The 55,103-nt window shown below is 70.8% G+C and carries 53 protein-coding genes and 1 pseudogene; 27 read left to right on the top strand and 27 right to left on the bottom strand.

Annotated elements, in window-relative coordinates; genetic code table 11:
• Nucleotides 1-174: 174 nt before the first annotated feature.
• Nucleotides 175-852: a class F sortase gene (locus ACFPIH_RS38670; RefSeq protein WP_381182651.1), complete on the top strand. Its 678-nt coding sequence runs from the start codon at nucleotides 175-177 to the stop codon at nucleotides 850-852.
• A 33-nt stretch (nucleotides 853-885) separates the two neighbouring features.
• On the opposite strand, the gene ACFPIH_RS38665 is transcribed toward ACFPIH_RS38670, so the two are convergent.
• Nucleotides 886-1,722, bottom strand: coding sequence for a polysaccharide deacetylase family protein (locus ACFPIH_RS38665; protein WP_381182649.1), 837 nt, complete (start codon nucleotides 1,720-1,722; stop codon nucleotides 886-888).
• A gap of 167 nt (nucleotides 1,723-1,889) precedes the next feature.
• On the opposite strand from ACFPIH_RS38665, the gene ACFPIH_RS38660 reads away from it, so the two are divergent.
• Complete coding sequence (locus ACFPIH_RS38660; RefSeq protein WP_381182647.1) at nucleotides 1,890-2,375, top strand: universal stress protein; 486 nt, start codon at nucleotides 1,890-1,892, stop codon at nucleotides 2,373-2,375.
• A gap of 6 nt (nucleotides 2,376-2,381) precedes the next feature.
• Here ACFPIH_RS38660 and ACFPIH_RS38655 read toward each other — a convergent pair whose 3' ends face one another.
• On the bottom strand, nucleotides 2,382-3,215 hold the full coding sequence (locus ACFPIH_RS38655) for an alpha/beta fold hydrolase (RefSeq protein WP_381182645.1): 834 nt from the start codon (nucleotides 3,213-3,215) through the stop codon (nucleotides 2,382-2,384).
• Nucleotides 3,216-3,272: 57 nt separating this feature from the next.
• On the opposite strand from ACFPIH_RS38655, the gene ACFPIH_RS38650 reads away from it, so the two are divergent.
• The gene (locus ACFPIH_RS38650; RefSeq protein ID WP_381182643.1) at nucleotides 3,273-3,749 is read left to right on the top strand and encodes a MarR family winged helix-turn-helix transcriptional regulator; all 477 of its coding nucleotides are present in this window, start codon (nucleotides 3,273-3,275) and stop codon (nucleotides 3,747-3,749) included.
• 74 nt (nucleotides 3,750-3,823) lie between these two features.
• On the opposite strand, the gene ACFPIH_RS38645 is transcribed toward ACFPIH_RS38650, so the two are convergent.
• Nucleotides 3,824-5,047 (bottom strand): CapA family protein, encoded by a 1,224-nt coding sequence (locus ACFPIH_RS38645; RefSeq protein ID WP_381182642.1) that lies wholly within the window; start codon nucleotides 5,045-5,047, stop codon nucleotides 3,824-3,826.
• Between the two features lie 257 nt (nucleotides 5,048-5,304).
• Here ACFPIH_RS38645 and ACFPIH_RS38640 point away from each other — a divergent pair, with 257 nt between their 5' ends.
• The 5 genes from ACFPIH_RS38640 to ACFPIH_RS38620 all read left to right on the top strand — a co-directional run bounded on the left by ACFPIH_RS38640 (nucleotide 5,305) and on the right by ACFPIH_RS38620 (nucleotide 9,907).
• Entirely contained in the window at nucleotides 5,305-5,853 is a 549-nt protein-coding gene (locus ACFPIH_RS38640; protein WP_381182640.1) for a sigma-70 family RNA polymerase sigma factor, read from the top strand.
• 156 nt (nucleotides 5,854-6,009) lie between these two features.
• The gene (locus tag ACFPIH_RS38635; RefSeq protein WP_381182638.1) at nucleotides 6,010-6,522 is read left to right on the top strand and encodes a hypothetical protein; all 513 of its coding nucleotides are present in this window, start codon (nucleotides 6,010-6,012) and stop codon (nucleotides 6,520-6,522) included.
• Nucleotides 6,523-6,662: 140 nt separating this feature from the next.
• The gene (locus ACFPIH_RS38630) at nucleotides 6,663-7,316 is read left to right on the top strand and encodes a zf-HC2 domain-containing protein (RefSeq protein WP_381182636.1); all 654 of its coding nucleotides are present in this window, start codon (nucleotides 6,663-6,665) and stop codon (nucleotides 7,314-7,316) included.
• 131 nt (nucleotides 7,317-7,447) lie between these two features.
• Complete coding sequence (locus ACFPIH_RS38625) at nucleotides 7,448-7,837, top strand: hypothetical protein (RefSeq protein WP_381182634.1); 390 nt, start codon at nucleotides 7,448-7,450, stop codon at nucleotides 7,835-7,837.
• A gap of 3 nt (nucleotides 7,838-7,840) precedes the next feature.
• Nucleotides 7,841-9,907: a caspase family protein gene (locus tag ACFPIH_RS38620; RefSeq protein WP_381182632.1), complete on the top strand. Its 2,067-nt coding sequence runs from the start codon at nucleotides 7,841-7,843 to the stop codon at nucleotides 9,905-9,907.
• A gap of 20 nt (nucleotides 9,908-9,927) precedes the next feature.
• Here ACFPIH_RS38620 and ACFPIH_RS38615 read toward each other — a convergent pair whose 3' ends face one another.
• Nucleotides 9,928-10,791: an Fpg/Nei family DNA glycosylase gene (locus ACFPIH_RS38615; RefSeq protein ID WP_381182630.1), complete on the bottom strand. Its 864-nt coding sequence runs from the start codon at nucleotides 10,789-10,791 to the stop codon at nucleotides 9,928-9,930.
• 21 nt (nucleotides 10,792-10,812) lie between these two features.
• Nucleotides 10,813-12,918, bottom strand: coding sequence for a SpoIIE family protein phosphatase (locus ACFPIH_RS38610; protein ID WP_381182628.1), 2,106 nt, complete (start codon nucleotides 12,916-12,918; stop codon nucleotides 10,813-10,815).
• A gap of 73 nt (nucleotides 12,919-12,991) precedes the next feature.
• Here ACFPIH_RS38610 and ACFPIH_RS38605 point away from each other — a divergent pair, with 73 nt between their 5' ends.
• Entirely contained in the window at nucleotides 12,992-14,413 is a 1,422-nt protein-coding gene (locus ACFPIH_RS38605; protein WP_381182626.1) for a lipase maturation factor family protein, read from the top strand.
• Between the two features lie 92 nt (nucleotides 14,414-14,505).
• On the top strand, nucleotides 14,506-15,849 hold the full coding sequence (locus tag ACFPIH_RS38600; protein ID WP_381182624.1) for an amidase: 1,344 nt from the start codon (nucleotides 14,506-14,508) through the stop codon (nucleotides 15,847-15,849).
• Nucleotides 15,850-15,948: 99 nt separating this feature from the next.
• Here ACFPIH_RS38600 and ACFPIH_RS38595 read toward each other — a convergent pair whose 3' ends face one another.
• Nucleotides 15,949-16,122, bottom strand: coding sequence for a hypothetical protein (locus ACFPIH_RS38595; protein WP_381182622.1), 174 nt, complete (start codon nucleotides 16,120-16,122; stop codon nucleotides 15,949-15,951).
• 432 nt (nucleotides 16,123-16,554) lie between these two features.
• Between ACFPIH_RS38595 and ACFPIH_RS38590 the strand changes: the two genes are divergently transcribed.
• Together ACFPIH_RS38590 and ACFPIH_RS38585 are read left to right on the top strand one after the other, a co-directional pair.
• A complete protein-coding gene (locus ACFPIH_RS38590) occupies nucleotides 16,555-17,013 on the top strand; it encodes a hypothetical protein (RefSeq protein WP_381182620.1) in 459 nt (152 codons plus the stop codon).
• Nucleotides 17,014-17,038: 25 nt separating this feature from the next.
• Nucleotides 17,039-17,800, top strand: coding sequence for an SDR family oxidoreductase (locus ACFPIH_RS38585; protein ID WP_381182618.1), 762 nt, complete (start codon nucleotides 17,039-17,041; stop codon nucleotides 17,798-17,800).
• A 3-nt stretch (nucleotides 17,801-17,803) separates the two neighbouring features.
• On the opposite strand, the gene ACFPIH_RS38580 is transcribed toward ACFPIH_RS38585, so the two are convergent.
• The 5 genes from ACFPIH_RS38580 to ACFPIH_RS38560 form a co-directional block, all read right to left on the bottom strand.
• The gene (locus ACFPIH_RS38580; protein WP_381182616.1) at nucleotides 17,804-19,297 is read right to left on the bottom strand and encodes an SDR family NAD(P)-dependent oxidoreductase; all 1,494 of its coding nucleotides are present in this window, start codon (nucleotides 19,295-19,297) and stop codon (nucleotides 17,804-17,806) included.
• Nucleotides 19,298-19,398: 101 nt separating this feature from the next.
• The gene (locus ACFPIH_RS38575) at nucleotides 19,399-20,721 is read right to left on the bottom strand and encodes a wax ester/triacylglycerol synthase family O-acyltransferase (RefSeq protein ID WP_381182614.1); all 1,323 of its coding nucleotides are present in this window, start codon (nucleotides 20,719-20,721) and stop codon (nucleotides 19,399-19,401) included.
• A gap of 118 nt (nucleotides 20,722-20,839) precedes the next feature.
• Nucleotides 20,840-22,060, bottom strand: a complete 1,221-nt coding sequence (gene glgC / locus ACFPIH_RS38570; RefSeq protein ID WP_381182612.1) for a glucose-1-phosphate adenylyltransferase — start codon at nucleotides 22,058-22,060, stop codon at nucleotides 20,840-20,842.
• A 53-nt stretch (nucleotides 22,061-22,113) separates the two neighbouring features.
• The gene (gene glgA / locus ACFPIH_RS38565) at nucleotides 22,114-23,283 is read right to left on the bottom strand and encodes a glycogen synthase (RefSeq protein ID WP_381182610.1); all 1,170 of its coding nucleotides are present in this window, start codon (nucleotides 23,281-23,283) and stop codon (nucleotides 22,114-22,116) included.
• A 39-nt stretch (nucleotides 23,284-23,322) separates the two neighbouring features.
• Nucleotides 23,323-24,084: a (2Fe-2S)-binding protein gene (locus ACFPIH_RS38560; RefSeq protein WP_381182608.1), complete on the bottom strand. Its 762-nt coding sequence runs from the start codon at nucleotides 24,082-24,084 to the stop codon at nucleotides 23,323-23,325.
• A 227-nt stretch (nucleotides 24,085-24,311) separates the two neighbouring features.
• Here ACFPIH_RS38560 and ACFPIH_RS38555 point away from each other — a divergent pair, with 227 nt between their 5' ends.
• Entirely contained in the window at nucleotides 24,312-25,781 is a 1,470-nt protein-coding gene (locus ACFPIH_RS38555) for a DMT family transporter (protein ID WP_381182606.1), read from the top strand.
• On the opposite strand, the gene ACFPIH_RS38550 is transcribed toward ACFPIH_RS38555, so the two are convergent.
• Nucleotides 25,771-26,970, bottom strand: a complete 1,200-nt coding sequence (locus ACFPIH_RS38550; protein WP_381182604.1) for a transglycosylase family protein — start codon at nucleotides 26,968-26,970, stop codon at nucleotides 25,771-25,773. The two genes, ACFPIH_RS38555 and ACFPIH_RS38550, sit on opposite strands and share 11 nt — an antisense overlap.
• Nucleotides 26,971-27,134: 164 nt before the next feature.
• On the opposite strand from ACFPIH_RS38550, the gene gndA reads away from it, so the two are divergent.
• The gene (gene gndA, locus ACFPIH_RS38545) at nucleotides 27,135-28,574 is read left to right on the top strand and encodes an NADP-dependent phosphogluconate dehydrogenase (protein WP_381182603.1); all 1,440 of its coding nucleotides are present in this window, start codon (nucleotides 27,135-27,137) and stop codon (nucleotides 28,572-28,574) included.
• Between the two features lie 312 nt (nucleotides 28,575-28,886).
• Here the strand turns inward: gndA and ACFPIH_RS38540 are convergent, their stop codons facing one another.
• The 3 genes from ACFPIH_RS38540 to panD are packed head-to-tail and all read right to left on the bottom strand — an operon-like array spanning nucleotide 28,887 to nucleotide 30,351.
• A complete protein-coding gene (locus tag ACFPIH_RS38540) occupies nucleotides 28,887-29,549 on the bottom strand; it encodes an aspartate/glutamate racemase family protein (protein WP_381182601.1) in 663 nt (220 codons plus the stop codon).
• A 5-nt stretch (nucleotides 29,550-29,554) separates the two neighbouring features.
• Entirely contained in the window at nucleotides 29,555-29,902 is a 348-nt protein-coding gene (locus ACFPIH_RS38535) for a GNAT family N-acetyltransferase (RefSeq protein WP_381182599.1), read from the bottom strand.
• Between the two features lie 29 nt (nucleotides 29,903-29,931).
• Nucleotides 29,932-30,351, bottom strand: coding sequence for an aspartate 1-decarboxylase (gene panD, locus ACFPIH_RS38530; RefSeq protein WP_381182597.1), 420 nt, complete (start codon nucleotides 30,349-30,351; stop codon nucleotides 29,932-29,934).
• A gap of 1,499 nt (nucleotides 30,352-31,850) precedes the next feature.
• Here panD and ACFPIH_RS38525 point away from each other — a divergent pair.
• On the top strand, nucleotides 31,851-32,288 hold the full coding sequence (locus ACFPIH_RS38525; RefSeq protein WP_381182595.1) for an ATP-binding protein: 438 nt from the start codon (nucleotides 31,851-31,853) through the stop codon (nucleotides 32,286-32,288).
• Here the strand turns inward: ACFPIH_RS38525 and ACFPIH_RS38520 are convergent.
• Nucleotides 32,206-33,096, bottom strand: a complete 891-nt coding sequence (locus ACFPIH_RS38520) for a LysR family transcriptional regulator (protein WP_381182593.1) — start codon at nucleotides 33,094-33,096, stop codon at nucleotides 32,206-32,208. The genes ACFPIH_RS38525 and ACFPIH_RS38520 overlap by 83 nt on opposite strands.
• A gap of 135 nt (nucleotides 33,097-33,231) precedes the next feature.
• Here ACFPIH_RS38520 and ACFPIH_RS38515 point away from each other — a divergent pair, with 135 nt between their 5' ends.
• The 3 genes from ACFPIH_RS38515 to ACFPIH_RS38505 all read left to right on the top strand — a co-directional run bounded on the left by ACFPIH_RS38515 (nucleotide 33,232) and on the right by ACFPIH_RS38505 (nucleotide 35,186).
• Entirely contained in the window at nucleotides 33,232-33,690 is a 459-nt protein-coding gene (locus tag ACFPIH_RS38515) for a nuclear transport factor 2 family protein (protein WP_381182591.1), read from the top strand.
• A 212-nt stretch (nucleotides 33,691-33,902) separates the two neighbouring features.
• On the top strand, nucleotides 33,903-34,745 hold the full coding sequence (locus ACFPIH_RS38510; protein ID WP_381182589.1) for an NAD(P)H-binding protein: 843 nt from the start codon (nucleotides 33,903-33,905) through the stop codon (nucleotides 34,743-34,745).
• Nucleotides 34,746-34,802: 57 nt separating this feature from the next.
• Nucleotides 34,803-35,186 (top strand): DoxX family protein, encoded by a 384-nt coding sequence (locus ACFPIH_RS38505; RefSeq protein ID WP_381182587.1) that lies wholly within the window; start codon nucleotides 34,803-34,805, stop codon nucleotides 35,184-35,186.
• On the opposite strand, the gene ACFPIH_RS38500 is transcribed toward ACFPIH_RS38505, so the two are convergent.
• The 9 genes from ACFPIH_RS38500 to ACFPIH_RS38460 form a co-directional block, all read right to left on the bottom strand.
• On the bottom strand, nucleotides 35,123-35,650 hold the full coding sequence (locus ACFPIH_RS38500; protein ID WP_381182585.1) for a transposase: 528 nt from the start codon (nucleotides 35,648-35,650) through the stop codon (nucleotides 35,123-35,125). The two genes, ACFPIH_RS38505 and ACFPIH_RS38500, sit on opposite strands and share 64 nt — an antisense overlap.
• Nucleotides 35,651-36,090: 440 nt before the next feature.
• Complete coding sequence (locus ACFPIH_RS38495; protein WP_381182771.1) at nucleotides 36,091-36,387, bottom strand: YciI family protein; 297 nt, start codon at nucleotides 36,385-36,387, stop codon at nucleotides 36,091-36,093.
• A gap of 29 nt (nucleotides 36,388-36,416) precedes the next feature.
• The gene (locus tag ACFPIH_RS38490; protein ID WP_381182583.1) at nucleotides 36,417-37,796 is read right to left on the bottom strand and encodes a UDP-glucose dehydrogenase family protein; all 1,380 of its coding nucleotides are present in this window, start codon (nucleotides 37,794-37,796) and stop codon (nucleotides 36,417-36,419) included.
• 58 nt (nucleotides 37,797-37,854) lie between these two features.
• Entirely contained in the window at nucleotides 37,855-38,784 is a 930-nt protein-coding gene (rarD, locus tag ACFPIH_RS38485) for an EamA family transporter RarD (RefSeq protein WP_381182581.1), read from the bottom strand.
• Nucleotides 38,781-40,010 (bottom strand): pyridoxal phosphate-dependent aminotransferase, encoded by a 1,230-nt coding sequence (locus tag ACFPIH_RS38480; RefSeq protein WP_381182579.1) that lies wholly within the window; start codon nucleotides 40,008-40,010, stop codon nucleotides 38,781-38,783. Before ACFPIH_RS38480 ends, rarD begins: the two co-directional genes overlap by 4 nt.
• Nucleotides 40,010-40,984 (bottom strand): UDP-glucuronic acid decarboxylase family protein, encoded by a 975-nt coding sequence (locus tag ACFPIH_RS38475; RefSeq protein ID WP_381182577.1) that lies wholly within the window; start codon nucleotides 40,982-40,984, stop codon nucleotides 40,010-40,012. Before ACFPIH_RS38475 ends, ACFPIH_RS38480 begins: the two co-directional genes overlap by 1 nt.
• A 73-nt stretch (nucleotides 40,985-41,057) precedes the next feature.
• Entirely contained in the window at nucleotides 41,058-41,792 is a 735-nt protein-coding gene (locus tag ACFPIH_RS38470) for an SDR family NAD(P)-dependent oxidoreductase (RefSeq protein ID WP_381182575.1), read from the bottom strand.
• Between the two features lie 65 nt (nucleotides 41,793-41,857).
• The gene (locus tag ACFPIH_RS38465; protein ID WP_381182573.1) at nucleotides 41,858-43,297 is read right to left on the bottom strand and encodes an FAD-dependent oxidoreductase; all 1,440 of its coding nucleotides are present in this window, start codon (nucleotides 43,295-43,297) and stop codon (nucleotides 41,858-41,860) included.
• Entirely contained in the window at nucleotides 43,297-44,553 is a 1,257-nt protein-coding gene (locus ACFPIH_RS38460; RefSeq protein WP_381182571.1) for an aminotransferase class I/II-fold pyridoxal phosphate-dependent enzyme, read from the bottom strand. The genes ACFPIH_RS38465 and ACFPIH_RS38460 overlap by 1 nt, the downstream gene beginning before the upstream one ends.
• Before the next feature lie 750 nt (nucleotides 44,554-45,303).
• On the opposite strand from ACFPIH_RS38460, the gene ACFPIH_RS38455 reads away from it, so the two are divergent.
• The 9 genes and pseudogenes from ACFPIH_RS38455 (at nucleotide 45,304) to ACFPIH_RS38415 (ending at nucleotide 51,605) form a co-directional block, all read left to right on the top strand.
• On the top strand, nucleotides 45,304-46,233 hold the full coding sequence (locus tag ACFPIH_RS38455) for an ATP-binding protein (RefSeq protein WP_381182569.1): 930 nt from the start codon (nucleotides 45,304-45,306) through the stop codon (nucleotides 46,231-46,233).
• Between the two features lie 186 nt (nucleotides 46,234-46,419).
• On the top strand, nucleotides 46,420-46,860 hold the full coding sequence (locus tag ACFPIH_RS38450; RefSeq protein ID WP_381182567.1) for a helix-turn-helix domain-containing protein: 441 nt from the start codon (nucleotides 46,420-46,422) through the stop codon (nucleotides 46,858-46,860).
• 95 nt (nucleotides 46,861-46,955) lie between these two features.
• Nucleotides 46,956-47,780, top strand: coding sequence for an alpha/beta fold hydrolase (locus tag ACFPIH_RS38445; RefSeq protein WP_381182565.1), 825 nt, complete (start codon nucleotides 46,956-46,958; stop codon nucleotides 47,778-47,780).
• Nucleotides 47,781-48,031: 251 nt separating this feature from the next.
• Nucleotides 48,032-48,187 (top strand): annotated as a pseudogene (locus ACFPIH_RS38440) (alpha/beta fold hydrolase); the annotation flags it as partial.
• 6 nt (nucleotides 48,188-48,193) lie between these two features.
• Nucleotides 48,194-48,334, top strand: coding sequence for a hypothetical protein (locus tag ACFPIH_RS38435; RefSeq protein ID WP_381182563.1), 141 nt, complete (start codon nucleotides 48,194-48,196; stop codon nucleotides 48,332-48,334).
• Between the two features lie 22 nt (nucleotides 48,335-48,356).
• The gene (locus ACFPIH_RS38430; protein ID WP_381182561.1) at nucleotides 48,357-49,025 is read left to right on the top strand and encodes an alpha/beta fold hydrolase; all 669 of its coding nucleotides are present in this window, start codon (nucleotides 48,357-48,359) and stop codon (nucleotides 49,023-49,025) included.
• A gap of 61 nt (nucleotides 49,026-49,086) precedes the next feature.
• Nucleotides 49,087-49,878 carry an MBL fold metallo-hydrolase gene (locus ACFPIH_RS38425; RefSeq protein ID WP_381182559.1) on the top strand — a complete coding sequence of 264 codons (792 nt, stop codon included), beginning with the start codon at nucleotides 49,087-49,089 and terminating at the stop codon, nucleotides 49,876-49,878.
• 29 nt (nucleotides 49,879-49,907) lie between these two features.
• Nucleotides 49,908-50,090, top strand: coding sequence for a hypothetical protein (locus ACFPIH_RS38420; protein ID WP_381182557.1), 183 nt, complete (start codon nucleotides 49,908-49,910; stop codon nucleotides 50,088-50,090).
• Nucleotides 50,091-50,384: 294 nt separating this feature from the next.
• Nucleotides 50,385-51,605, top strand: coding sequence for a metallophosphoesterase (locus ACFPIH_RS38415; protein ID WP_381182555.1), 1,221 nt, complete (start codon nucleotides 50,385-50,387; stop codon nucleotides 51,603-51,605).
• A 143-nt stretch (nucleotides 51,606-51,748) separates the two neighbouring features.
• Here ACFPIH_RS38415 and ACFPIH_RS38410 read toward each other — a convergent pair whose 3' ends face one another.
• Together ACFPIH_RS38410 and ACFPIH_RS38405 are read right to left on the bottom strand one after the other, a co-directional pair.
• Nucleotides 51,749-51,961, bottom strand: a complete 213-nt coding sequence (locus ACFPIH_RS38410; protein ID WP_381182554.1) for an MbtH family protein — start codon at nucleotides 51,959-51,961, stop codon at nucleotides 51,749-51,751.
• A gap of 77 nt (nucleotides 51,962-52,038) precedes the next feature.
• Nucleotides 52,039-55,103: amino acid adenylation domain-containing protein (locus ACFPIH_RS38405; protein ID WP_381182552.1), on the bottom strand; the 3,065-nt coding region annotated here is incomplete at its 5' end.

The following is a 55,103-nucleotide window of genomic DNA, read 5'->3' as shown; positions in this document are numbered from 1 at the left end:
CGGACCGTCAGAAATTTCCTGCCGGTGGCAACTCGGATGGCGCACCGAAAAGGGCGGAACGGGTGGGGAGCCACCCGTTTCGCCGCCGCCCCGTCGCCGGTTCCCGTCGCGGGACTTAGCGTTCTGATATGCGCTGAGGGACGTGGCGACGGCCGCGTCGAAAGGGGATGGCGAATGTCTGCGTACGAGCTGTCCGAGATGCCGGACAGGGAGGAGCGGCCGAAGAAGCGCGCCCCCTGGGGGGTGATAGCGCTGGTGCTGCTCACCGGTCTCGCGCTCATCCGGAATGGTTCGGGGGAGTTCGACATCGGTCCGCCGCAGCCCGCGTCGGCGGCGGCCGCGGCCGCGGACAGCCGCAGCACCTCCGGGACCTTCGGACAGGAGCCGGGCGCGCTCGCGTACGCCGTGCCGGACCGGGTGCGGATCCCGGCGATCCAGGTGGACGCGCCGGTGATGGCGGTCGGCCTCGACGCGGACGGCTGGGTGGCGGCGCCGCCGCCGGAGGACCCGAATCTGGCCGGCTGGTTCACCGGCGGGGTCGCGCCCGGGGAAAAGGGAACCGCGGTGGTGGTCGGCCATGTCGACAACCAATTCGGCCCGGCCGTGTTCTACGCACTCGGCGCCCTGAAGAAAGGGAGTCTCGTCGAGGTGGCGCGGGGCGACGGAAAGACGGCGGTCTTCGAGATCTACGGAATCGAGGTCTTCGCGAAGAACAACTTCCCCGGCGACCGCGTCTACGCCTCCAAGGGCACTGCGGAACTGCGGGTGATCACCTGCGGCGGGGGTTTCTCCAAGGCGAACGGATACGACGGGAATGTCGTCGTCTTCGCCCGCCTGGTCGAGGTCCGCTGAGCGGGCCCGGCCGGGCGGGCGGGACGGAGCCGCTCAGGTGTACTGCCGCTGCGGGACGGTGATGTGGTAGCCGGAGTCCAGCAGGTGAGGCAGATAGCGGCGCAGGGCCTTGACGCTCTGGGAGCGGTCGCCGCCGGCGTCGTGCGAGAGGACCACGACGCCCGGGCCGGCCCCGCTCTCGACCGCGTCGACGATGCTGCGGGTGCCGGGGGCGGTCCAGTCGAGGGTGTCGACCGTCCAGGCGAGCGGTTCCATGCCCATCTCGGAGCCCAGCTGGAAGGCGGCGCGGTTCCAGGCGCCGTAGGGGGCCCGGAACCAGTGGGGGCGCTCCCCGTACCCCTCCTCGATGACCTCGCTGGTGCGGGACATCTCGCGGCGGATCTCCTTGCGGGTGAGGGTGGTGAGCAGGGGGTGGGACCAGGTGTGGTTGCCGACGACATGGCCCTCGTCGGCCATCCTGCCGAGCAGGTCCTGGTGGTAGACGGCCATCTCCCCGCAGACGAAGAACATCGCGCGGACGTCGTACTCGGCGAGGGTGTCGAGGATCTGGGGGGTGTAGCGGGGGTCGGGTCCGTCGTCGAAGGTCAGCACCATGGTCCGGCCGCGGCCGGAGATCTTCAGCAGCGGTTCGTGACGGACCGGGGTGCGGCCGGACACGGAGCGCGGGGGGCCGTAGCCGGTGAGTGGCTGGAGCCGGTAGGCGGACGGTTTCAGCGGCAGTCTCCGCGCGGGCGCCCCCGCGGCCGGCCCGGCGGCACGCTCCGCGCCCGGGCCCCACGTGAGCAGCCCGGCGGTCCCGGCCGCGCCCACGGCGGCGGTGGCGCCGGCGAGCAACACTCCGCGCCGTGTGAACAACTGATCCTTCTTCATGCAGTCATCAGTCGCCCGCCGGAGCCCCGGCGCACCACCAAGGCACCGCTCCGGCGGCACGATTCCACCCGCCCGGCGCACCCTGCCGTCGCAGCGGCGGCGCACCGGGTGTGGTCCGGTGTTTACCCGCACCGGGCGGACCTGTGGGGTCCGATAGCCTCTGGGCCGTGACGGAACAGCACTCGCAGCAGCCTTCGCAGGAGCCCTCACAGCGCTTCGAGCGGGGCACGGACGGGCCCAAGGTCATCGTGGTCGGCGTGGACGGCTCCGACCCCTCGCTGCGTGCCGCGGCCTACGCGGGTGGTCTGGCCCGCCGCCAGCACGCGCTGCTCGCCGTGGTGTACGTGCAGCCGGTGATGGCGGCGGGCGCGGCGCTCGGGGTGCCGGTCGCGGAGACGACCGACGCGATCGCCGAGGACCTGGTCGCGCAGATCCGGCACGCCACCGAGCAGACCCGCGGGATATTCGACGTGCGCTGGGAGTTCCACACGTTCCGCGGCGACCCCTACAGCGGTCTGGTGAAGGCCGCGGACCAGCTCAAGGCGGACGCGGTGGTGGTGGGCGCCTCCGAACAGGCCGGCCACCGGATCGTCGGCTCGGTCGCCGTACGCCTGGTGAAGGCGGGGCGGTGGCCGGTGACGGTCGTGCCGTAAGGCGGGTCAGAGGATGCGCAGGAAGTCCGTGACGGCCGCGGTGAACTCCTCGGGCTTCTCCATGTTCGGGTAGTGCCCGGTGCCTTCGATCAGTACGGAACGGCCGTGCCGGACGGTGTCGGCCAGGCGCTGCGCGGCGGCGAGGACATCGGCGGTGTCGAGGGCGCCGTTCACCGTGAGCACCGGGACCTCGACCTTCGGCAGCCGGGGCCAGGTGTCGGTGACGGGCACGTGCCAGTTCTTCTCACCGGGGGTGTGCTTGGCGACGGTGTGCAGCGCCATCTCGCTGAGCCGGCGCGGGATGTCCGGGTCGACGTCGTCGAGCGTGCGGTGCGGGCCGGGGACGTAGCGCAGGAACGCCTTCAGCCAGCCTTCGATGTCACCGGCGGCCAAGGCGCGGCCGGTCTCGGCCTGGATCTCCTTGTGCCAGGGGTCGGAGTCCTGGAACTCCCCGGTCGAGGCACCGGCCAGCACGGCCCCGCGCACGAGTTCCGGGTGTTCGAGCAGCATGTCGCTGACGACGAGTCCGCCCATCGACACGCCGACGAGCACCGCCGGGCCGGCATCGAGGTGGCGCAGCAGGCCCGCCAGGTCGTCGGCCCACCGGAAGGGCCTGCTCGCGTTGGCGGAGGCGCCGTGGCCGCGGATGTCCGCCGCGACCACCCGGTGGCCGGCGGCGGCGAGCGCCGGTATCTGGGCGTCGAAGACACGGTGGTCGACGTACCCCGAGTGGAGCAGGACGACCGGGTCCCCGGTGCCGGCCTCGCGGTAGGCGAGGTCGCCGTCGTCCGTCGGGCAGTACTTCATGGCCGGGTACTTCAGTTCCGAAGCAGCAGTCATGACAACCAAGGTGTCATCCCGGATCGGATTTGGCAACCAAGGTGTCATGATGGCGGGGTGAACGACACGAACCGGCCGCTCCCGCCCGACGAACTCGGCCACCGCCTCGTCGAGGTCTTCGACCTCGTCGGCCCGCTCTACCGGCGCGCCCTGCGCAAGGTGGAGCAGGGCGAGGCGGTCGAGGGGGCCTCGGTCGGCGTGCGGTCCGTGCTGGACCTGCTGCGCAGACAGGGGGACATGACGGTCCCGCAACTGAGCCGGATCCAGGCGCTGAGCCGGCAGTTCGTGCAGCGGATGGTCAACGACGCGGCGGCGCACGGGTGGGTGGAGAGCGTCCCCAACCCCGCGCACCAGCGCTCGTCGCTGATCCGGCTCACCGAGGAGGGCCGGGTGCTGATCACCGCCGTCCTCGACCGGGAGCACACCCTGAACCGTCAGGTCGGCGGGGAGCTGACCGACGCCGAGGTCCGGGCGTGCGTGCGGGTGCTGACCGAGATGCTCAGGACGTTCGACCACGTCGACGTCGAGGACTGACGCCCTCTCACGACGCCCCTCTCACGACGCCCCCCTCACGACACCCCCCTCGCGACACCCCCCTCGCGAGCCGCCTACTCCCCCATCACCAGCCCGTCCTTCACCGCGCCCCGGCTCAGCACGAGGTCCCGGATCCGGTCGCGCGGGCCCTGGACGCCGGCGCCGGCAGCGAGGGCCTTGTTCAGGTCGACCACCCGGCCCGCGTCCACGTCGAACATCTGCGGCAGGAACTCGGCCTTCCGCACCTCCCAGCGCCCTCCGGGCCGTACGGGCGGGGCGAAGGTGAGGCGGGCGACGGTGGACTGGTTGCCACGCGGGTCCTGGACGCCCTGGTAGCCGGTCGTCTCGCCGGCGATCTGGTCCCCCAGGCCGTAGACGACCCAGGTGCCGTTGACCTTCTCGTACGGCTGCGGGACATGGGCGCCGGCGCCGAGGATCAGATCGATGTCGGGGCGGCCGTCGCTGCGCGAGGCGGTGAGGGCGCGGGCGAGGGCGAGTTGGCGCTCGTCGGGGGTGTCCTGCCAGGCGGTGCCCCAGTGCAGGGAGACGACGACCACGTCGGCGCCCGCCTTCCTGGCGGCCCTGGCGTCGGCCAGGACGCGGCCGGCGTCGATGAAGCGGACGGCCCAGGGCTGCCCCACGGGAAGGAGCTGGCCGCCCGCGTCGGAGGTGTAGGCCAGCTGGGCCACCCGCGCGGGGCCCGCGCGCAGCAGGGCGACCGCGCCCGCCTCGGCCTCGGTGCGGGCGGTGCCGGCGTGCCGTACGCCCGCGCCGTCCAGGGCGTCCAGGGTGTGCTGCACTCCGGGGGCGCCGTCGTCGAGGCTGTGGGCGGAGGCGGTGGAGCAGCCGTCGTAGCCGGTGGCGGCGAGGGCCCGGGCGATCTCGGGCGGTGACTTGACGTCGGGCTGGGCGCCCGGCGCTCCGAAGACGGTGCCCAGGTGGCACAGGGCAAGATCCGCCGGGGAGACCACCGGCTTGACGCCCTCCAGCATGGGACGGAAGTCGTAGCCCACACCACCCGCGCCACCCAGGCCACCCACACCACCGGCAGCGGCACCGGCACCGGCTGCGCCACCAACGCCCGCCACGCCGCCCGTGCCCTCCGTGCCCTCCGCGCCGCCCGCGCCCCCGGCGTCGAAGGCGGCGCGGTCGATGACCGAGCTGTGCGGGAGGATGGCGCCGGTGGCCACGAGGGTGAAGCCCGCGGCCGCGGCGGGGGCCGGGCGGCCGGACCGCTCGGGTGACGGCTGCCGCTCGTCGGCCTGGCAGGCGGCGGCCACCGCGAGCAGGACGGTCATCGCCAGAGCCACCTGGTGTCTGCGCGCGACAAGCACCGGATCACCCCATCTCAGATGGATTGTCATATTTGCGCACGTATCACTCCTACTCCATGGGTCCGGACGGACGGCCGCGGCTCTCCCGGTGTACGGCGCGATGCGCGCGATCGGCGTAGTCATGACCGTTCGTCGAACCGTTCGTCGACGCGATCGACCGTCCGTCGCAGAGCCGTGTGCGTGCCCTGTCCCGAAACGGCCCCTTGCGGTGCCATACGCCCATGACAGCCGGAACCGCCCTCGCCGCCAGGACGACGACCGCCGAGCACGAACTCGCCGCACTGCAGCGCGAGCACGGCAGGCCGCTCTTCGCGCTGCTGCTGAGGCTGAGCGACGGCGACCGCCAGCGCGCCGAGGACCTGGTCCAGGAGACCCTGGTACGCGCCTGGCAGCACCCCGAGGCGCTGCGCGCCGACGCTTTCGACTCCGTACGGCCCTGGCTGCTCACCGTCGGCCGACGGCTCGCGATCGACGCGCGCCGGGCCCGGCAGGCGCGGCCGGCCGAGGTCGGGGACGCGGTCCTGGAGAACGCCCCGGTGTGCGCGGACCACGCCGAGCAGGCCGCCGCGGCGCTGGATGTGCGCGAGGCTGTGAAGACTCTCACTCCCGAGCACCGCGAAGTCCTGGTGCTCGTGTACTTCCAGGGGGCGAGTGTGGCGGAGGCCGCCGAGGCCCTGGGTATCCCGCCCGGTACCGTGAAGTCCCGCGCGTTCTACGCGCTGCGCGCCCTGCGCAGGGTGCTTCCCGGGTACGCGCCCGACCTGGGCTGAAACCCACAGTCGAGTCAAGCCTCCGTAAAGCGCCTTGCCGAGGACACCCGTTGAGTAATCGGGTGTCCTTATCCGTGTTCCGCTCGGGACCGGTAACCGGTCTCCAGGGGACCCGGCGACGGGCTACGCGCACGCACCGGAGGAAGGCAGGAAGGGATGCTGCACAGAGGTCATCAGAGCACGGAGGGCCCCGGCGGCGGTGAACTCGTCGTCCCCATGGCCTGGTTGTACGCCGAGTACATCGCCGACGAACTGCTGCGGACCGGCGATCTCATGCCGCCGACGTCCTTCGAGTTCCGCGCCGGGCGCGACGCCCTGGCGCTCACCATCTTCCTGTCCGACACCGACGGCGAGCTGCCCGGCATCCGGGTCGTCACTCAGCTCGAGACCTGGCTTTCGCTCACGGCGTACGACCAGCCGTGGCAGGACTGGGTCGCCGAACGTATGACCCAACTGAAGGCCGAGGCCGCCGATTCCGACGGCCCGGCGCCCGATCTGGAACTGGCCGCCGCCGCCTGGCGATGGCTGGAGGAGACCGAGCTGCTCGCCCCCGATCTCAACGCGGTTCCGGGCGGCGCGCCGGCCGGCGAGGACGAGGGACCCAAGGTCTGGACGCCCGCCTGGCAGCTCGGTCTGCCCCTCGGGCACCTGGCGATTCATCTTTTTTAGAATCCGACCAATCCGGGGGGCCGACGGCTCCGAACACTTGGGTCACGATTCGGTACGCGCCTGAGTGATTCCCGTGCCTGGTCCGTACCGGTGGGAGCAAGGAGTAGTCCCACTGGCACCCAAAGGCACGAGGTTTCGGCATGAGGTCCTTGGAGAGGCATCGCGACGTCGCCGCGTACGCGCTCGGCGTGCTGGACGAGGCGGAGGCCTTCCGGTTCGAGGACCATCTCATGGAATGTCCCAGCTGCGCGGCCCAGGTCACCGAGTTCGGCCCGACCGCACGGCAGATGATGCTCTACCGCCGGGCCACGCCGCGCACCGTGCACCCCTTCGCGGGGCCCGGACCGCAGCTGCTGGACAAGCTGCTCGGTGAGGTGGCGGTCCGGCACCGGGCCTCCCGCCGCAAGCTCCTGTTCGCGCTGGCCGCCTCCGTGGTGATCGCCCTGGCCGGTCCCGCGGTCGCGATGATGGCGACGGGCGGCGACGACGACGCCGTACAGGTCACCGCCACCGACGAGAAGTCGGGCGTGTGGGCGCAGGTGAAGATCGAGAACGAGGTGTGGGGCAGCGACATCGAGCTGACGGTGAAGGACGGGGCCGGGCCCCGCGACTGCCGGCTGGTCGCCGTCGGACACGACGGCTCGGAGCAGACCGTCACCAGCTGGAACGTTCCGACGCACGACGCACGCCCCAACACGATGCACGGCGGCGCCGCGATGCACCCCGACGAGATCATCCGCTACGAGCTGCGCACGGCCGACGGCGAACACCTGGTGACGCTGCCCACCGACTGACCTCGGCCCGGAGTGAGTTCAGGTCACTTCGACGCCGGTCACGGTCACTTCGGCACGGGCAAGTTGAAACCGCATCGTTTGCGGTGGCGCGCTCGGCGACGGAAAATGTTGCTGAGGACGTGGAGCCACCGATGGACAATACGCTTCGAATCCTCCTTACCGAGGAGGGCGCGGAGGCCGAGGACATCGCGGAACTCACCGGCTTTCTCCGCGCGGAACTGCTGCAACTCGACGTGGACGACGTCACGTCCGTGCCCGCCCGGGAAGAGCTCCCGCCCGGCGCCCGGGCCGTGGACGTCGCCTCGATCGGGGCCCTGCTGGTGAGCCTGAGCGGCTCGGCCACCGCACTGACCCAGGTCGTCAACGCGATCCGGGACTGGCGCGGCCGCTGCCGGGGCTCCCGGCCCACTCTGCGGCTGACGATCGACGACGACGTGCTGGAGATCTCCGAGGCGACGACGGAACAGGTCTCGGAGGCGTTCGACCTGTTCGTCAGCCGCCACTCCACCATCGGGGCGTGAGCCATGAACACCTCCCGGCACGCGCTGATCATCGCCAATGACCGGTACGACGACCAGGGTCTGAAGCAGTTGCGGTCACCGGCGCAGGACGCGGTCTCGCTCGCGCGGGTCCTGGGCGACCCGGAGATCGGCGACTTCGACGTGGAAGTGCTGAGAAACGAACGGGTGGACGCCATCAGACGCGGCATCGAGCGTTTCTTCTCCGAGAGCCGCCGGGACGACACGCTGATGGTGCACTTCTCCTGCCACGGCCTGAAGAGCGAGTCCGGGTCGCTGTACTTCGCCGCCCGCGACACCGAGCCCCGGCTCCTGGAGGCCACGGCCGTCTCGGCCGGGTTCGTCCGGCACTGCATGTTCCACACCCGGGCCCGGCGGACCGTGCTGTTCCTCGACTGCTGCTACGGCGGCGCGTTCTCCCGGGGTTCGTCCTCGGTGCGCGGCACCGGGGACGTCCATGTCCTGGAGTCCTTCGGCGGGGAACGGCTCGGCGGCGGCCGGGGGTGGGCGGTGATCACCGCCTCCAACTCCATGGAGTACGCCTTCGAGGGCACCGAACTCGCGCCCGGCACGGCTCCCCGGCCCTCCGTGTTCACCCATGCGGTGGTGGAGGGGCTGACCAGCGGTGAGGCCGACCTGGACGCGGACGGCGAGGTCTCCCTCGACGAGCTGTACGACTACGTCTTCGACCATGTGAAGCGGCAGAACCCCCATCAGACGCCGGGGCGCAGCGTCGAGATGCAGGGCGACATGTACCTCGCGCACAGCAGACGGCACCGCGTCGTGGGCCGGCCGGTGCCGCCCGCCCTGCGCCGGGCCGTGGAGCACTCCAACTTCTACACCCGGCTGGGTGCCGTGGCCGAGCTGCGGGGCTGGCTGGAGAGCGCGGACCTGCCGAAGGCGCTGGGCGCGCACGACGCCCTCCGGGAGATCGAGCGCGACGACATCAGGGTGGTCTCCGAGGAGGCGCGCAGGGCCCTGGCCGACGCGGACATCCGGCCCGACCCGGTCCTGCTGGACTTCGGGCAGGTGCCGCAGGACTCCGACGCGCCGCACCGGCCCGTCCATCTGCTCGGCCCGCCCCTGGCCCGCGCCTGCAGCCCGCGTCCCGAACCGTCCGCCGACGCATGGCTGCGGGCCGAGGAGTCGCCCGAGGGGCTGGACGTCGGCGTCGACACGTCACGGGCCGGACGGCTGCGCGGCGACCTGCTGTTGAAGGGGCCGACGGGCGAGGCGACGGTACACGTCGAGGCGGAGGTGGTCCCGGCCCCGGTCACCCCGCCGGAACCGGCGACTCCCCCACCACCGCCTCCCCCTCCGCCGCCGAGAACGTGGCCCCCCGAGGAACACGTGCCCGGCACCGGCCCTGAAGGGTCGACGCCGGACGCCGGCCCGGCCCGGGTCCCCGAGGTACCGCTCGGTGTCGGACCGGAACAGGCGCGTCGGCGCAGCGGCTCCGGCAGGGACCTCGGGTCGCCCACCGGGAAACGCCCCGCAGCCGACGGACCGGGTATGACCACCACCTCGGTCCGCCCGGGACCGGCGCCCCGCCCCGCGCCCTCGCCGCACCACGAAATATCGGTGCCCCCCGCGCCGCACGAAGCACCCCCGACCGTGGCCGTGCCGCGCCACACGCCCCCGACCGCCCCCACCGCTCCACGCCGGGAAACCCCGGCCGGCTCCTCCCCGGCCCGCTCGGCCCGGACGGCTCCCGTTCTGGGCGCCCTCGCGCTGGTGCTCGCCGTCGCCTCGGTCGGGACCGTCGTGCTGGCGTGCGTCCGGGGGACACGGGCCGCGCGGCTGCGGCAGTCCTCGACCGCCGATCTCGCGCAGCACGTCCAGGACCTCGGGGGGCTGACGCCGCTCGTCGTCTCCCTGGGCACGGCGGTCGCGGCGCTTGTGCTGTGCGCGCTCACCCGTCACCACCTGGGCACCCGCCTCGGGCAGTACACCCCGGCGGCGTCGGCCACGGCCAAGTCGCTGGCCTGGGCGGCGAACTTCCTGGCGATTCCGGCGCTGGCCCTCGGCGGACTCCTGCTCCTCGGATTCCTGGTCGCCGACAAGTTCGTGTGAGGCGGGCTTCCCCGGCAGGCCTACTTCAGCAGCCGGGACAGCCGCCGGTCGGCGAGCGGCTTGCCGCCCGTCTGGCAGGTGGGGCAGTACTGGAGCGAGGAGTCGCTGAAGGAGACCTCGCGGACGGTGTCGCCGCAGACCGGGCAGGGCTCGCCGGTCCGGCCGTGGACCCGCAGGCCGCTCTTCTTCTCGGCCTTGAGACGCCCGGCGGCGACGCCCCGTGAGCGGTCGACCGCCTCGGTGAGGGTGGTGCGCAGGGCGTCGTAGAGGGTGCGGGTCTCCTCCGGGGTGAGGGACGCGGCGAGTCTGAAGGGGGACATGCGGGCGGCGTGCAGGATCTCGTCGCTGTACGCGTTGCCGACGCCCGCGAGCAGGCTCTGGTCGCGCAGGGCGCCCTTGAGCTGACGGCGTTCGTCCGCGAGGAGGGCGGCGAAGCGCTGTTCGTCGAAGTCGGCGGCGAGCGGGTCGGGTCCGAGGCGGGCCACACCGGGGACCTCCTGGGGGTCGTGTACGACGTACACGGCGAGCCTCTTCTGGGTGCCGGCCTCGGTGAGGTCGAAGCCCTCGCCGGTCTCCAGGGCTACCCGCAGGGCGAGGGGGCCCTTGCCGGGGCGGGGCGGGCCGTCGGGCAGGCGGTCCTTCCAGTGCAGCCAGCCCGCGCGGGCGAGGTGGGTGACGAGGTGCGGGCCGTCCGCCGTCTCCAGGTCGAGGAACTTGCCGTACCGGTGTACCGCGGTGACCTCGTGGCCCTCGACGGCGGTGAGGGGAGGGTCGTACGTCTTCAGGACGCTGATGGCGACCGGCAGCACGCGCACGATCTCGTGGCCGACGAGGTGTTCGGCCAGGAAGTCCTTCAGCGCTTCGACCTCGGGGAGTTCCGGCATACGTCCAGAGTGCCAGAGGGGTCACCTGTGTTCGCGTCGGTTGTTCTCGTCGACGACGAACTCGCACCACACGCACTTGCCGCCGCCCCGCGCCTCCACTCCCCACACGTCGGCGAGCAGGTCCACCAGGAGCAGGCCCCGCCCGGAGACGCCCGACACTCCGGCCTCTCGGCGGCGCGGGAGGGCGCTGGAGGTGTCCTCGACCTCGACCCGCAGCCGCCGTTCGCCGCCTCCGACGAGGGCCCGCAGGGTGACGATCGAGGCGCCCTCGGTGTGCATGAGGGCGTTGGTCATCAGTTCGTCGGCGACCAGTTCGATCTCGTCGGCGCGGTCCCGGGCGCCCCAGGCCCGGACGGCGGAACCGATCATGTGCCGGGCGGCGGTGAGGGCCTCCGGGTCGCCCGGCGCGACGTGCTGCTGGAGCCGGCCGCCGGTCCGGGGGGTGTCCAGGCCGCGCCGGCGCAGCAGGAGCAGGGCCACGTCGTCGTCGCCTCCGCGCTCCTCGGCGACGTCGATCAGCAGGTCGGCGAGCTTACGCACGTCGTCGGGGCCGTCGGCGATCAGGGAGGCGAGGCCGCGCATGCCGTCGTCGAGGTCGACGCCGGGCTGTTCGACGAGGCCGTCGGTGCACAGCAGCAGGGTGTGGCCGGGATCCAGCTCGATGGTGCCGACCGGGTAGTCCAGGCTGCCGAACTCGGCGGACAGGCCGAGCGGCAGCCCGCCGGGGAAGGCGACGCGCCGGCAGGTGCCGTCGGGGTGGCGCAGCATCGGGTCGATGTGCCCGGCGCGGACCGCCTGGACGACCCCGGTGGACAGGTCGGCCTCCGCGTACAGACAGGTGGCGAAGCGGTCGGTGTCGAGTTCGTGGAGGAAGACGGAGGCGCGGGCCATCACGGTGGCCGGCGGGTGGCCCTCGGCGGCGTAGGCCCGCAGGACGATGCGCAGCTGGCCCATGACGGCCGCGGCGTGCGTGTCGTGGCCCTGGACGTCGCCGATGACGGCGCCGACCCGGCCGCCGGGCAGCGGGATCAGGTCGTACCAGTCGCCGCCGATGTCCCGGCCGAGGGAACCTCCTATGGTGGCGGCGCGGTAGCGGACGGCGACGTCGGCGCCGGGGACGCTGGGGATGGTGCGCGGCAGCATGGCCTGCTGGAGGCCCTGGGCGATGTCCTTCTCCTGCTCGTAGAACATGGCCCGTTGCAGGCTCTGCGCGATGCTGCTGCCGAGGGCGACGAGGATGTTGCGCTCGTCCTGGGTGAAGCCCTCGCGGTCGCTGTAGAGCAGGCCCATCGCGCCGATCGGGCGGGCCTGGACGATCAGCGGCAGATAGGCCGCCGAGGTGATCTTCAGATCGGTGATGTGCGGCCAGAGCACGGGGTAGCCGGCCGCGAACTCGTCCGGGGACTCGATGAAGCGGGGGGTGAGGGTGCGCACGACCTCGCTCATCGGGTACGGCTCGTCTATCCGTGTGACGAGTGTGCCGGGCACGAAACTGCCCTCGGGGCCCTCGGCGATCAGCCGGATCCGGCCGGCCTCGACCAGTCCCATGACGAGGCTGGTGGCGCCGAGGTGGGTGAGGCCGTGGGTGTCCTTGAGGACGTCGATGACGTCCTGCACGGTCCGGGCGTGCGCCAGGGCGGCGGTGGTGAGCTGCACGACGCTGGTCTGCTCGCGGCGCGCGTCGTCGAGGTCGGACGCGTCGGTGCGGTCGGCCAGGTCCTGGAGTTCGTCGGTGGCGTCGCGGATGATGCCGACGATCCGGCGCGGGCGGCCGGTGGCGTCGCGGTGGATGTAGCCCTGGGTGTGGGTCCAGCGCAGGGTGCCGTCACGCCGGCGCAGGCGGAAGTAGACGCCGTAGTTCTCGCTGCCGTCCTTGATGGCCTGGGCGACGAGTTCGTCCAGGCGGATGCCTTCGTTCGGCGGAACGCGGACGGCGAGCGAGGCGGGGTCGCCGTCGTACTCGTCGGGTCGGAGGTCGAAGACCTCGTACGCCCGGGCGTCCATGTGGAACAGCCCCGTGTCCAGGTCCCAGTCGAAGCTGCCCATGCGGTTGAGCGCCAGGATCGGATCCGGGTGGGCGGGCCAGTCGTCCGGGAGTGACAGGGCGCTCGCTCCCCGATCAACCATGCGCCCACCTTGCCAGCTTTTGTCCGATTCTTCGAGCCGAGTCGGGGCGAGGGACACGGGGAAGGCGTCAGACATGGACTGGTTCACCGCACCCGGGTACTGGCTGAGCCGGCTGGTCTTCCAGCGGGCCCTGGCCGGGGTCTACCTGGTCGCGTTCCTGACGGCGGCCCTGCAGTTCCGCGCGCTGCTGGGTGAGCGCGGCATGCTGCCGGTGCCCCGCTTCGTCGAGCGGGTGCCGTTCCGGGCCGCGCCGAGCCTGTTCCAGTGGCGCTACTCGGACCGGCTGTTCGCGGGCTGCGCCTGGACGGGGGCCGCGGTGTCGGCGGCGCTCCTCGCGGGGGTGGACGGTCTGCTGCCGCTGTGGGCGGCGATGCTGCTGTGGCTGGTGCCGTGGGCGCTGTACCTGTCGATGGTGAACGTGGGCCAGACCTGGTACTCGTTCGGCTGGGAGTCCCTGCTCCTGGAGACCGGGTTCCTCGCGGTGTTCCTCGGCAACGACGAGGTGGCCCCGCCCGTCGTGGTGCTCTTCCTCGCCCGCTGGATCCTGTTCCGGGTGGAGTTCGGGGCGGGCCTGATCAAGATGCGCGGCGACGAGTGCTGGCGAAAGCTCACCTGTCTCTACCACCACCACGAGACCCAGCCGATGCCCGGCCCGCTGAGCTGGTTCTTCCACCGGCTGCCGAAGACGCTGCACCGGGTGGAGGCGGCGGCCAACCACATCACCCAGCTGGTGGTGCCCTTCCTTCTGTTCACCCCGCAGCCGGTGGCGACGGCGGCGGCCTCGCTGATGATCCTGACCCAGCTGTGGCTGATCCTTTCCGGCAACTTCTCCTGGCTGAACTGGATCACGGTGGTGCTGGCCGTGTCCGCCCTGGAGATTCCCTCCGGCCACCGGTCCGGGCCCGCCGCGCCCGTCTGGTACGAGGTCGTGGTCCTGACGGCGGCGGCCCTGCTGGTCTTCCTCAGCCACCGCCCGGTGGTCAACATGCTCTCCCGCCGCCAGGTCATGAACCGCTCCTTCGACCCGCTGCACCTGGTCAACACCTACGGCGCGTTCGGCAGCGTGAGCCGGATCCGCTACGAGGTGGTGGTCGAGGGCACCTCGGACGACGTACCGCGCGAGGACTCCGAATGGCGGGAGTACGAGTTCCGGGGCAAGCCGGGCGACCCCCGGCGCTGGCCGCGCCAGTTCGCGCCCTACCATCTGCGTCTGGACTGGATGATGTGGTTCGCGGCGCTCTCCCCGGCGTACGCCGGCCCGTGGTTCGGGGCGCTGGTGGAGCGGCTGCTGGCGGACGACCGCGACACGCTGAGGCTGCTGCGCCGCTCCCCCTTCCCGCCGGGTGAGCCACCCCGCTACATCCGCGCCCGCCTCTTCCGCTACCGCTTCACCACCTGGCGGGAACTGCGCGAGACGGGGGCGTGCTGGGAGCGGACCTACGTAAGGGAGTATCTGCCGCCGACCCGGCTGGCGGGCGCGGTCCGCAGCCCGTAGCCGCCTCTCGACGCGAGGCGCCCGGCGGGGCACAGTTCTCCCTACGAAACGCACGTACTCGCCAGTAGCGCATGCACACAGAGGGAGCTGCCGTGACCGTCTGGACCGGCCGGACCGCCGTCGAGATCGCCGCCGCCGTGCGGGAGAAGCAGGTCACGCCGCGTGAGGTGGTGGCAGAGCATCTCGCGCGGATCGAACGCCTTGACGGACGGATCGGCGCGTTCCGGGCCGTACGGGCACGGGCGGCGCTCGCGGAGGCGGACGAGGTGGCGGCCCGGGACGATCTGGCCGAACTGCCGCTGGCCGGGGTGCCGGTGGCGGTGAAGGACAACCTGGCGGTGCGGGGCGAGTCCACGCGGGTCGGCTCGGCCGCGACCCCGGACCGGCCGGCCTCGGCCGACCATGTCACGGTGGCCCGGCTGCGGGCGGCGGGCGCGGTGGTCGTGGGGCTGACGAACGTGCCGGAGCTGTGTGTCTTCGGCACCACGGAGGGCGTGCACGGCAGTGCCCGCAATCCGTGGGACACCTCGCGCACGGCGGGCGGCTCGTCCGGCGGCAGCGCCGCGGCGGTCGCCGCCGGGATGGTGCCGATCGCGCTCGGCAACGACGGGATGGGCTCGCTGCGCATACCGGCGGCCAACTGCGGCCTGGTGACGATCAAGCCGGGCCACGGGGTGGTTCCGGCGGGCATCGGCGACGGCGACTGGTTCGGCATGTCGGAGAACGGTCCGCTGGCGACGACCGTGGCGGACGCGCGGCTGATGCTGTCGGTCCTGGCCGACGCGAAGGTCGAAGGCGCCGCGGAGCCCGAGGCGCTGCGCGTCGCCGTCTCGGTACGGAGCCCGCTGGCCGGTGTCACCGTGAGCGCTCCGTACGCCGGGGCCGCCCGGGACGCGGCGGGAGTCCTGATGCGGGCGGGGCACCTGGTACGCCGGGCCGACCCGCCGTACCCGCTGTCACTGGGCGTCACCTCGCTCGCGCACTGGACGGCGGGCACCGCCGTGGACGCCGCGCCTCTCGACCCGCGCCTGCTGACCAGGCGGACCCGGGTGCACGCGGCGATCGGCCGGCGCTTCCTGAACACGGTGCGTACCGGCTCGGCGCGGGAGGAGCTGCGCCGGACACTGGAGCCGTTCTTCGAGGAGTACGACGTGCTGCTCACACCGGCGCTGGCGCGGCGCTCGCCGCGGTCGGAGCCGTGGCACGAGCGGGGCTGGCTGCGCAATGTCCTGGTGAACACCAACTACTCGCCGCTGACCCCGCCGTGGAACCTGACCGGCTGGCCGGCGATGGCCGTGCCGTTCGGTGAACTGCCGTCCGGCGAGCCGACCGCCGTACAGCTGGTGGGCCGGCCCGGCTCCGAGGCGGAACTGCTGCGACTGGCGGGGCAGTTGGAGAACCTGCGGCCGTGGCGGCGGACAGCGCCGCTGGACTGATCCGCTGGACCGAACCGGAGGTGCTGGGCATGGGCGTGGCCGATGTGGTGCGGACGCACGCCCATACCTGAGGCAATCGCGAGGGGTCTGCCGGTGGGCTCAGTCCACGCTGGGCAGGATGTGGGGCTCGGCGAGGTCGTCCTCGTAGCCCGCGAGGCGGATGGGGGCGGACCGGGCCCACACGTCGAGGCTTCCGATCTCGCCGGGCCGTCGGCCGGCACGCTCCGTGCGTTCCTTGGGGCGTGGTTCGCGATCTGTCTTCTCCGGTGTCACCGCGCACTCCTTATGTGTCGGGTCACCCTCGGGGCGGGCCGGTCACTCTGCGGTCCGGCGCTAAACGCTCCCTGGGGTATGGCTGAAGTCGGTGGCGACGCTGTGGTGCCGATGACTTCGAGGAGAGCTGGCCGTTGTGAACCGGCTTGTCCCAGACGGACGGTGGGTGTGGGTGGCACTCCGTCCTGCTGTCCGTCCGATACACATTAACCAAATGAGCGGGGCACTGCTCGATAGCGCCGCGATTTTGGGACAACCATGGCAACTCACCCGCTTGTCCCTACTGGTGAATTGAACCCTTTTCCGCGTTTATGCACCGCTCAGGTTCACCCATCCGGCGTATGTCGCGCAGTTCAAGTCCCGTTCGCCCGGTCGCAAGCACGCCATGATCTGCTGACGTATCGAACGGCTGTCTCGCAGGAGGACTGACGCATGGAGCTGCGCAGCGTCGAGGAGCTGATGGACCTGCTGTACGCCTGCCGGGGCGTACGGGACACTCCGGGCGGTTCGGCCCCCGGGGTCGACCTGCACGACCACGCGCTGCGGACGGCCGCACTGCTGCGCCGAAGTCGCCCCGCGGACAAGGAACTCCAGCTGACCGGGCTGGTCCACCCGATCGGCCACCTCCTGCGCCCCGCCGACCCGGACGGCCGTGCCGAGCGCGTCGCCGACGCCGTACGGCCCCTGCTCGGCCGCCGGGTCGCCCGGCTCCTCGGTCTGCACCCGTGGCGCGGCACGCTCGGCACTCCGGCCGACGACGACCTGGTCAGCCTGCGCCAGGCCGACGAGGACGGTCTGACCCCGGGCTTCGACGCGGGCGTGCTGGAGGACTGGCGGACGGTGCTGGAACTGGTCGCCGAGCGCAACTCCCGTCTCGGGGCTGTCGATTGAGAGACCGCCGTGAGACCGTACGCCGATGACGTCGTCGTACGGAGATCTGCGCGGCCGGGCCGCCGTCGTCACGGGCGCGACCCGGGGCATCGGACGGGCGGTGGCGCGGGCGCTCGCCGACGCGGGCGCCCGGGTGTGCGTGAGCGCGCGGGACGCCGACGAGGTGCGACGGACCGCCGCCGAGCTGGACGGGGTCGGCCTGGCCGGGAGCGTCGCGGACACAGACCATCTGCGGGAGCTGACCGATCTGTGCCTGTCGGCCTTCGGACGGCTCGACATCCTGGTCAACAACGCGGCGACGAACCAGCCCTACGGCACGCTGATGGACGCGGACGCGTTGGTGTGGCGCGACGCGTTCACCGTCAACGTCGAGGCGCCGCTACGGCTGACGCAGCACGCCTGGCACGGCTGGATGCGCGAGCACGGTGGTTCGGTGGTCAACATCTGCACGGAGGGCGCGGGGCATGTGGGCCCTGGCGTCGGGGCTTACGGCACCAGCAAGGCGGCCCTCCTGCACCTCACCCAGCAGCTCGCCGGCGAGCTCGGCCCGGGGGTACGCGTCAACTCGGTCTCCCCCGGCCTGGTACGGACGGAGATGGCCCGGTTCGTATGGGAGCCGGGAGAGAAGGACATAGCGGCGGGCCTGCCGCTGGGCCGGATCGGCGAGCCGGAGGACGTGGCGCAGGCGGTGCTGTGGTTGTGCTCGGACGCCGCGGGGTGGATCACAGGGGCGGATCTGCTGGTGGACGGCGGTACGAGCGTACGCCGGGCACGCACAACCCCCTAGTCGCTACCACTTACCCGGCGCGTAGTCCTTCAGGAAGACCCCGTACAGGTCCTCCCCCGCCTCCCCCCGCACCACAGGGTCATAGACCCGAGCCGCCCCGTCCACAAGATCGAGCGGCGCGTGGAACCCCTCCTCCGCGAGCCGCAGCTTGTCGTGGTGCGGCCGCTCGTCCGTGATCCACCCGGTGTCGACCGAGGTCATCAGGATGCCGTCGGTCTGGAACATCTCCTGCGCACTGGTCCGCGTGACCATGTTCATCGCGGCCTTCGCGGCGTTGGTGTTCGGATGCCCGGCGCCCTTGTAGCCACGGCCGAAGACGCCCTCCATCGCCGAGACGTTCACGATGTACGCGCGCCCGCTCGCCGTCTGGCGGGCGGCGAGCGCCATGGCCGGCCGGAGCTTGCTGATCAGGATGAACGGCGCCGTGTAGTTGCACAGCTGGGTCTCGAGGAGCTCCACCGGGGAGATCTGCTCGATGGTCTGCACCCAGGTGTTGGTGTCGACGACGTCGGGGACCAGACCGCCCGCGTCGATGGCGGTGCCGTCGAGATGCCGGGCGACACTGGCGTTGCCCGCGACCAGGGCGAGGTCGGCGACCTGCTGCGCGTCCAGGGCGCTGGACCCGAGGGGCAGCGCGGCGAGGCCGTCGACCGCGCCGGAGCCGAACGCGCCGATGACGTGGTGGGCGGGCAGTTCGCCGGCGGGCAGCGGGGCGCTCTCGCCGGCGACCAGGGCGGCGTAGGCGGAGGGCAGCCGGCGTACGGTCTGCGTCGCGTTGTTGATCAGGATGTCGAGCGGGCCCGCCTCGGCGACCTGGTCGGCGAGGGCGACGGCCTGCGCGGGGTCGCGCAGGTCGATGCCGACGACCTCCAGGCGGTGGATCCAGTCGGCCGAGTCGTCCATGGCCTTGAAGCGGCGGATGGCGTCCTTGGGGAACCGGGTGGTGATGGTGGTGTGCGCGCCGTCGCGGAGCAGTCTGAGCGCGATGTACATGCCGATCTTGGCCCGCCCGCCGGTGAGCAGGGCGCGCCTGCCGGTGAGGTCGGTGCGGGCGTCGCGGCGGGCGCGGTTCTCGGCGGCGCAGTCCGGACAGAGCTGGTGGTAGAAGTAGTCGACCTCGACGTACCGGGCCTTGCAGGTGTAGCAGGAGCGGGGCCGCCGGAGTACCCCCGCGATCCTGCCCTCCTCGGTGACCGACGACGGCAGGATGCCCTCGGTCTCGTCGTCGATGCGCTGGGCGGAGCCGGTCGCGGTGGATTCGGTGACCGCCTTGTCGTGGGCGGTCTTGGCGGCCCGGCGCTCCTGGCGGCGGCGCTGCTTCACGGTGCGGTAGACACCGGCGGTGGCCCGGCGCACGGCGATCGCGTCGGGGTGGTCGACCTCGAGCTTGTCGAGTTCCTCGAGCACTCCGAGGCAGACGGCGAGCCGCTCGGGGTCGATGCCGGGCCCGTACACGACCTCTTCCGTGATCGCCGAGCCGTCCTCTGTCACCGTCATCGCGCTGCCGTTCCTGGTCGCCGAGCGGCGCTCCTGACCGCGACCGCTTTCGAACGCGGAATTCTACGGAGCGCCGGGCCCCTCCTCCAAACCAGTTCCGGTCAGGAACCGCAGGCAGTGATGAGGGTCTCCACCTCGGCGGTCAGGGCGTGCGCGAACCGGTCGAGATCGGGTACGGCCTCGGCGTCGGCGACCAGCCCGTAGTGGACGCGGTCGCGGTAGGTCGAGACGGCGACCGCGAGGGACTGGCCGCGGGCCAGCGGGGCGTAGGGGAACACCTCGGTGACCGGGTTGCCGCCGAGTTTCAGACCGAAGCCGGGCAGCGGCACGCTGGTGACGAGGATGTCGAACCAGAGCCGGGCGGCCTGGCTCACCAGCGGGCCGCCGAGCCGGTGGCCGAGGGCCGGGACGTGGTCGGCGAGCAGGGCGACGGCCCCCGCGCCCCGGCCGGGTCCGGCGTCCTTGTTGCGGTCCATGGCGGTGCGGACCTGGGCGAGCCGGCCGAGCGGGTCCGGGTCGTCGACGGGAAGCCGTATCAGGTACCCGGAGAGCCGGTTGCCCTGTGGGTGGGCTGTGCGCGGCCGGCGCTTGGACACGGGGATCAGCGCGCGCGGGCGCACACCCCCGCTGCCGTCGCCGCGCTCGTCCAGCCAGCGGCGCAGGGCGCCCGCCACGACCGCGATGAGGACGTCGTTGACGGTGCCGCCGACGACCTTGCGGACGCGGTGCACGTCGTCGAGGTCGAGGACCACTCCGGCGGTACTGCGGGTGCCGGTGGGTGCGGCGGCGAGCGCGGCGCTGGAGCGTACCCCCAGGGTCGATACGGCGAGGGAGGCGCCGATGTCGAGGGCGCGCCCCACGTCGGAGACGGCGCCGCGCAGCAGCCCGGGGATTCTGCGCACGTCGGGGACGAGCCCGCGCGCGGGCTCCGCCGGGCGGGGGCGGCGCGCGGGCAGGTCCATGGGGTCGAGGATCGCCGCGGCCAGGGTCAGGGCGCGCAGGCCGTCGGCGAGGGCGTGGTGGAACTTGAAGAGGACGGCGAAGGACACGCCGTCCTCGCCCGGCAGCACATGGGCCTCCCACGGCGGGCGGGCGCGCTCCAGCGGGCGTCCCATCAGCCGGCCGGCCTCGGCCTGGAAATCGGCGGTGGCGGCGTGCAGACAGACGTGGTGCAGGGGGTCGAAGCCGGGGTCGGGCTCGCGCACGGCGCTGCCGAACGCGAGCGGCTGCCACACGTCCCGGATCCGCATGCGCAGTCCGGGGACGGCCGCCGCGCGGGCGGCGAGCAGGTCGGCCGCGTGGGCGGCCGCGGTGGGCGAGTCCGCGGAGAAGACACCCAGCGCCCCGAGATGCATGGGGTGCTGGGGGGTCTCGATGTTCCAGAACGCCAGGTCGAGAGGTGCCAACAGGTGATCGGCGGTCAAGGGCTTGCCTCTCCTCGGCGACGATGGAGGAAGACGACGGGTGGAGAAGCAGTCAACCCTCTTGCGGCGATTACGGTCAAGTACGAACTCGCTACGCTGAGTTAACAGGGGATTAAGTTCAGGACACCCGCTGGCCCTTCCCCAGGGCGATCACGCCGCCTCTGGAGACGGTGTACAGCTCCGCGTCCCTTTCGGGATTCACGCCGATGGTCGCACCCGGCGGGACCTCGACGTTCTTGTCCAGGACCGCCCCGCGCACCACCGCGCCGCGTCCGATGCGCACGTTGTCGTGCAGGATCGCCCCCTGCACCATCGCGCCCGGGTCGACCACGACGCCCGGGGACAGCACGGACCGGGTGACCTGACCGCGGATCAGACAGCCCGCGCTGATGATCGACTCGCTGGCCATGCCGCCGGAGTTGAAGCGGGCCGGGGAGAGCTGGTTGGCGTGGGTGTAGATGGGCCAGCTGCGGTTGAACAGGTTGAAGGCCGGGCGCTCGGCGATCAGGTCCATATGGGCGTCGTAGTAGGCGTCGAGCGTGCCGACGTCCCGCCAGTAGCCCTGGTCGCGGGTGGTCTCGCCGGGGACGTGGTTGTCCTTGAAGTCGTACAGCTGGGCCTCGCCGCGCGCGGTGAGCTGCGGCAGAATCGATCCGCCCATGTCGTGCACGGAGTCCTCGTCCTCGGCGTCCCGCTGGAGTGCCTCGATGAGGGCCTTGGTGGTGAAGATGTAGTTGCCCATCGAGGCGAACACGGTCTCCGGGTCGTCCGGGAGGCCGGGCGGGTCGGTGGGCTTCTCCAGGAAGCTGTCGACCGTCTGTCCGTCGGATCCCGGGGTGATCACCCCGAAGGCGGAGGACTCGGTGCGCGGGACGCGGATCCCGGCCACCGTGACGCCCGCGCCGCCGTCGATGTGCTGGGCGAGCATCTGGCGCGGGTCCATGCGGTACACGTGGTCGGCGCCGAACACGGCCACGTACTCGGGCCGTTCGTCGTAGATGAGGTTCAGCGACTGCAGGATGGCGTCGGCGCTGCCCAGGTACCAGCGTTTGCCGAGGCGCTGCTGGGCGGGGACGGGCGTGACGTAGTTGCCGAGCAGACTGGACATCCGCCAGGTGGTGGTGATGTGCCGGTCCAGCGAGTGCGACTTGTACTGCGTCAGCACACAGATGCGCAGGATGTCGGCGTTGACGAGATTGGACAGAACGAAGTCCACGAGCCGGTACGTGCCGCCGAACGTGACCGCTGGTTTGGCGCGGTCCGCGGTGAGTGGCATCAGACGTTTGCCCTCACCGCCCGCGAGTACGATGCCGAGCACCGAAGGTCCGCCACGACGCATGGCCGCTCCCCTCACCCTGTATGGAACCCATGGATGCCCCGCCGCGGGGCTCGCTACGCCTTTTTGACGATCTCCTCGTAGAGCCGGACCGTACGGCGTGCGATCGCGTCCCAGCCGAACTCTCCCTGCGCGCGGACCCGGCCGGCCTCACCCATCCGGCGCGCGGCCTCCGGGTCGCCGAGCAGCGCGTCCAGCGCCCGGGTCAGTCCCGCCTCGAAGGCCGTGTGGTCCCCGTGGTCCTCGTCGACGTCCACGAGGGTGCCGGTCACTCCGTCCTCGACGACCTCCGGGATGCCGCCGACCCGGGAGGCCACGACGGGAGTGCCGCACGCCATCGCCTCCAGGTTGACGATGCCGAGGGGTTCGTACACCGAGGGACAGACGAACACGGCCGCGTGCGTGAGGAGCTGGATCACCTCGGGGCGCGGCAGCATGGTCGGGATCCAGTGCACGCCGTCGCGGGCGCGGCTCAGGTCCGCGAAGAGGTCGCGGAACTCCTTGTCGATCTCCGGCGTGTCGGGGGCGCCCGCGCACAGCACGACCTGGGCCGCCGGGTCGATGTCCCGGACGGCGCGCAGCAGATGGGGCACGCCCTTCTGGCGGGTGATCCGGCCGACGAACAGCACGTACGGGCGGTCCGGGTCGACGCCGGCGCGAGCGAGGGCGTCGGTGCCGTGGTCGGGCCGGTACAGGTTGGTGTCGATGCCGTTGTGCACGACGTGCACCCGGTCCGGGGCGAGCGCCGGGTAGGTGGTGAGGATGTCCTCGCGCATCGCCGCCGATACGGCGATCACCGCGTCGGCGGCCTCCACCGCGGTCCGCTCGGCCCAGCTCGACAGGGCGTACCCACCGCCGAGTTGCTCGGCCTTCCAGGGGCGCAGGGGCTCCAGCGAGTGCGCGGTGACGACGTGCGGGACGCCGTACAGCTGCTTGGCGAGGTGGCCGGCGAGGTTGGCGTACCAGGTGTGGGAGTGGACGAGTTCGCGGCCCTCCAGGGCGGCGGCCATGGCGAGGTCCACCGAGAAGGTGCGCAGGGCCTCGTTGGCGCCGTCCAGGGCCGACCAGGGGCGATGGCGGAGTACCCCGTCGCTGCGGCCCTCGCCCCAGCAGTGCACGTCGAGGTCGACGAGCCGCCGCAGCTCCTTGGCGAGGAACTCGACATGGACACCGGCACCGCCGTAGACGTCCGGGGGATACTCCCGGGTCAGCAGTCCCACACGCACCCGGAACCCCCCATGGTCAGCGGCCGGTCCCTTTCATGGTCACCCAGACGGGACGTTCGGGGAAGAGCGCGGGGGTCGTGTGAAACAACAGTCCCCACAGACACCCCCTCCGGGCACCCGATAGTAGAGGCAGCAACTGCGGCGCCGGAAGGCGGGTCCTGCCGCCGTCCGGGTGCGGGTGCCGGTGTCCGTCAGGAGGGGGTGCGCGAAGAGTTCGGCGGTGAGGTCACGCGCGCGTGCGGCGGCGTCGGGGCGGTCGTGGGCGTGCGCCCACAGCTCCAGTTGGCGGGCGGTCGCGGCCAGGGCGGAGGCGGCGTTGCCGCGCAGCAGACCCGGGGCGACGGGGTGACGGGCGCGCAGGGCGGCCGACAGGGGCTCCAGATGCCCGTCCAGGACGGCCGACGCGACGCTCGCGGCGTCGCCGGGCAGGGACCGCACCTCGGTGAGCCACAGGTCGTCCGGGGCGCTGCCGTCCGGGTCCCAGAGCAGCAGCCGCGGATCGAGGTCGGGGATCCGGCCGTACAGGGCGGCACAGCCCAGCGCCGCCGACCAGAGCCGGGCCGCGAGGCCCTGCTGGGCCACGGAGGCCCCGATGCGCTCCTCGGGGGCCCGCAGCGCCCGGTTCACCTTGCGGACACGGAAAGTCAGCGGATCTCCGTAAACATCCGACGACCGGTGTTCATAGACGTGTGCGAGTGTGGGGAGCGGGCGCGGCGGGTCTCTCGTGGGGTCTCCGACGACGTGCAGGCGGAAGAAACCGCCGAGGGGGCGCAGCGCGGCGAGATCGGGGTCGAGGTCCACGAAGTGCAGTAGTACCAGGGGGAACCGGCGCCGAGATCAGGCGGATCCCTGAGAGGTCACCCCTCTGAGGGAGGAGGGTGGGCCTTTCGTACTCCATCGGCAGTATGACTCATTGGGTGCTCAGGTACGACGACGGGAACAGATTCACAAGGCATCGTGTTGGTTATGAGAGCCGACCGTTCGCCGCGCAGGGTTCCGCGCCCTGGCCTCACGCAGAGGAGCAGCTCATGAGCGCCCTCGCGTTGTCCGTGGTCCTGTCGTTCGTGTCCGCCGTGGCGTATGCCGGCGGGGCGATCGTGCAGGAGCAGGTGGCGGTGTCCTCCCCGGACGAGAGCTACGCGCCGCTGCGCCGGGCGAGCTGGTGGGCGGCGATCGCGCTGAACGGCCTGGGCGGCCTGCTGCACGTGGTGGCGCTCGCCTACGGCCCCCTGAGTCTGGTCCAGCCGCTGGGCGCGCTGACCATCGTGTTCGCGCTGCCCATGGCGGCGCTGTTCGTCGGCCGCAAGGCCGGGTCGACCGCCTGGCGGGGCGCGATCATGGCGACCGTGGGCCTGGCCGGTCTGCTCTCCCTGGTCGGCGCCTCCGACGCGCAGTCCCTGAGCGCCGCGCAGCGGATCGGTGTCGCGGTGGTCACCGGCGGCGCGGTGGTCGCGCTGATGGTCGCCGGGCGGGCCGCTCACCGGCACCCGGCGGTGCGCAGCGTGCTGCTCGCGACGGCCTCCGGCATAGCCTTCGGCATGTCGTCGGTGTTCACCAAGACCGTGACGGTCGACTGGACGGGCGGGGTCGCGGCGGCCGACCTGCCGGTCCTCGCGGCGATCGGTGTCTTCGCCGTCGCGGGCGTGCTGCTCTCCCAGGCCTCCTACAAGGGCGCCGGCCTCGCGGCCCCGCTGGCCACGCTGACGGTGGTCAACCCGGTGGTGGCGGCGGCGATCGGCCTGACGATGTTCGGCGAGACGTTCCGCTACGGCTCGACGGGCACGATGCTCGCGCTGGGCTGCGGTGTGGTGGCGGCGGGCGGACTGATCCTGCTGACCACGGAACGACTGCACGGCGGCACGGCCACGGCGACGCCGGGCACGGAGGCCGGGGCGCCGACGGCGGTGCCTGCGGAGGCTACGGCGGTTGCAGCGGCGGGTGCCGAGATCACGGGTACGGGCCGCGCCGGGGTGCGGCTCCCGGCGATGCGACGGGTCGCGGCACCGGACGACGAGGTGACGGTGGACGCCGGCCGGGGTGCCTCGCGCACGTCTGCCGATGGGCGCAACACCGAGTTCACGGTCACGGCGACCGGCGGCGGCCGGGAGGCCAGGTTCACGTCGGCCGCTGGGCGGGACACCGAGTTCGCGTCGGCCGGTTCCCTGACGGCGGCCGGCGCATTCGCGGCCGACGGCACCACGGCGGCGGAAGCCCTCACGTCCGACGGCCGGGACGCGCTCACGGCGCTGGCGGCGAAGGCGTTGCCGTCCGGCGGCGTGGACCGGGGCGGGCTGACGGCGGCGGAGGCGCTGGTGGCGGCGGACGTCGTGGCGGCGGCCGAGGGCCGGGACGCCTTCGTGCCCGCCGCCGTACCGGCCCTGCCCGGCCCCGCGGCCGGGGAGCTTCCGGTCATCCTCGCCGGACCGTTCTACAGCGCGGCGTACATCCCGATGCCGGTCGTGAACCGGCATCGGGTACGGGTACGCGTCAAATCCTGACGCCGCCGGCGCGCAGATACGCCACCGGGTCGACGTCCGACCCGAAGCCGGGCCCCGTCCGCACCTCGAAGTGCAGATGCGGGCCCGTGCTGTTGCCGGTGGAGCCCGAGCGGCCGATGCGCTGTCCGCCGCCCACCGACTGGCCGTCCCGTACGGAGATCGCCGACAGGTGGGCGTACTGCGTGTAGCGGCCGTCGGAGTGCCGGACGACCACCTGGTATCCGAAGGACCCGCCCCAGCCCGCGCTGACCACCGTGCCCGCCGCGACCGCCTTCACGGAGGTGCCGGTCGGCACGGGGAAGTCGACGCCGGTGTGGTAGCCCTTCGACCAGGAGGAGCCCGTCGCGTGGTACGGCGTGCCGGTGGCGGCGGAGACGGGCGCGACGAGCGAATGGCCGGATCGTGTCTTGCCTTCCTTGCCGTCGTCGTCCTTCGCGGTCCGGGGCTTGGTGGTCTTGCCGGTCTTGGGGGCCGACTGAGTCTTGCCAGTCTTACCGGGCTTGGTGGCCGCGGCGTTCGTCTTCAGCCGCTGGCCGGGCAGGATCAGGTCGGGGTCGGCCCCTATGGTGCTCCGGTTGGCCGCGTACAGCTTCCGCCAGCCGCCCCTGACGTCCTGCTCGTCGGCGATCTCGGAGAGGGTGTCGCCGCGGACGACGGTGTACATCTCGGCGGTGCCGGCGCGGGACTGGGGGGTGCTCTGGGGCTGTACGTCCTTGAGCGACGTCTTCGCCGTCTGTCTGGACCTGCCCGCCGACTCACCCGACGCCTTCTTCGTCGCCGTGCCGGCCGGGTGGATGTCGGGGGTGCCGCCGCCCCGGGTCAGCCCCGCCTGTCCCGAGCACACCGGCCAGGCGCCGGGCCCCTGACCTTCGAGGACCTTCTCGGCCACGGCGATCTGCTGGTCCTTGGTGGCCAGGTCGGCGCGCCCCGCGTACTGCTTGCCGCCGTACGCCTCCCAGGTGGACTGGGTGAACTGCAGGCCGCCGTAGTAGCCGTTGCCGGTGTTGACATGCCAGTTGTTGGTGGACTCGCACGCGGCGACCTTGTTCCAGGTGTCCACGTCGGCCGCCTGCGCGACCCCGGCTCCGATGAGCGGTATCGCCATGCCGGCGCCGCCCGCCGTGACGGTGAGTGAGGCCCGGTTGATCCTGTTGGGCTGATACCGGCGGTGCCGACCGCGTACGGCCATGGGGTCCCCCTCGACATGCTTCAGGAGTGGCAAAAATTACGGGCTGCTCACAGGCCGTGACAAGACCACAATCGGCCGCCCCGGGTTCCCCACGAACGGGGGAAAACCCGCAAGGATGGCCCAGGAAGAAGAACGACGGGCACCACCCCTAGGAGCCAACCCCTATGAGCACTTCAGCCCAGATCGGCGTGACAGGCCTCGCGGTCATGGGCCGCAACCTGGCCCGCAACTTCGCCCGCAACGGCTACGCGGTCGCGCTGCACAACCGGACCGCGGCGCGGACGCACGCCCTGGTGGAGGAGTTCGGGCACGAGGGCGAGTTCGTGGCGGCCGAGACCGCCAAGGACTTCGTCGCGGCGCTGGAGCGTCCCCGCCGTCTGGTGATCATGGTGAAGGCCGGTGAGCCGACGGACGCGGTGATCCAGGAGTTCGCGCCGCTCCTCGAAGCCGGCGACATGATCATCGACGGTGGCAACGCGCACTTCGCGGACACCCGGCGCCGGGAGAAGGCGCTGCGCGAGCAGGGCATCCACTTCGTCGGCATGGGCGTCTCCGGCGGCGAGGAGGGCGCGCTGCACGGCCCGAGCATCATGCCGGGCGGCCCGAAGGAGTCGTACGACTCTCTCGGCCCGATGCTGGAGAAGATCTCCGCGAAGGCCACGGACGGCGCGCCGTGCGTGACGCACGTCGGCCCGGACGGCGCCGGTCACTTCGTGAAGATGGTCCACAACGGCATCGAGTACGCCGACATGCAGCTGATCGGCGAGGCGTACCAGCTGCTGCGGGACGTCGCCGGGTACACGCCGGCGCAGATCGCGGACATCTTCCGGACCTGGAACACCGGCCGGCTCGACTCCTACCTGATCGAGATCACGGCGGAGGTCCTGTCCCACGTGGACGCGGCGACCGGGAAGCCGTTCGTGGACGTGGTCGTGGACCAGGCGGAGCAGAAGGGCACGGGCCGCTGGACGGTCCAGATCGCCCTCGACCTGGGCGTGCCGGTGTCCGGCATCGCGGAGGCGGTGTTCGCCCGCTCGCTGTCCGGCCACGCGGCGCTGCGGGACGCGTCCCGCGGGCTCGCCGGACCCACGGCGTCCCCGCTGAGCGAGGCGGAGGCGGGGGCCTTCGCCGACCGCGTCGAGCAGGCGCTGTACGCGTCGAAGATCGTGTCGTACACGCAGGGCTTCCACGAGATCGCCGCGGGCAGCGACGAGTACGGCTGGGACATCGACCTCGGCGCGGTCTCCGCGATCTGGCGCGGCGGCTGCATCATCCGCGCGGCGTTCCTCGACCGGATCCGCGCGGCGTACGACGGCCGGGCGGACCTGCCGAGCCTGCTGTCGGACGAGACGTTCGCCCGCGAGATCGCCGCAGCGCAGGACGACTGGCGTGAGGTGATCGTCGCCGCGACCCGGCAGGGGGTGCCGACGCCCGGGTTCTCCGCGGCTCTGGCCTACTACGACGGGCTGCGCGCCGAGCGGTTGCCTGCGGCGCTTACGCAGGGGCAGCGGGACTTCTTCGGTGCGCACACGTACCGGCGGGTGGACCGCGAGGGGGCGTTCCACACGCTGTGGGGCGGGGATCGGTCCGAAGTGGGTGCGTAGCGCCTAGTGGGTGGGGTGGTTCCGTAGGGGCGCGGGTGCGGGTGCGTGGGGGGTTGTTCGCGCCCGCGCGGCGGAGCCGCATATCGCTGCTGCCCCGCGCCCCTTCAGGGCGTTGTTCTCGTCGTCAGCTGAGGGGTGGGCCCGGCTCCGGGACGGGGGTCGGGTCCGGGACGGGTGGGGGTGGCTTCGGGGTCGGCGGGGGGTCGGGGGGTGGCACGGGAGTGGGGGGTGGTACCGGAGTGGGGTATGGGTCGGGGGTTCCGGGGTCGGGGTGGGTCATGGTGTCCTCCGGCCGGTGGGCTGGGCTCTGGACTACTCCCCCGCGTACCCGGTGGTGCCCCGGGCACTCGCCCGGACGACGGCCGCCGCAAGGCCCGTACGGGGGCTGGACAGGACCGGGATCGAGGTGGTCGTCAGGGCCTGGGCGGGGGTCATGGAGCCCTGGGCGAGGACGATCGCGTCGGCGTCGGTGACCGCGTCGGCGACGACGGCGATCCGGCGGGCGTACGCCTCGGTGTCGCCCGCCGCGAAGTGGGACCAGGCGCCGTCGGCCAGGAGGGTGCGGACGGTGACGGAGCGGCCGGAGCCGGCGGCCTCCCGCTCGATCAGGGCGGCCGTCGGGCCGAAGGTGCTCTCCACGGTCGCCAGGACGACGATCCGCTCCCCGGCGGCCACCGCGGCGGCGGCCATGGGGCGGTCGACGCGCAGGACGGGCACACCGACGGCCGGGGCGGCCCGCTCGGCGACCTCGCCGATGGTCGAGCAGGTGCAGAGCACCGCCCTGGCGCCGTCGGCGGTGGCGCGGGCGAGTGCGGATCGCACGTCGGCCGCGACCGCCTCGGGGCCGTGTTCACGTGCCCGGGCCAGCAGGCTCTCGTCGACCAGGTGAAGCAGTTCCAGGTCCGGGTGGTCCTCGTCGCGCAGGGCGTCGAAGACCGGGACGTGGGCGGGCGAGGTGTGCAGAAGGGCGAGCATCCGGATCAGAACCGGCCGGGGTGTGCGCGCAGCCAGTCCTTGGCCGCGCTCAGCAGCTCGGGGTCGGCCGCCGGGGCCTCCTCGGGGTGCCGGGCGGCCCACTTGACGACGTACGGGCAGAGCGGGGCGACGGGGACGCCCTCGCGCGCGGCGATGGCGTACAGCTCGCGTGCCAGGGATCCGGCGATGCCCTTCCCCTCGTGCGCGGGCTCGACGATGGTGTGCACCGGAACGAGGGCCGGCCGGGGCGACTCCAGGACGAAGTACTCGATACGGCCCACGACTTCGTGCCCGTCCCCCAGGGCCTCGAGGCGGCCCGCCGGCCGGTCGTCACGGATCTCGATGTCGCTCATGGGCACTCCCGATGCGGTGGGTACGGCGGTCAGACGGGCACCGCGGAGGGGCTGCGCTCCTGGTCGGTACCCGGTACCGGCTCCGAGGGGTCGGCACCCAGGGCCACGATCCGGTTGGCGCGGTCCACATGCACCACCCGCGGCGACAGCGCCCGTGCCTCGGCGTCGGTGACCTGAGCGTAACTGATGATGATCACCAGGTCTCCGGGGTGCACAAGGTGGGCGGCGGCCCCGTTGATGCCGACGACCCCCGAGCCGCGCTCACCCTCGATGACGTACGTCTCCAGCCGGGCCCCGTTGGTGATGTCGACGATGTGCACGAGCTCACCGGGCAGCAGATCGGCGGCGTCCAGCAGATCGGCGTCGATGGTCACCGATCCCACGTAGTGCAGGTCGGCCTGGGTGACGGTGGCGCGATGGATCTTGGACTTGAACATGGTACGAAGCATGGAGAAGCTCCCGTTTTGTCTGCTCCCTGCCCGCTTATTGCAGGTCAAGGGCGTTCTCCGGAGACTACAACGCTTCGCATGTCCGGTCAGCTGTCACCAGGTGTTCCAGAACTCACACTGACCCGTTGCTGACGTCCTGGCGCATCGCCATGGATCAGCTGACTCAAGCCCATCCGTGGCGTCGCCCGGTGTGGGCGTCGGCAGCCTCAGCCGCCGGCAGACGACCGAGCGGACCCGGCCGGAGGCGAGCGTCGCCCGGGCCGAGCGCGTTCTCGTCGAGATCGACCAAGCCGCCGCCGCAGGTGCGGCGGGGTGCCCGGTCGATGACGAGGAGTCCCAGCTTTGGTGCGGGCTGTGCGGCAGCGGCGCAACACCGGGTCGGAACTTCGGACTGCTGGACAGGACGACGCCGGCGGCGACGGTCCAGCGCGTCGCGAGCGTCCCTCGACAACCCCCCGCCCATCTCGCAGCCGTCCATGGCCAACCGACCGCGCGGCGCGGCCACCACGGGAACGTCCTCGTCCCGTCCGCACAGGACGAGATCGGTCATCGTCATGGCTGCCCACCCGTTCGTCTGCAGAAGCTGCACCGCAGGAACGCCTCCCCGGCTGCGGCAGAAGCGCGCAAGCAGGAGCGGGTGGCCGTACGGCCATCGGGGTGGGTCCGAACTGCCTGTCGCAGGGACGTTCCAGGCCGGCCAGGTACACGGCAGCCTGGCTGAGGCCGTCGGTTCCGTGTGCGGAACGCAGTCCGTTCCTGTCCCGAGCCGTGTCCGTGCCGCCTTGGTGTCCTGGACGAGGAGAATCCGCCATGCCCGCCTTTCTGTCTCCCGGCGTCCACGTCGAGGGGGCGGCCAGTGACTCGCGTCCCAGCCCGCCAATCCCCCGGCCGACGGATCCCGGGTCCCAACGCCCCTGGGTCACCTTGCTACGAGTGCCACGAGCTCGGCACGGTCCGGGGTCCTCCTACGCCAATACGGTGCAACCACCCCGCAGTCGGCTCCGAAGACCTTCGCCATACCGCTATGGACGAATCGTCCTCCACCAAGCGGGCTCACTCTGGCGATCAAAGCCCCCAGTCCCGTACCCCAAAAGTGCTGCCCCGGAGGTGAGCGCCGGCGTCGCGGCGGCCGGAGTTTCGTCGACGGGGACCCCGGCCGCCCTGCACGTGGTGCGGGCCCGCACCGCCCACGGCTGGGTACCCAGCCGCTCCAGCTCGTCCAGGCCGCACATCGGAGCTGGGCGCGACCCGACCGGCGTCACACGGTGTTTGGCATGCGGGTCCGTCCAGCTTCTCTCTCCCCTCGGATGAGCCGGCCCGCGCCGGAATCCTCCGACGCCCCGGACCAAGTCGCGAGGGGGTACACGCTTGCCCAGCCGTCGTCGCTGTAGGCGCAGCGGCCCACGTGCGTGTGGGTCCAGCATCGTCCCACCGTGGCTGCCCACGGCGTCGACCGCTGTCTTCGGGGGTCGGCCGGGACCGTCTGAAAGGCTGACACGATGGTGACGCGATCGCGTGTCCCGGGGCGCGGTCGTGAATGCGAGCAACTCGAGGAGTTACTGGATGCCGTGCGCGGTGGTGAGAGCCGGGCGTTGGTGGTCCGGGGCGAGCCAGGCGCGAGAAAGACCACGCTGCTCGAGTACTTGGTCGATCAGGCACGGGGATTCCGGATAGCCCGTGTCACGAGTATCCAGTCCGAGATGGAGCTGGCCTTCGCCGGACTGCATCGACTGTGCGGACCCATGCTGGACCGGCGTCATCGCCTTCCGCCACGCCGGGGCCGCGCGGGCGGGACTGCGGCGGACGTAGCGGCCGGGTTGGGCCCGTGCCCCCGGTCGCTGCCCGTTGTCGCTGTCACAGTGCGATGGGGCCGAGGCCGGCGGCGGTTTGGGCCAGTGCGCGGATGGTGGGGCTGTCAGCGGTGGTACGCCAGGTGAGCACCCATTCGAGGGTGGGGGCGTCATGGAGGGGCAGGAAGACGATGCCGGGGGGCTTGTTGTAGCGCGCGGCGATTTCGCCCAGCGGGTGGACGCAGCGTCCGGCAGCGACGAGGGAGAGGATCTCGTGGAAGGTCCGCGCGGCAGGCCCGCGTGGGATACGGCGGCCGAGCGGGGTACGGGTGGGGACCATGGAGGCGACCCAGTACTCGGGGGCTTCGGGGCCGAGGTCGACGACGTGGTTGTCGGCGAGGTCTTCCAGGGACGCGGTGCCGCGTTGGGCGAGCGGATGGTCCGCGGCCACGGCCAGCACGCGGCCTCCGGTGAGCACGGTGGGGCCGACCGTGAGGTCCGGTTCGGCGACGGGCAGCCACAGCACGTGCGCGTCGTGCTCTCCGGTGCGCAGGGCGGTGAACGCGTCGTTGGCGTTGATTTCGCGGAACTCGATGTCGCTGCCGGGGTAGCGGGTGCGGAACGCGTCGACGAGGGGACGTAGTTCGTGTCCGGCGTGGCCGAAGACGCCCAGCCGCAGGGTCCGGCCCGCGCCCGGGCCGGCTGCTTGGGCGCGGGCGAGTCCTGCGTGGAGGAGGTCGAGGGCCTGCTGGAGGTCTTCACGCAGGCGCCGGCCGACAGGGGTCAGGGCCACGCGTCGGCTGGTGCGATCGAACAGGGCCACGCCGAGGCGTCGTTCTTGCATGCGGATGGCCTGGCTGACGCGGGCCTGGGACACGTGAAGCCGTTCGGCGGTGCGGCCGAAGTGCAGCTCTTCCGCCAGCGTCAGGAAGATCTCGATGTCACGCAGCTCCATACATAATCCCCACGTTATGGATAGCTCCACGGACTCTACATTGTTCCAGCGCTGACCTGCATCGATGCTGGACACATCACCCACCGGGCAGGCGACAGACGCCTGACCGACCCATCGACAAGTCAGGGAAACCCGATGAGCGCTCTGCAGGCCGTCGTCGATCGCGTCGAGATCGAGGCACTGCGCGCCGAGGTCACCGACGCGGTGATGATGCGCGACTTCGACCGCGTCGCCTCGCTGTTCACGCCCGACGGCGCCGTGCGATGGCCACACATCGACAAGGAGTTCGTCGGCCGCGAGGAGATCCGCGCGGGGATCGAGTGGGGGCAGGGACTGTGGGAGTTCTTCGTGCAGAACGCCCACCCCGGCGTCGTCCGGCTCGACGGCGACACCGCGGTCGGGCGCGTGTACATCCAGGAGTTCGGTCGGATGCACGACGGCAGTTCGCACCTGAACCACGCCCTCTATCACGACCGCTACCAGCGCACCTCCGACGGCTGGAAGTGCAGCGAACGCGTCTACGAGGTCAGGTACCTCGACTCCGCCCCGCTCACGGGCTCACCGCCCCGGCACCTGGGGCACAGGCGCGTCTGACGACCACCGACGGGCCGACCGGGACGTGCGTCAACCACCTGGCCGCGTCGTGTGGCGACCGCCCTTCCCCGAGTCCGTGGACACCTGTTCTCAAGCACCCGACCCGCCCGGGCCGGCTCGCCATGACCGACGACCGGCGCATGCCTGCATCCTCCGCATCAACCGAACTCAGCATCAACCGAACTCAGCATCAGCCAAAGGGGAGAACCGTCATGATCCTGATCACTGGAGCCAACGGCGTCGTCGGGCGTCAGGTGATGAACCTGCTGCTGCAGGAGGGCACGGCCGTCACTGCGGTCACGCGCGGCCCCGGCTCGGCCGCGCTCCCGGACGACGTCCAAGCCGTCAGCGGCGACCTGTCTCGCCCCCAGTGGATCGAGGCGGCGCTGGAAGGAGTGGAGGCCCTGCAGATCAGCCCGCGCGCCACCGGCCCGCGACTTGGCGAACTCCTGCGGATCGCCGTCAAACAGGGCGTGCAGCGTGTGGTGCTGCTGTCGGCCACCACCGTGGAGCATCCCGCAGGGGAAGCCCGCTTCGCCGCCCAGTTCCAGCACGCCGAGGACCTCGTCTGCGGCTCCGGCCTGGACTGGACGGTCCTGCGCCTGGCCGACTTCGCGGCCAATGCACTCGCCTGGGCGCCCCAGATCAGGTCCGGCGACGTGGTGCGCGGCGCGTACGGCCGAGCCGCCACCTCGCCCATCCACGAAACCGACATCGCGGCCGTCGCCGCACGAGCCCTCCGCGGCAGCGTTCCCACGGGGTCGATCCACACACTGACCGGGCCGCAGTCACTGGACCAGATGGAGAAGGTGCACCTCATCGGAGCCGCCCTCGGCCGGGCACTGTCCTTCCAGGAGCTCCCGCCGGAGCACATACGCCAGGGCATGCTCGCGCAAGGGCTGCCCGCGGAGGTCCCCGACCGCCTGCTCGGCTCCCTGGCCGACTACGCCCACCGCCCAGGACCCACCACCAGCACCGTGGAAGACCTGCTGGGCCGACCCGCGCACACCTTCGCCGACTGGGCACGCGACAACGCACCCGCCTTCGGCGGCTGATTCCCCGCCGATACCCACGACACCGCACTCACCTCGCACAAGACTGAGAGTCCACCCATGAACCTCGCTCTTTGGATCGCCGCCGGACTGCTGACCGCTATCGCCCTGGCCGGCGGCATCAGCAAGACCTTCATCCCCAAGGCGAGACTGGCCGCGCAGCACGGCGGGGAATGGACGAAAGACGTAAGCACCGGCTTCATCAAGACCCTCGGGGTCCTCGAACTCCTGGCCGCAGTCGGCCTGATCCTGCCCGCCGTGCTCGACATCGCACCGGTCATGGTGCCGGTGACGGCCGTCTGCTGGATCGCCCTCATGGTCGGTGCCATGATCACCCACGGTCGCCTCGGTCAGTCCAAACTGGTGCTGCTCAACACGGTCTATCTCGCGCTTGCCGTCTTCATCGCGTGGGGCCGCTTCGGCCCCTGGTCCTTCGGCAGCTGACAAAGGCCGTCGGCCTCTCGCACCGGTGTCGTCGGTTCCCACCTCGGCTGCAGGCGCGCGTCCGCGCCCCGCGCCGAGGTGGCGTCAGCTCCGTGCCCTTGAGGCTGGGTGCGGGGGTCGAAGCGCAGCCGGGTGAACACAATCCGGTGCAGGGCCGCGTTGGCCTGCCGGTCGCCACCGTGGTCGAGCCGACGCGAGCTGCGCTGGCCGGAGGAGTACTCGATGGGGCTGACTCCGCACAAAGCGGCGAAGGACGCCTCGGTGTTCAGCCGCTCGGGATTGACTCCCATGGTGATCAGGAGAGTGACGGCGCTGTCCAGGCCGATACCCACCGGTATGAGCAGTTGCGGGGCGTGGCGTTCGACGAGCCGGGTCAGGCGCCGGTTCAGCTCATCGATCTGTCCGGTGAGCTGCTCGATGCGCTGGGCCAGCAGGCTCAGGGTGATGTGGGTGGCCCGGGCCACGGCGTCCTCATCGCCCTCGCCGTCTTGGCCGTCGAGCGGCTGAGGCGCGCGCAGGTGCGGAACGGTTCGCGGTTGCCCAGGCTGGACAATCGTTCCCGCAGGGCCGGCCCTTGGCGAGTTTGAACATCCGGGCGCTGTGCACCGGACCGTCGCCAGTTTTGGCGCGGGCCCTGGCGCGACCGCTGAGTACGGCCCGCGCAGCAGCCTGCGCATCGAGCGGGTCCGACTTCCCGAGCAGACGGCGGGCCGTGCGGTCGGGCCGGTTCACTTCGTACACCTGGACGTCCTGAGCCAGCAGATAGCGGGACAGGCCCGCACCGAGATACCGGTGCCCTCTACACCGGCCCGGCGCACCGCCCCAGCTTGCGGGCCCGGACAAGCAGCCGACGGTAGCCGGACGCCGTGGCCGGAAAGGGCTCGGTGCCCAGGACCCTCCCGTGTCATGGGTTTCCGCGGAGGAAGGCGTCGCCGACCCGCACGCGGACGATTTCGACGCGGCGCCATACGTCCGAGACGGCGTACGGTTCGATGGCCAGCCACGCGTCCAGTTCGGCACGCGACGGGTAGTCGAGGATCAGCACTGAGCCGATCATCCTGCCGTCGTCGTCGACGATCGCCGAGCCGTGGAGCATCCGCCCCTCGGCGGTGAGTTTCGCTCCCAGCTCCAGATGGCGTTCGCGGACCGCGAGCCGCCGGTCCTGCGCACCGGGGTCGGTGCCGTCGTACCCCGTGACCATGAACTGCACTGTGCCTCCTGTCCGGGTGGTTACGGGCGGCCGAGTGCCCGGAACGTCCAGCCGGCGGCACGCCACCGGGCCGCGTCCAGGGCATTGCGGCCGTCGACGATCCGCTGCCGTGCCACCGTGCCGCTCAGCTCACCGGGGTCGATGTCCCGGAACTCCGCCCACTCGGTGAGGTGCAGCACCGCGTCGGCCCGGTAGGCCGCCTTGCCGACCGAGTCGGCGAAGGCCAGCGCCGGGAACGCCTTGCGCGCGTTGTCCGTCGCCTTGGGGTCGTAGACGGTCACCTCGGCGCCCTCGCGCTGGACCCGGTCGGCCACCGCGAGCGCCGGCGAGTCGCGGATGTCGTCGGAGTCGGGTTTGAAGGCCGCGCCGAGCACAGCGATCCGCCGCCCCCGGAAGGCCCCGCCGACGAGTTCCCTGGCCAGGTCGGCCACTGCGGTGCGCCGCCGCAGATTGACCTCGTCCACTTCGCGCAGGAACCGCACGGCCGGGCCGACGCCCAGTTCCTCGGCCCGCGCCATGAACGCGCGGATGTCCTTGGGCAGGCAGCCCCCGCCGAAGCCGACCCCTGAGCGCAGGAACCGGCCGCCGATCCGCGGGTCGTACGAGAGCGCCTCCGCCAGCCGCGCCACGTCCGCCCCGGCCACCTCGCACACCTCGGCCATGGCGTTGATGAACGAGATCTTCGTCGCCAGGAACGAGTTGGCCGCGACCTTGACCAGCTCCGCGGTGGCCAGGTCGGCGACCACCAGGGGCACCGGTTCGGAGCCGTCCCGCGGGTCGAGCAGCGGCGCGTAGACCTCGCGCAGCAGCCGCTCGGCCCGGTCCGACGCGACACCGAGGACCAGCCGGTCCGGCCGTAGGGTGTCCCGCACCGCGAAGCCCTCGCGCAGGAACTCCGGGTTCCAGGCCACTTCGGCGTCCCGTCCCACCGGGGCCAGCTCCGCGAGCCGGGACGCCAGCCGTTCGGCCGTGCCGACCGGCACGGTGGACTTGCCCACCAGCAGACACGGGCGTCGCAGATGCGGGCCGATTCCTTCCACGACCGCGTCCACGTAGGCCAGTTCGGCGCCCGGCCCGTCGGCGCGCTGCGGGGTGCCCACGCAGGAGAAGTGCACCTCGGCGAAGCCGGCCACCTCCTCGTACGAGGTGGTGAACCGCAACCGCCCCGAGGCGAGCTGTTCGCGCAGGAGCGCTTCGAGTCCGGGTTCGTAGAACGGGAGCCGGCCCGCCGACAGAGCCGTGACCTTCTCGGTGTCCACGTCCATGCCCAGCGTCTCGAACCCGAGCGCGGCCATGCAGACCGCGTGGGTGGCCCCGAGATATCCGGTGCCGATCACGGAGATACGGCGCTCGGGGGGTATCAGCGGCGCCGGAGCGCCGGAGTCGGTTGCGTTCCTCATGGCAGAACTCCTCGGCATCGTCTCACTGTTCGGGGTGGGTGCGGGCACGTCAGCCGACCTACTGACCCCTCGCGACGGGCTCGGGCGCGGGCGCGGCAGCCGCCTTCTCCGTGGACCGCCTGCGCAGCCCGTCCGCGCTCAGCAGTACCAGGGCGATCCAGATCAGGACGAATCCGCTCCAGCGTGAGGCGGGCATCGCCTCGTGGAACAGCAGGACACCGATCAGCAGTTGCAGCACCGGAGTGAGGTACTGCAGCAGCCCGATCGTGGTGAGGGGGATCCGCCGGGCGGAGGCCGCGAACAGCAGAAGCGGGCCCGCGACCGTCACCCCGCCCACGGCGAGCAGCACCGGGTGCCACGGCGCGTCGTCGGTGAACGTCCCGTGCCCGGTGGCCACGTAGACGGCCAGACCGGCTGCGGCCACCGGGCCCAGGGTGAGCGACTCGGTGGTCAGTCCCACGACCGCCCCGACGTCTCCGCCCACCTGCTTCTTGATCAGCCCGTAGAGGGCGAACGAGCCGGCCAGGACCAGCGCGATCCACGGCAGCCGACCGTAGTCGACGGTGAGGACGGCCACGGACAGCACCCCCAGGGACACCGCCGCCCACTGCAGGGGGCGCAGCCGCTCGCGCAGGACGAGCACCGCGAGCGTCACGGTGACCAGGGGGTTGATGAAGTACCCCAGCGACGCCTCGATGATGTGGCCGGAGTTGACGGCGTAGACGTAGCAGCCCGAGTTCACCGCGAGCACACCGGCCGCCCCCGCCAGGGTCGCCACGCGCCGCCGGTCGCGGAGCAGTGTGCGCAGTTCGCGCACGGCTCCGGAGACCCTGGTGATCAGCAAGCACAGCGGCAGTGTCCACAACAGCCGGTGCAGAAGGATCTCCAGTGCGCTGGAGCTCTCCAGGAGCCGGAAGTACAGCGGGAACAGGCCCCACAGGGTGTAGGCGGCGACCCCGAACAGGAGCCCTTGGCGTGAGGTGTTCATTTCGCTGTCTGCCCGTTCCTTCTCGCTGTCGCGAGGGCGCCTCGGGGGCGGAAGCGGCTGATCCGCCGACATGCCTCCTCAAGGACGTCGTCCTCCTTGGCGAAGCAGAACCGCAGCAGCCCCTCGCCGGTCCCGCCCCGGTAGAAGGCGCTGCCCGGCACCGATGCCACACCGCCGTGCTCCAGGAGCGCGACCGCCGCGTCGTGGGCGGTGGCGAAACCCCAGTCGGTGACATCGGCGAGGACGTAGTACGCCCCGTCCGGCACGATGGGCGACATCCCGGCCTCGGTCAGCGCGCCGCACAGCCTGTCACGTTTGCGCTGGTAGTCCGAGGCCATCCGGGCGAAGTACGTGGACGGCAGTGAGAAGCCCGCCAGCACGCCGTGCTGCAGGGGGTTGGGCGCGCACACGTAGTACAGGTCGTTGACCAGGGCAATCGCCTGGGACAGCGGTTCGGGTGCCACCGTGTAGCCGAGCCGCCAGCCGGTGATGCTGAACGTCTTCGACAGCCCCATGATGGTGACCGAGCGGGACCACAGGCCACCCACCGCGGCGGGCGAGAGGTGCGGCCGGCCGTCGTAGCGGATGTACTCGTAGATCTCATCGCTGATGACGAGCAGGTCCCGATCGTGGGCGACCCGCGCGACCGCCTCCAGTTCGGCCCGGCAGAACATCTTGCCGCTGGGGTTCGACGGGGTGCACACCACGATGGCGCGGGTGTTGGGGCGCAGCGCCGCCCGCAGCGCCTGCTCGGTGAGGGTGAACTCCGGTGGCGCCAGGGTGAGGAACTGCGGTTCGAGCCCGGCGATCACCGCGCCGTTGACGTGGTAGCCGTAGTACGGCTCCATGATCAGGATGCCGTCGCCGGGGTTGAGGAGCGCGTTGACCGCTGCGGCGTACCCGCCGGTCGCGCCCACCGTGACCACGATCTCGCCGTCGGGCCGGGCCTGGAGGTCGTTGTCGCGCGCCACCTTCTCCGCGATGGCCCGGCGCAGGGCGAGGTGGCCCTCGGGATAGGTGTAGATGCTGTCGTTGCGGTCGATGGCCGCCTTGGCCGCGCCGGCGACGGCCGGAGGGGTCGGCAGGTCGCAGATCCCCTGGCCGAGGTTGATGGCCCCGGCCCGGTCGCTCTCCCGGCTCATCCGGCGGATGTCGGACTGGGCCAGGCCGCGCAGCCGGTCCGCGACGAAGTTCATCGTCGTCGTGGGGTGGTCTCTTCGCGTCATCAGGAGGTCCCCTGCTGTCCCACGAGGAGTTCGGTGGCGGGCACGCCGGCGAAGTGGGCGATGGTGCGGCGCAGCCCCTCCTCCAGGTCGATCTTCGGTTCCCAGCCGAGCAGGGCGCCGGCCCGGGAGATGTCGGGGCGGCGGCGTGTCGGATCGTCCTCGGGGAGCGGGTGGAAGGCCAGCTGTGACGACGAGCCGGTGAGCCGCTTGATCTCCTGGGCGATGCGCTCGACGGTCGTCTCCTGCGGGTTGCCCAGGTTGACCGGCTCGGGGCCGGTGCCGGTGCCGGTGGCCATGAGGCGGACGATGGCCTCGACGAGGTCGTCGACGTAGCAGAAGGACCGGGTCTGGCTGCCGTCGCCGTAGATGGTGAGGGGCTCGCCGCGCAGCGCCTGCACGGTGAAGTTCGACACCACCCGGCCGTCGTTCTCGTGCATGCGCGGCCCGTAGGTGTTGAAGATCCGCCCCAGCCGGACTTCCACGCCGTACTGTCGGGCGAAGCTCACCGCGAGCGCCTCCGCGCAGCGCTTGCCCTCGTCGTAGCAGGCCCGGACGCCGATGGGGTTGACGTGCCCCCAGTAGCCCTCGTGCTGGGGGTGCACCTCGGGGTCGCCGTACACCTCGGAGGTGGAGGCGATGAACAGCCGGGCGCCGGTCTCGCGCGCCAGCTCCAGGGTGTTCAGGGTGCCTTGCACACAGGTTCTGATAGTGCGCACCGGGTTCCGCTGGTAGTGCACGGGCGAAGCCGGGCAGGCGAGGTGGTGGATCTCGTCGATCTCGATGTGGAAGGGTTCGGCGACGTCGTGCCGCGCGAACTCGAAGCGGGGGTGCTCCAGCAGGTGGCCGATGTTGCGCCGCCGCCCGGTGAAGAGATTGTCCATGCAGACGACCTCGTGGCCGTCGGCGAGAAGCCGTTCGCAGAGGTGTGACCCGATGAAGCCGGCCCCACCCGTGACAAGAACGCGTTTGCGCATCGGGGGTTGACCTTTCACCACGCAATGAAGTGACGGGGCAGTGGAGTGGCACCGATCGCCGCAGGCGGTACGGCTACCGCATGAAGAGGCCGCCGTTGCAGTCGATCGTTTCTCCGGTGACGAAGGTGCTGTCGATCAGGTACTCGACGGTGCGGGCGACGTCCTCCACCGTGCCGGTCCGCTTCAGTGGGGTGTTCTCGATGAACTGCTTCATCTTCTCCGCGGAGGTGACGCGCTCGTGGAAGCGGGTGTCGATGATTCCGGGCGACACCGCGTTGACCCGGATGTGCGGGGCCAGCTCATTGGCGGCGCCCCGGGTGAAGGCGTCCATGGCGGCCTTGGAGGCCCCGTAGGCGGTCGCGGTCGGTGCTCCGTGGCGCATGGCGATCGAGGTCATGTTGATGACACACGGGTGGCTGCCCTTGCGCAGCAGCGGGGTGCACAGACCGGTCAGCCGCATCGCGGAGAACGTGTTCAGCGCGAACGTGGCGGCGAGGTGGTCCCAGGCCAGACTGTCCACTGACTGCCGCTCGATCATTCCGCCCGCGTTGTTGACCAGGGCGTCCAGCGTGTCGGTGTGCTCTCTGATCTCCTCGAACAGCGCCGAACAGCCCGCGTCCGAGGTCAGGTCGGCCTCGACGACATCGACCCCGGCGCCCACCGGCGCGAGTTCTTCCTGCAGGGCGAGGGCGTCCGTCTTCGACGTGTGGTACTGCAGAATGAGCCGGTTCCCGGGTGCCAGCCGCCGTGCGGTCGCCGCCCCGATGCCCATTCCGGCACCCGTGATCACGATGGTCTTCTTTGGCATGTGCTCATCCATTTCCACGAGGGTCACGGCCCCGTTCTCGTGCAAGGGGCGGGCGGCGTCCTCTGCTACGCCGATCCGAAGGTGACGTGCTGTGCGCCCGGGGGGTAGGTGACGTCCCGGAACCTCAGGGCGAGTTCCTCGGGAACGCTCATGTTGACCGCGTGCTTCTTCGCCTGGGCGGTCAGCGACTCCGGCTTCCGGGCCCAGTCGGGCACCGTCTCCCAGCAGGTGCGCGTCGCGCCGGCCAGGATCTCCCGGACCTCGTCCGGCGTCACGTTGCCCGAGGTCCGCGAGTGCTCCAGGGCCAGCGCCAGTTCCTTCTTGGCGTTGACCGCGCACATCGTCCACTTGGGCAGCACGGTCATCGTGGCGCCGGGGTGGACCCCGAATACGCCGATGTTCCGCCGCATCCGCGAGTCCGAGACCGTGTTGATGGCGACCTTGAGGTAGGTCCCCAGGATCTTCGACCTGCGCAGCTCCGGGTAGAACTCCCGCAGCCGGTTCACCGTCCGCTCGGCGCGCTCCCGCATCTCCGGGTGTCCCTCGGCCAGGTAGCGCGCGTACTCGGCCGGGGGGTCGCAGGAGACCGGGTCCATCACGATGTTCATCACATGCGCGGCCGGAGGGTGGTAGATCATCGCGACGTGCTCGTTGAGCGGGCTGAGCATGCCGCCGTAGGAGTCCTCCAGCTTCAGGCAGGTGAAGTTCTTGTCCGTGCCGTCGGGGAGGTCGACGTAGAGGATCTCCCGCAGGGCCATGAACAGCCGTGGGAACTCGATCTCCGGGTTGAGCCGCTTGGCCATCCCGAAGGCGTACGTCGCGCCGCAGAGGCTGACCTGGTCGGCGACCAGCGTCTCGGAGGTCCCGTCGGCCGCCGTGTAGACCACCTCGTACCGGCCGTCGGCGCGGCGGCTCACCGATCCCACGCTGCTGCCCTCGCGGAAGTCGACCCCGCACTGCCGCAGCTCCCAGTCGAGCACGGTGGACACGAGCACCGGATTCATCCCCCGCTGGGGGGTGAGGAAGCCGGCCGCCACATCGTTGACACCCTCGACGGCCGGGACCTCGCGGCAGATCACCGACGGCTCGCCGAAGACGGCGTTCACCGGGTCCTCCTCGCACCGCTGGGCGTAGTGCGAGCGGATGACGTCCATATTGGCGCGGCACTGGCCGACGATGTCGTGGCCGTCGTCCATCATGCTCTGGGACGCGATGATGCGGCTGTAGGTCTTGCCGCCGTAGATCAGCTCGGGGAAGAACTGTTCATTCTCGATGCGGCCGTCCAGGCAGTCCCGTGCGCTCTGCGGATCGAAGGGGTACTCGGCGCCGCTGTGGTTCTCACTGACGATGTTGCTGGTCCGGGTGCACACGGGGTACGTGCCCTCGGAGCGCGCCCGCTGCTCCTCCAGGACGACGACCTCGTACCCCGCGCGGCTGCGGGTGATCGCGGCAAGGCAGCCGGCGATCCCCGCGCCGACGACCACATGGAGTTCCTTGCGCTTCATCAGCCACCCTCCGAGACTGTGACGGTCGCGTACTTGGCCTGCACGTCCCTCAGTGCGGCGGCCACCCCGCGGATGTGGTCCTCCGTGTGGTTGGCCGCGATGCACAGCCTCAGCTGTGCAGACTTCCGCCGGACGATGGGGAAGAAGACGACGGAGGCGAAGTAGCCCGCGTCGAGCAGCTCCTCACCGGCCTTGAGGGCGTTCTCCTCGTCCCCGATCGGAACCATCCGGATGGGGCTGAACGGCAGGGGCCGCTCCATGAGTTCGTCGAACAGCGCCACCCGCTCGCGCAGGGTCCGCTGCAGCGGGGCGATCGCCCCCTCGTGATGCAGATCCACCACGGCTCGACACGCGTAGACCGCTTGGAAGGTCTGCGCCGCGGAGAACGCGTAGACCTGGCCGTAGGAGCGGATGAGCCGCTCCCGCCACTCGCCCTGGACGAGGAGGCCGCCGCCGTAGGCACCGAATCCCTTCGAGAGCGAGAAGGTCAGGATGACACGGTCGGGAACGTCGCCCCCGGTCTGGCTGAGGAGCTGCCCCTCACCCCGCTCCCCGAAGATGCCAAGGCCGTGGGCGTCGTCGACGTAGAGGAAGAAGTCCAGTTCCTCAGCCATGTCCAGGAGTTCGCGGGCGGGGCACAGCCCGCCCATCGAGTAGATGCCGTCGGCCACGTACACCGGAGTCTCTCCCCGCGCCCGCGCCGCCGTCACCTGCCGCCTGAGGTCCTCGAGCGAATTGTGCGGGACCGACTCGACCGTCGCCTCCGCGGCCAGCACCGGCTTCAGATACTGCATGGACGAGTGGGCGAACTGGTCGAAGATCAGGCACGCCTTCCGCGTCGCACCCTCCTCGAAAAGCACACCGCTGGCGAGCAGCGGCATCAGGGAGATGTGCGCGGTGGTCGTCGAGGGGAACGTGATGGCGCGGCCCCGGTACAGCTCCGACAACTCCTCTTCGAGCAGTCGCTGCGGCTCGAAGGAGAAGCGCGAACGGGCGCAGCAGAAATTCATTCCCCACTCGTCCTCCACCGACTTCGAGGCCGCGATGACCCGGGGGTGGAGGTCGAGGCCCAGATAGGAGCAGTTCACGAACTCGACCACGTCCCGGCCGTCCGGGAGGAATACGCTCTTCCCTTTGCGTCCGGTGATGCTGACCTGCATCAGGTTGCTGCCGACCGCACGCTCGTACTGGGCGGACGACTCCTTGATGACGAAGGGGGTGTTCCTGAGCCGGGTCGGCTTGGATGGTGCTGTCATATCGACCTCGATAACAGTCGGATGCTACTGGGCGTGACGACAAGCGGCACCGGCACATCGCACGTTCTGTCGGAACATGGGACATACGTAGGCCCGGGAGTTGACGCTCCGGTACGCCCCGAATCCGGGGCAGATGATTATCCGCGAAATCCGGGAAGGTGTGATCATACCGAAAATACGCGGCGTCGGCCGGCGCGGATGTAAACATTAGATGGATCGGCGATATTCAGGAACCGACGCGGAACCGAAGCCGTCCCGAACGAAAGTCGTCAGCACAACTGCTCGAATCTACTCGCCAGCGCGGCATTCCCCCGTGTCCCCTCCCCGTAGCGCTTAAATCAAAATCTAACAGCGACACGAGTCGTGAGGCAACAACGCTCTGAGGTATGGCCTGTTCATGCCTACCCTCTTCGCTCGGCTTCTTGGCTGCCTCGAATGTAACCCACAAGTACCGCCTCGTGGCGCTATCTGGCACTGGCCAGATTTCATTGTTGCCACCAGACCATTTCTGCGCATTGCCAGAGTCCGTGCGTGCTTCCCCTCGCACCGTGGATACAGCAGGGGAAGTTGGGAGTCGCGGTATCCGAGCAACGCGTGTATGACGCCGAGTTCCCTTGTGAGATCACCGTCAGCCACCCGCTGTCCCGGGTACAGGCGCCTGCCGGTCGCCTGCCGCAACCTCCGCAAGATCTTCTGACACGCGGAACGGCGGGCTCACCGCGCTGACCAGGTGACAAGGAGTCCTTGGGCGTGCTCGCTTTTGTCGGTCGGCGGGTGCACGCAGAGGGCGTCGGTCTGCTGTTCGCCGCTCGGACCGGTTTCGACGCGCCCGCGGGCCTTCCCTGCACCGAAGTCGCCGGTCTGGAACCCGAGTTCGCCCTGGAACTGCTGCGGGAGGCCGTCCCCGGACAGTTGGACACCGGGGTCGCGCCGCGGATCGTGGCCGCCACGGCCGGGAACCCGTTGGCCCTGGCCGACCTGGGGCAGGAACTGTCCGCCGACCGGCTCTCCGGAGGACTCGCACTGCCGGAACCACTGCCTGTGGGCGGCAGGCTGGAGGCGCACTACCTCCAGCAGGTCCGCGAGCTGCCGGAGCCGACGCAGACCTGGCTGCTGCTCGCCGCCGCCGAGGCGGGCGGTGATCTCAGGTACCTCATGAGCGCGGCAGACCTGCTCGGGATCGGCACGGAGGCTTCCGGTCCGGCCGAAGCCGCGCGCCTTGTGGTGCTGCACGCCACCGCGGAGTTCCGCCATCCGCTGGTGCGGTCGGCCGTGTACAGCGGCGCCACCAGCGTCGAGCGAAGGCGGGCACACCACGCGCTGGCCCAGGTCACCGACCGCCCGGCCGACACCGACCGGCGGGCGTGGCATCTCGCCACGGCCGCGCTGGGGACGGATACCGCCGTCGCCGCAGAGGTGGAGAACGTGGCCGACCGGGCAGGCGCACGCGGTGGCTACGCCGCGCGCGCCACCTTCCTGACCCGGGCCGCCGAGCTGACGCCGGACGGCGAGGCACGAGCGGGGCGGCTGCTGGCGGCGGCCGAGGCAGCGCTGAGAGCCGGGGCGGTACCGCCGCGCCCGGACGTCCCACCGCGCCCCGGCGTACCCCCGCGCCCCGCCCAGCCGCCCGCTGCAGGCGGAGTCGCTGCTGGACGGCATCGGTGGGGAGCTGCTCGGTGAAGTCGATCAGGGCCGGGCTCTGTTGGTCCGGGCCGACGCACGCATCACGCTGGGCCGTGCGGATTCGTTCGCGCAGGCGCCCGCGCTGTGTGTGCGTGCCGCGCTGCTCCTTGCCGACGGTGCTCCGGACCGTGCTCGGAGGCGCTCTTCAGGGCGATCGACCGCCTCATCACCGCAGAACACCTCATGCGGGATACGACGTCGGCCGAGATCGCCCGGACCGTGGAGACGCTGGTGCCGCGCACCGGTGAAGCACCCGGCGTCGATCTCGTGCTGCGCGGCTTCGCGGCTTTGATCACCAACGGCTACGAACGCGCTGTGCCCCACCTTCGGCGGGCCTGCGCCATGATGTTCGACGCCATGCGGGCCACGGGATACGCGGCGCGCGCCGCTCAGGAGCTTGCCGCCACCGGGGCGCGCGCCCAGCGCGGGACGGCCGGGACGACGAGCACGCTGACCCCGCAGGAACTCCAGATCGCCCGTCTCGCCAAGGGCGCCGCCACCAACGCCGAGATCGCGGCCCAGCTGTACATCAGCGCCAGCACCGTCGACTACCACCTGCGAAAGGTCTTCCGGAAGCTCGACGTGACCTCCCGGCGGCAACTCCACCACGCGTTCGACGACTGACCGCGGCCACGCCTACGCGCTCCACGGGATTCGAGGGCCGTCCGTCCTGGCCGAGGCTGGGGCGACCGAACAGATCCTGCAGACGGGAGCACTCCATGCCGTATGTGACCGCAAGCGACGGAGCGCGGATTTTCTACAAGGACTGGGGCACGGGCCGGCCGGTCGTGCTCAGCCACGGCTGGCCGCTGAACTCGGACAGCTGGGAGGCGCAGCAGCTGTTCCTCGCCGCGAACGGCTTCCGCGCCATCGCCCACGACCGTCGTGGGCACGGCCGATCCTCCCAGACCTGGCACGGCAACGAGATGAACACCTACGCCGACGACCTCGCCACTCTCATCGACATGCTCGACCTGCGCGACGCGACGCTCGTCGGCTTCTCCACGGGCGGCGGGGAAGTCGCCCGCTACATCGGGCGGCATGGCACCGCCCGCATCGCGCAGCTCGTGCTGGTCTCCGCCGTACCGCCGTTCATGCTCAAGACCGACGACAATCCCGGTGGTGTACCGGTCGAGGCGTTCGACGCGATCCGCGCCGGGTCGCTCGCCGACCGCTCGCAGCTGTACCGCGATCTGGCCGACGGCCCGTTCTTCGGCAACAACCGGCCCGGCGCCGACGTGTCCCAGGGCATCCGGGACGCTTTCTGGCGCCAGAGCCTGCAGGCCGGACACCGAGGCGCCTACGAGTGCATCGCCGCCTTCTCGGCCACCGACTTCCGCGCCGACCTGGACGCCTTCGACGTGCCCACGCTGGTCATCCACGGCGACGACGACCAGGTCGTGCCCTTCGAGACGGGCGGCAAGGCGTCGGCGGCCCGCGTCAAGAACGCGACGCTGAAGGTCTACCCGGGCGCGCCGCACGGCATCACGGACACGCACAAGGAACAGCTCGGCACCGACCTGCTGGACTTCCTCAACTCCTGACCACAGAAGGAACCACCGCATGATTCCCGAAGGTCAGCCCCGCCGCCGAGTTCTCGGCGGGCTGCTCGCGGCGGGAGCGGTCACGCTCGGCGCCGCCCCCGCCTGCGCCCGCTCGGGCGGCGGCACAAGACCGACCGTCGTGCTCGTGCACGGCGTGTTCGCCGACTCCTCCGGCTGGAACGACGTCATATCCCGGCTGCTGAAGGCCGGATTCCCGGTCATCGCCCCGGCGAACCCTCCCCCATCGCGACCTGGCGTACGTCGCCGACGTCGTCGACACCATCCCCGGCCCGGTCGTCCTGGTCGGCCACTCCTACGGCGGCGAGGCCATCACCAACGCCGGACGCGGTCGCCCCCGTGTCAAGGCACTGCTGTACGTCGGGGCCTTCGCGCCCGACGAGGGCGGGAGCGCGTTGCAGCTCGCCGACATGTTCCCGGGCAGCAGACTGAAGGACGCGCTGGTGACCCGCCCGGTCCCGCTGCCCGACGGTACAACCGACACCGACGGCTACATCGACCAGGCGAAGTTCCACGAGGCCACGGCTTCTGGGTGACGCCGCGGAGCCCGGCTTCGAGGTGGAGGTCGAGGCCCTGAACGCCGACCCGGCCCCGATCGAGAAGGTGACTGCCCCGCAGGTCATGGAGAGCCTGGCGAACGTGATCCGCGGGCTCGACAAACCGCCCGTCCTGATCGGCCACTCCGCGGGTGGGGCGTTCACCCAGGTCCTGCTCGACCACGGCTTCGGCGCGGCTGGAGTGGCCATCAACTCCGCGCCCACCGAAGGCGTGAAGGTGACCCCACTGAGCCAGGTGAAGGCGACCTTCCCCGTGCTCAAGAACCCCGCCAACCACCACAAGGCGGTCGGCTTTACCCCTGAGCAGTGGCATTACGCCTTCACCAACACATTTCCCGAAGAGGAGTCCCGGGCGCTCTACGAGCGTTACGCGATTCCCGCGTCGGGCCGCATCCTGTGGAACAGCGTGCTGGCCAACCTCCAGCCCGGCCACCAGGACATCTGGGTGAACTACCACAACGACGACCGTGCACCGCTGCTGTTCCTCTCCGGCGAGCTGGACCACCTCATGCCGCCCAGGGTCCAGCAGTCCAACGCCCAGCACGACAAGTCGAACACCGTCACCGAGGTCAAGCTGTATCCAGGGCAGCCGCACCTGATGCCGGCCTCGCCAGGTTGGGAAGAGATCGCGGACTACGCGCTGTCGTGGGCCTTGTCGCACGCCCGCTAGGCGTACCAGCACGCCCGGGACGGTCATACCGCCGTCCCGGGCCACCGGAAGGGATCACGGCATGACCGACGTCCGCGTCACCCACATCGGCGGTCCGACCACACTGATCGAGGTGGGCGGCTGGCGACTGCTGACCGACCCGACGTTCGATCCGCCGGGGCGCCGCTACTCGTTCGGCTGGGGCACGTCCTCCCGCAAGGTGTCCGGCCCCGCCCTCGCCGTCGCGGACCTGCCGCCGGTCGACGCCGTCCTGCTCAGCCACGACCACCACGGCGACAACCTCGACACGGCCGGGCGCGCCCTGCTGCCGGCCGCAGGTGCCGTACTCACCACGCCGTCCGGAGCACGACGACTGGGCGGCAACGCTCGTGGTCTGGCGCCCTGGACGACCACGCGACTTCAGGCCCCAGGTCGCACGACGATCGACATCACCGCGACCCCCGCCCGCCACGGACCGCCGCTGTCCCGGCCGATCACCGGGGACGTCACCGGCTTCGCGCTCCACTGGAAGGGACAACAGCACGGCGTGCTCTGGATCTCCGGAGACACCGTCCTTCACGACGGCGTACGACACCTTGCCCGCCGCCTGAACGTGGGCACCGCCCTGTTGCACATGGGCGGCGTGCGCTTCCCGCTGACGGGCCCGATCCGCTACTCGATGACAGCCACTCAGGCTGTGGAGCTGTGCCGTCTGCTCACCCCGCGAACCGCCCTCCCCATCCACTACGAGGGCTGGCACCACTTCCGCGAGAACCGTGAAGCCATCGAACGGCACCTGACCTCGGCTCCCGCCGACATCCGGGACCGCTTCCGCTGGCTGCCCGCCGGAACGGGCGTCGACGTCAGCGTGTGACGGCGCCGGTCGACGCTGATGCTCCTGCCATGAGGATCGCCTCTCGGCGCCACCGCCGTCAGGTGCGCGTCACCGCGGGTGACCTACGGGTGGCAGCGGAAGTCTTCACTCCCGGCCGACTCCTGGAGCTCGGCGAGGGTCAGGACATCACCACTGCCCCGGCCGCCCTCGGTGACCTCCTCGACAAGCAACGAACAGGTCGTCCCGGCTGATCAGACTGGGCAGCCGCTGCGCTCGTTGACTGCTGAACCTCGTCGTAGCCCGCTGCGCTCAGAAGCCCCACCGCATCCCGGCGGGTGAGGCGCTCGATTGCGTCGTCTGCGTGCTGTATCCGGCTGCCTCGCGCTGCTTACCCGGCGCGTCCATGAAACGGATCGTGTACATGCGGATACCAGGTCGGCCTGGCGCAGCCGCAGTCCTTGAAGAGCCCATGAACGCCGGTCCGGCCGGCCCGAGGGCGACCGGATACAGTGCGCGAGACGGCAGCCCAGTCACGGAGGAGCAGCGTGACCGACACCAGCAACACCCGACCCGTCGACAGCGAAGCGCAGGCGCCGCGGCAGAGCCGACTGCACCGCCTGATGCGCTACATCCCCCTGATCGCCCCCGTCCTGCTGTGGGCTGTGCCCTGCTGGGTGCTCCTGCACAGCGGCCAGCACTGGTCGACACCCGTCACGCTGGTCGGCACCGCCCTGTTCGCCCTCGGCCTCATCGGTATGCCGCTCGCGATGGTGCGCGGCCACGGCCGGCGCCAGCAGGACCGGGCGGCGATCGTCGGTGACACCCTGCTGGGCACCAGCTGGGTTCTGTTCACCTGGTCCGTTCTGCTCGGCGTCCTCCTGCGGCTCGCCCTAGCCGTGGCCGGCGTCGAGGGGAGTCAGGACCGGGCCCGAATCGTCACGTGGGCCGTCCTCGGCGTCACCGCCGTACTACTCGCCTGGGGGTACGCCGAGGCCCGCCGCGTGCCACGCGTGCGCCGACTCGACGTGCAACTCCCGCGACTGGGTGCCGGGTTGGACGGCATCCGCGTCGTCCTCATCACCGACACCCACTACGGCCCGCTCGATCGCGCCCGCTGGTCGACACGGGTATGCGCGACAGTGAACACCCTGGAAGCCGACCTGGTCTGCCACACCGGAGACATCGCGGACGGCACGGCCGAACGCCGCCGCGCCCAGGCCGCCCCACTCGGCACCGTGCAGGCCACCCGGGCCCGGGTCTACGTCACCGGCAACCACGAGTACTACAGCGAGGCCCAGGGCTGGGTCGACCTGATGGACGAGCTGGGCTGGGAGCCGCTGCGCAACCGCCACCTACTGCTCGAACGCGGAGGCGACACCCTCGTGGTCGCCGGCGTGGATGACGTCACCGCCGAGTCCTCCGGCCTGGCAGGCCACCGCGCCCACCTCGCCGGAGCCCTTGACGGCGCCAACCCCGACCACCCCGTCCTGCTCCTGGCACACCAGCCCAAGTTCGTCGACCGGGCGGCAGCCGACGGTATCGACCTCCAACTCTCCGGCCACACCCACGGCGGCCAGATCTGGCCCTTCCACCACTTGGTCCGCATCGACCAACCCGCCCTCGCCGGCCTCAGCCACCACGGCACCCGCACCCTCCTCTACACCAGCCGCGGTACCGGCTTCTGGGGCCCGCCGTTCCGCGTCTTCGCCCCCAGCGAGATCACCCTGCTCGTGCTCCGCTCCCCGCGCCTGCCCACCTCGCCGTAGCGCTGGGCGGGCCCACGAATCCGTGGGGAGCTCTCCACCAGCCGAGGAGTCCGACGTCGACAGATGACCAGGCTCCATGATCTTTTTGAAGCGGCGGGGACTGGAAACGGAGCATCAGCCACCGCTCCAGCCCCCGACCCTGCTCAGCCGGCGTTCATGGCGTCTATCAAGCTCTTGGGGCGCATGTCGGTCCAGGTCTTCTCGATGAAGTCAATGCATGCTTGGCGCGCCGCCTCTCCGAAGACCGACTCCCACCCGTCCGGCACGTCGACGAATGTGGGCCAAAGCGAGAACTGACCCTCCTCGTTCTTCAGAACAAGGTAGTTGGCGTCCTGGTCCTCAAAAGGGTTCGTCATCATTCAGTCCTATCTGTGTTTCGAAGGTAGAAGTACCTGGGTGGCCAACCCCGGCCAATGGGTTGCTCGACACCAGCTCAGCCGAACGATTCTCCGCCCTTTGCCATGGAAAGCCAATCAGCAATGGAATTCCACAGCAGCGAGAGCATGGGGGGATCGGCCATTTCGTCGTGAGAACAAGGCAACCGCGACTCGCTTATGTGACCGGAAGTATAGGGCTGCCACATGACACGACCCGAACCGTCCTCGAGTTCGTCCGACGAGATAAAAAGGAGATCGCCGTGAAATCTGCGAGGATAATGATCCACGTAGATGCGGGTGTTATTTGCAATGATTCTCGCCCTTACTTCAGCCTCTTCTTCTGAAATCTCGCTGCGGAAGTAGTCCGGAAGTCCGGCGAGATCACGGAGAGAAGGCGCCTCGTCGAGTATGTCCGACGCACCCTCATGATCGTTATGGCCGTTGCCGTCACGTTCTTGAATCGCTTGACGGACAAGATCCGCAGATTCCCGGCCGGTCTCGTCCGAGTCGAGTGTGTCGAGTGGGGCGGGTGCATAGCCTCCCATGATGATGAGTGCCACCTGCTGGCCGTCTTCCTGCAGTTGCACAGCCATCTCCTGCGCTACGCGGCCTCCCATTGACCACCCCAGCAGATGATACGGACCGGAAGGTTGCACGGTGCGCAACTCTTTGATGTATTCTTCCGCCATTTTCCGGATGGATCCCGGCAACTCACCCGCATCGTCGACATCCCGCGCCTGCAGGCCGTACAAGGGGATGCCAGAAGGTACGAATCCGGCCAGAGGTGCGAAGCACCAACTCAACCCGGATCGCGGGTGGACGCAGAAGAGGGGTGGCCGGCTCCCGTGCGTCCTGATGGGAAGAAGCGTACGAAGGGATTCCTTCATCGCGGGAAGGCTGAGCCGATGTGCAAGTCCTGCCACGCTGGGTGCTTCCATCAGCATCCGGACGGAGACATCGACACCCATGATCGCACGAATCCGACGCACCAGCTTGACCGCCAGAAGTGAATGTCCACCGCATTCGAAGAAGTTGTCCGCGACGCCGATGTGAGGCATATTCAGTTCTTCGGCAAAAATTCTGCACAGGATTTCCTCCTGGACCGAGGAGGGTTCCCGGCTCGGCGCGGACCAAGCATAGTCCGGCGCCGAAAGTTCCCGTCGATCCAGCTTCCCGTTCACCGTCAGCGGCAGGGTTTCCAGGACCACCAGCGCGGACGGCACCATGTACTCCGGCAGCATCTCGCCGAGATGAGCGCGCAGGGCAGCCAGGTCAACCCTGCCGGTCTTGCCGTCACTGCTGGTGTTGCCACCCTTGGGGACGAGGTAGCCGACCAGGCGCTTGTCCCCGGGGCGGTCCTCACGCACCACCACCGCCGACTGGGCCACGGACGGATGTGCGCTCAGCGCGGCCTCGACCTCACCCAGCTCGATACGGAACCCACGAACCTTCACCTGGTCATCCGTACGGCCCAGATACTCCAGTTGTCCCTCAGCGCTCCAGCGGGCCAGGTCGCCGGTGCGGTACATCCGCTCACCCGGGGTGAAGGGGTTGGCGACGAACCGCTGCGCGGTCAGCCCCGGCCGGTCGAGATAGCCGCGGGCCAGGCCCGCGCCGGAGACGTACAACTCACCCGCAACACCCACCGGCACCGGCCGCAGAGCCGGGTCCAGGACGTATACCCGGGTGTTCCACACCGGACGGCCGATCGGCGCGGTACCCCCGGGCCATGCCGCCCGGTCCGCCGGCAGGGTATGGGCGGTGACCACATGGGTCTCGGACGGACCGTAGTGGTTGTGCAGCACCGTCCCGACCGCCCCGCACAGGTCACGGACCCGATCACTGAGCACAAGGGCCTCGCCGGCCTGGGAAACATGACGTAGCCACGGCAGGTCCGTGCCCTGCTCCGCTACCGCCTCACCAAGGGCGTCCACCATCGTGTTGGGGGCGTACAGCTCAGTGGCCTTCTGCTCCCTCAGCCATGCCACGAACTCTTCCGGGTTACGCCGGATCTCTTCGTCCGGTACCACAAGGGTCTTGCCGTCCAAGAGGGCCGAGAGGATCTCCTGGGCCGAGACGTCGAAGCTGATCGCGGTGAACTGAGCGACCCGCGAACCGGCCTCGGCGGGGAGGGCAGAAGCGTGCCAGGACATCAGGTTGACCAGCGCACCACAGGACATCACCACACCCTTGGGACGCCCGGTCGAGCCGGAGGTGTAGATCAGGTACGCGGGGTGCTGCGGCAGCAGCGGACCGGTCCGCTCCTCATCGCCTGGAGCGTCGGTCGGCAGCGCGCCGAGTTCGGCGACAACTGCAGGGTCGTCCAGCAGCAGCACGGGCCCGGTAGCCATGCGCCCGGCGACCTCTGTGGTGGTCAGCGTCAGCGAGGAGACGGCATCGGCCAACATGAAGGCAATCCGCTCGGCCGGGTACTCCGGATCGATCGGCAGGTAACCGGCGCCCGCCTTCAGCACCGCCAGCAGACCGACGATCAGGTCCACCGAGCGAGGCACGGCCAGTCCGACGATGCGCTCGGGACCGATACCGCGACGAATCAGCAACCGGGCAAGCCGGTTGGCACGCTCGTCGAGCTCCGCATAAGTCACCTCAGCGCCGGCGAAGGCCACCGCGGTCGCGTCAGGGGTGCGGGCGGCCTGGGTCTGGAACAGTTCCGGCAGCGTCGCAGCGGGCACCTCCCGGGCGGTGTCGTTCCACTCGACCAGGATCTTCTTCCGCTCCGCCGGGTCCAGGACCTCGATGGCGGTGATGTGCTGGTGGGGATTGGCGGTGACGGTGTCCAGGACCCGGACGAACCGTTCGGCCAGGGTCTCCACCGTTTCGCGGTCGAACAGGTCGAGGGCGTAGTCGATACCACCGTGCAGACCGGCCGCACGATTACCTCTACCAGTACCAGTACCGGTATCGGTGTCGGTGTCGGTGTCGGTGTGGAAGGTTTCGGCCAGGGTGAAGGACAGGTCGAACTTGGCCACCGGTTCGCCGGCGGGTAGCGGTGCGGCGTCGATACCGGGCAGGTCGAGGACGGCTTGGGCGTTGTTCTGCAAGGCGAGCATGACCTGGAAGAGCGGATGGCGGGCCATCGAGCGGGCCGGTGCGAGGTCCT

Source organism: Streptomyces vulcanius (genome assembly GCF_042653945.1).
GTDB lineage: Bacteria > Actinomycetota > Actinomycetes > Streptomycetales > Streptomycetaceae > Streptomyces > Streptomyces mangrovi.
The sequence above is the reverse complement of the archived record's forward strand: the minus strand, read 5'-3'. Positions and strand labels throughout refer to the sequence as shown.

What these genes read in the sequence shown, in the direction of transcription:
- ACFPIH_RS38670 (WP_381182651.1), top strand. Translation starts at nt 175, where the DNA reads ATGTCTGCGTACGAGCTGTCCGAGATGCCGGACAGGGAGGAGCGGCCG.
- ACFPIH_RS38665 (WP_381182649.1), bottom strand. Translation starts at nt 1,722, where the DNA reads ATGAAGAAGGATCAGTTGTTCACACGGCGCGGAGTGTTGCTCGCCGGC.
- ACFPIH_RS38655 (WP_381182645.1), bottom strand. Translation starts at nt 3,215, where the DNA reads ATGACTGCTGCTTCGGAACTGAAGTACCCGGCCATGAAGTACTGCCCG.
- ACFPIH_RS38645 (WP_381182642.1), bottom strand. Translation starts at nt 5,047, where the DNA reads ATGACCGTCCTGCTCGCGGTGGCCGCCGCCTGCCAGGCCGACGAGCGG.
- ACFPIH_RS38640 (WP_381182640.1), top strand. Translation starts at nt 5,305, where the DNA reads ATGACAGCCGGAACCGCCCTCGCCGCCAGGACGACGACCGCCGAGCAC.
- ACFPIH_RS38635 (WP_381182638.1), top strand. Translation starts at nt 6,010, where the DNA reads ATGCTGCACAGAGGTCATCAGAGCACGGAGGGCCCCGGCGGCGGTGAA.
- ACFPIH_RS38630 (WP_381182636.1), top strand. Translation starts at nt 6,663, where the DNA reads ATGAGGTCCTTGGAGAGGCATCGCGACGTCGCCGCGTACGCGCTCGGC.
- ACFPIH_RS38625 (WP_381182634.1), top strand. Translation starts at nt 7,448, where the DNA reads ATGGACAATACGCTTCGAATCCTCCTTACCGAGGAGGGCGCGGAGGCC.
- ACFPIH_RS38620 (WP_381182632.1), top strand. Translation starts at nt 7,841, where the DNA reads ATGAACACCTCCCGGCACGCGCTGATCATCGCCAATGACCGGTACGAC.
- ACFPIH_RS38615 (WP_381182630.1), bottom strand. Translation starts at nt 10,791, where the DNA reads ATGCCGGAACTCCCCGAGGTCGAAGCGCTGAAGGACTTCCTGGCCGAA.
- ACFPIH_RS38610 (WP_381182628.1), bottom strand. Translation starts at nt 12,918, where the DNA reads ATGGTTGATCGGGGAGCGAGCGCCCTGTCACTCCCGGACGACTGGCCC.
- ACFPIH_RS38605 (WP_381182626.1), top strand. Translation starts at nt 12,992, where the DNA reads ATGGACTGGTTCACCGCACCCGGGTACTGGCTGAGCCGGCTGGTCTTC.
- ACFPIH_RS38590 (WP_381182620.1), top strand. Translation starts at nt 16,555, where the DNA reads ATGGAGCTGCGCAGCGTCGAGGAGCTGATGGACCTGCTGTACGCCTGC.
- ACFPIH_RS38585 (WP_381182618.1), top strand. Translation starts at nt 17,039, where the DNA reads ATGACGTCGTCGTACGGAGATCTGCGCGGCCGGGCCGCCGTCGTCACG.
- ACFPIH_RS38580 (WP_381182616.1), bottom strand. Translation starts at nt 19,297, where the DNA reads ATGACGGTGACAGAGGACGGCTCGGCGATCACGGAAGAGGTCGTGTAC.
- glgC (WP_381182612.1), bottom strand. Translation starts at nt 22,060, where the DNA reads ATGCGTCGTGGCGGACCTTCGGTGCTCGGCATCGTACTCGCGGGCGGT.
- ACFPIH_RS38555 (WP_381182606.1), top strand. Translation starts at nt 24,312, where the DNA reads ATGAGCGCCCTCGCGTTGTCCGTGGTCCTGTCGTTCGTGTCCGCCGTG.
- ACFPIH_RS38550 (WP_381182604.1), bottom strand. Translation starts at nt 26,970, where the DNA reads ATGGCCGTACGCGGTCGGCACCGCCGGTATCAGCCCAACAGGATCAAC.
- gndA (WP_381182603.1), top strand. Translation starts at nt 27,135, where the DNA reads ATGAGCACTTCAGCCCAGATCGGCGTGACAGGCCTCGCGGTCATGGGC.
- ACFPIH_RS38540 (WP_381182601.1), bottom strand. Translation starts at nt 29,549, where the DNA reads ATGCTCGCCCTTCTGCACACCTCGCCCGCCCACGTCCCGGTCTTCGAC.
- ACFPIH_RS38535 (WP_381182599.1), bottom strand. Translation starts at nt 29,902, where the DNA reads ATGAGCGACATCGAGATCCGTGACGACCGGCCGGCGGGCCGCCTCGAG.
- panD (WP_381182597.1), bottom strand. Translation starts at nt 30,351, where the DNA reads ATGCTTCGTACCATGTTCAAGTCCAAGATCCATCGCGCCACCGTCACC.
- ACFPIH_RS38525 (WP_381182595.1), top strand. Translation starts at nt 31,851, where the DNA reads ATGGTGACGCGATCGCGTGTCCCGGGGCGCGGTCGTGAATGCGAGCAA.
- ACFPIH_RS38520 (WP_381182593.1), bottom strand. Translation starts at nt 33,096, where the DNA reads ATGGAGCTGCGTGACATCGAGATCTTCCTGACGCTGGCGGAAGAGCTG.
- ACFPIH_RS38515 (WP_381182591.1), top strand. Translation starts at nt 33,232, where the DNA reads ATGAGCGCTCTGCAGGCCGTCGTCGATCGCGTCGAGATCGAGGCACTG.
- ACFPIH_RS38510 (WP_381182589.1), top strand. Translation starts at nt 33,903, where the DNA reads ATGATCCTGATCACTGGAGCCAACGGCGTCGTCGGGCGTCAGGTGATG.
- ACFPIH_RS38505 (WP_381182587.1), top strand. Translation starts at nt 34,803, where the DNA reads ATGAACCTCGCTCTTTGGATCGCCGCCGGACTGCTGACCGCTATCGCC.
- ACFPIH_RS38495 (WP_381182771.1), bottom strand. Translation starts at nt 36,387, where the DNA reads ATGGTCACGGGGTACGACGGCACCGACCCCGGTGCGCAGGACCGGCGG.
- ACFPIH_RS38490 (WP_381182583.1), bottom strand. Translation starts at nt 37,796, where the DNA reads ATGAGGAACGCAACCGACTCCGGCGCTCCGGCGCCGCTGATACCCCCC.
- rarD (WP_381182581.1), bottom strand. Translation starts at nt 38,784, where the DNA reads ATGAACACCTCACGCCAAGGGCTCCTGTTCGGGGTCGCCGCCTACACC.
- ACFPIH_RS38480 (WP_381182579.1), bottom strand. Translation starts at nt 40,010, where the DNA reads ATGACGCGAAGAGACCACCCCACGACGACGATGAACTTCGTCGCGGAC.
- ACFPIH_RS38475 (WP_381182577.1), bottom strand. Translation starts at nt 40,984, where the DNA reads ATGCGCAAACGCGTTCTTGTCACGGGTGGGGCCGGCTTCATCGGGTCA.
- ACFPIH_RS38470 (WP_381182575.1), bottom strand. Translation starts at nt 41,792, where the DNA reads ATGCCAAAGAAGACCATCGTGATCACGGGTGCCGGAATGGGCATCGGG.
- ACFPIH_RS38465 (WP_381182573.1), bottom strand. Translation starts at nt 43,297, where the DNA reads ATGAAGCGCAAGGAACTCCATGTGGTCGTCGGCGCGGGGATCGCCGGC.
- ACFPIH_RS38460 (WP_381182571.1), bottom strand. Translation starts at nt 44,553, where the DNA reads ATGACAGCACCATCCAAGCCGACCCGGCTCAGGAACACCCCCTTCGTC.
- ACFPIH_RS38450 (WP_381182567.1), top strand. Translation starts at nt 46,420, where the DNA reads ATGCGGGATACGACGTCGGCCGAGATCGCCCGGACCGTGGAGACGCTG.
- ACFPIH_RS38445 (WP_381182565.1), top strand. Translation starts at nt 46,956, where the DNA reads ATGCCGTATGTGACCGCAAGCGACGGAGCGCGGATTTTCTACAAGGAC.
- ACFPIH_RS38425 (WP_381182559.1), top strand. Translation starts at nt 49,087, where the DNA reads ATGACCGACGTCCGCGTCACCCACATCGGCGGTCCGACCACACTGATC.
- ACFPIH_RS38420 (WP_381182557.1), top strand. Translation starts at nt 49,908, where the DNA reads ATGAGGATCGCCTCTCGGCGCCACCGCCGTCAGGTGCGCGTCACCGCG.
- ACFPIH_RS38410 (WP_381182554.1), bottom strand. Translation starts at nt 51,961, where the DNA reads ATGACGAACCCTTTTGAGGACCAGGACGCCAACTACCTTGTTCTGAAG.